Below are 57,671 nucleotides of genomic sequence, written 5' to 3'. Positions count from 1 at the left end.
ATATTCAATCATTGGAAGTTGGATTATTGGACAAGAATCTTGCGGTATTACATTCCGCGAAAGCGACCAATTTATTACAACTGACAAAAGTAGATTTGTTCCACATATTATAGAATAATAAAACAATTATATGGGTTTTTTAGACAATTTATTTGATTCATCTGCTGCTCTACCAACCGAGAAAATATCTCAGATGTTAGATATAGATTTATATTGGCAAATCATAGAAAACTCATTGGCTACGGCAGATACTTTAGAACAACAAGAAGAGTTTTTAATTGAAGAATTAAAACAATTAACTGCCGAAGACATTATCGGATTTCGATTACGTACAGAATTCTTTATGTTTCAATCCTATTCTAGCGAATTATGGTGTGCTGCTGCCATCATGAACGAGGAATGTGATGACGATGGATTTCAGAATTTTAGATTATGGTTAATTTCTCAAGGGAAACAAATTTTTACGGATGCCATGATGGATCCTGATAATCTTGCAAATTACTTTGAAGATGGCTTTAACGAAGATGATTTCTACGAATTTGAAATTTTTGGAACAATCGCAAACGAAACATTTTTACAAGTTTTTGATAGAGATATTCATGATTATATTGATTATGATAAATTTGAATATTTCGAAGAAAATTATCCTGAAATCGAATTTAATTGGGAAGAAGATAACATTACAACATATCAAGCGATTTGCCCAAGATTATACACGATTTTCATCGAAAATTTGACGCATTATGAAGATGATGACGACGATGATGAAGAAGATCGTAGCGACGAATTTGATATTGAATAAAATTTAAAACGGGCTTTATGCCCGTTTTTATTTTCTTATAGATTTGAAGACGAAAACTCATATGTTTAAAAAGTCTCTAAAAAAAAATCTTTCTAGATTTACAAACCACTACACATTTATCTAAAATTATTGTTTACAACAATAGAAAAATAAAGGAAAAAGTTTTAAAAAAACGGAATATTTATAGGTTTCTCATTTTTTTAAAAAAAAAACATAAATATCTGTTTTACAATGTTTTGTAAAATAATTATGTAAAGATATATACATTGTTATCAATTTAGTTTTTATTAAAACAACAAATTATTTATTTTTAAACAGTTAACACAAATAAAATTAACACATTATGAAAAACAAATTATTAGTAATGCTTGGAATGTCTCTAGCATTATTTTCTTGTGCAGAGGATGATGCACAAAAGATTGAAAGTGCTCCAAAAACAAAATTAAGTCAGAAGGCGACGAATCAAGATCCTTATGCACTTGGATTTAAAAAAGCGATTAAAGAGATGAGCCAATTGAGATATTTACCGACTAAAGAATACACAGAAAAATACGGTAACGAGTTATCTCCTGAACGTAAACAAATTCTTTATCCTGCTGCTTTAGAGTTAATTTACTCAACTGGTATTACAGAAGAAGAATTAAAAGCAGAAACAAACGGTGACTTGAACCAAATTTTAAACAAAGCATTTTCTATCTACACAAACAAATAATAATTATGAAAAAGATATTACTATTATCAGCTGTATGTACTTTAACTACTGTGAATGCGGCAAGACCATTTACTATTCTAAATGATACAGAAAATTATTTAATTTATGGGCATCTTACTGCTAAAAACACATTGAATTGTAATGATTATCTTGTAATTTATGATTTAGAAATGTATCCAGGTGATTGGACTACTGCAGATAACAATAATTTAATGTTAACTAACGCTACAAACTTGTCTCTTTCTAGACAAGTTTATCATAATTCAACATTAGTAATTCCTTCAAATTTCAGAAATAAATCGACAGAATTATTTGTTAATGGAACATTTGAATGGTCTAATTTTAATTTTAAAACCATGCATCAATCTAATCCAATGCTACAAGATGGTACTGTTTTAAGTTTTATAACTGGGCAGGCCTGTGATAACAGTTTACCTCACCAATGGACAGGTGGAAATGGAACATCAATAGCAAGAGGAGGGGCTTTTAGTATAGGAGAACATATGTATATAACTTTTTCTGAACAATAATCCTTCTACAACCTAGCTAATATAGTTAGGTTGCTTTTTATTAATTAGATATATTCGCTTACAGAAATTAACACAACACACTCATATGAAACACAAACTTTTACTCTTATTTACATTTATCACCACCTTTCTACAAGCCCAAGGGTTTAATGAATATGATCGCCTTTGGAGTACTTATGTAGGTGGGAATGGATTAAATTTTCCTAAAATTGTTAAAGATAATAATGGGAATATCATTGTTGCTGGATCTCATTTTAATCCAAATATTAGTATTAATCACCCTGTGATTCGCGAATACTTTCAAAATTTTATCCATCCTACTAATAATCCTATGATGTATCAAACCGATGATTATCGCGTTTCGTATATCGCTAAATTCAACACTGATGGTGAAATTATTAATTCAGGTTATTTACCTTACGAAATTGAAGATATTCAGTTAGATGATAATAACGAGATCATTATTTATGGAAGGACATTACGTAGAGATTTAGGTTCAGTTAATGTTTGGTTTTCTGAACCACAAGAGGATTGGAATAGGTTAATATTATTAATATCAAAATTAGATACTGATTTTAATTCCATCTGGACGACATATTTACCGATTACGGTGAATTGGTATAACAATATTACGATTGATGAATTAGGAAATATATATGGGGCAGGTACTACAACGGTTAGAAACGGAATAACGACTGAAGGTACATTCTATCCAGAATTTACAGCTCATTTAAATGGGAATTCGGAAGGAAATGGTTTGATATTTAAATTAAATTCCAATGGGCAATTGGTTTGGAGTACATATTATGGTGATGGTAGAATTATTGATTTAGCTTACGCTAATGATAAATTATATATGATTTTACAAATATATTCTACCCTTAATTTTCCTTGGATTACGGATAATGCTTATCAAACAACACCTTCTATTTTAAGTTTAGCTCGTTTTAATCCTTCAAATGGTCAAAGAGAATTAGCTACTTATTATGGAGAATCTGATATACTTACTTTAGCAGATATTGAAGTAACTAATGATGCGATATACATTTCCGGGGATACATCCATTTTTTCTGACAATACACCATTCATTACATCCAACAGTTATCAACCAACTTTTGGAGGTGGATATACAGATTATTATTTAGCAAAATTAGATTTTAATTTTAATCCAATTTGGGGTACTTATATCGGTGGAAGTGAAACTGAAATGTTTTCTTTAAGTCAAAAGAATCTATTTTTTAATCATAATTATCTTTATTTCACAGCCTCTACTGGAAGTACAGAGATTTCATTTGATGAGCATACATTTAGACCAACAAATGCCGGTAATTCTGATCTTTTAATGATGAAATTTAACCCCAATGGACAATTAGTTTGGGGGAGTTTTTATGGAAGTAATGGAAATGAATTTTTACCTAGTTTATTACCGATTAATGACGAAACCTTTTATTTAGCAGGACACACGGATAGCCCAAAAGATATAACTACACCTAATACGTATCAACAATACTATAGCTATTTACCTGACAATAGAGACTATGGTCAATTATTCTTAGCGAAATTCGGTTTTAATCCTGATTTAAACACTTCGGATATCTCAACTTCTACGCTAAAAATCTATCCAAATCCTGCGAAAGATAAAGTTTTTATCAATGGATTTATTTATCAAGATTCGTTGATAGAAGTTTACAATTTAGTCGGACAAAAAGTAATCACTCAAAAAGCGAAGAGTGGATTAATTCAAGAAATTGAGGTGCAGTTTTTACCAAAAGGCACTTACATCATCAAAGCAATCGACATCACCGGAAAAGCTTTTCAAGAGAAGATTGTAATACAATAATACTAAAATTTTCTATTATCATCTCTATAAGATTTATTCATAATATTTTCATAAGTAAACTTTTTGATAATGATAAAGTTATTTAATTAGACTACTTTTGCACGCCGATAAGAAGGAATTTTTAGAATATGAAAAGAGTTATTGAATACAGAAGATTGTTAGGAGTTGATAAAGATGTTACTTTAAAACAATTAAAAACAATTTACAGAAACGCGATGAAAGATTCGCATCCAGATAAATTTGTTGATGATGAAGCTGGAAAATTAGAAGCTGAAGAAAGAAGTAAAGTTGTAATTGAAGCCTACCACTTTTTAGTAAGTATCAATAACGAAACACACGAAAAATTACAAGCAGAATACAACGAAACGTTTGATAATTTTATTATTCAAGATTTCTATTTAGAAAAACAAGTTTTAACTGTTATTCACTTAGACGGAACAACTTTCGAATACTTAGGAGTTCCTAAAAATGTATTTGGTAAAATGTGTAATGCAGATTCTGCAAGCCGTTTTGCAAAAAGACATATCTACGGGAAATTCTTATTCCGTAAAGCTGGAAAAGCAATGGAAGCATAATCCTAAATAAGATAAAAAAAGGCGAACCAAATGGTTCGCCTTTTCTATATAAACTAAATCTTGTATTTATTATCCTAATACTTTTGCTACTGTAGCTCCGATATCAGCTGGAGAAGCAACAACGTGAATACCACACTCAGACATAATTTTCATTTTAGCCTCAGCAGTATCATCAGCACCACCAACGATAGCACCTGCGTGCCCCATTGTACGTCCTTTAGGAGCAGTTTGTCCTGCAATGAAACCTACAACTGGTTTAGTACCGTTATCTTTAATCCAACGAGCAGCTTCAGCTTCTAATTGTCCACCAATTTCACCAATCATAACGATTAATTCAGTTTCTGGATCGTTCATGAATAATTCAACAGCTTCTTTAGTTGTAGTTCCAATAATTGGATCACCACCAATACCGATAGCTGTAGAAATTCCGTATCCAGCTTTTACTACTTGGTCAGCAGCTTCATAAGTTAAAGTTCCTGATTTAGATACAATACCTACTTTACCTTTTTTAAAGATAAATCCTGGCATAATACCAACTTTAGCTTCTTCAGATGTAATAACTCCAGGACAGTTTGGTCCAATTAACGTAACATCTCTTTGATCTACGTATGCTTGAACTTTTACCATATCTTCAACTGGAATACCTTCTGTAATACAAATGATAACTTTAATACCAGCTTCTGCAGCTTCCATTACAGCGTCTCCTGCGAATGCTGGTGGAACGAAGATAATAGATACGTCAGCACCTGCTTCAACAACTGCATCTTTTACAGTATTGAAAATTGGTAATCCTAAGTGAGTTTGACCTCCTTTACCTGGTGTTACACCTCCTACTACGTTTGTTCCGTACTCAATCATTTGTTCAGCGTGGTAAGTTCCTTCTTTTCCAGTGAATCCTTGTACGATTATTCTCGAATCTTTGTTTACTAATACAGACATTGTGATTTTTAATTTAGACAAATATAGATGTTTGAATTAATTTAAAAAACAATTCAATGTAAAAAATACACTATGTTTTATTGAAAAATCACTAAAACCAGTAAGATTTTTGTCATAAAAAAACCGACAACAATGTCGGTTTTAAATAAATATATTATTTTCTTTTAAAATCTCTAACCATTAACTCGGTCATTGCCTTCTTTTTATATAAACCTCTTGCTTCTTCTGCGGGAGTTCCAAAATAAGATTTTCCACCCTCTAAAGATTTGCTTACACCTGCTTGCGCAAGTATTACCGCTTTTGATCCAATGGTTACACCACTAGTAATACCAACTTGTCCCCAAATAGAAACTTCATCTTCTACAATAACACATCCAGCAATTCCTGCTTGCGATGCAATTAAACATCTTTTACCTATTATTGTATCATGTCCAATCTGAATTAAATTATCCATTATCGTTCCTTCCCCAATAATTGTTGATGCAGTAACACCACGATCTATCGTACAATTTGCTCCAATTTCTACGTTATCTTCTATGATAACATTTCCTACAGATTTCATGCGATCAAATCCTGTTTCTCTCTTTTTGTAATAGAATGCATCAGCACCTAAAACAGTTCCTGAACGAATTATTGCATTATCACCGATGATAGAATAGTCGTTGATAGAAACATTAGAATGGATTACACAATTTTTACCAATTTTAACGTGGTTTCCGATGAAAGCTCCCGGTTGAATAATTGTTCCTTCACCAATTTCTGCAGTTTCACTAATATTTTTAGTAGCTTCTAAGAAAGGTAAAAAATGCTGACCAATTTTTACAAAATCACGAAATGGATCATCAGATATTAACAAAGCTTTCCCTTCAGGACACTCGACTTCTTTATTAATTAAAACGATAGTCGCAGCAGATTCTAACGCTTTATCATAATATTTTGGATGATCTACGAAAACAATATCACCAGCTTCTACTCGATGAATTTCATTAATTCCATGAACCGGAAAATTAGCATCACCTATATATTTTGCATCAATAATAGACGCTACTTCATCTAATTGATATATTCTTGGAAATTTCATTTAATTTTTGAATTTGAAGTACAAATATAACAATAAAAAAAGCTGCTCTTAACGAACAGCTTTCATATTATATTTACTTATTATAAATTATCTTGGTTGTTTTAAGTTACCAAAAACCATAGTTTTTACACCATCTGCATACAAAATTAATTTACCATTAGAAATTTCGTAAGAGTTAGTGGCATTAAAACGTTCATTAAAACTTGCTTCATCTACCCCATCACATGCCATTCTGGTTGTAGCGATATTTCCCATTTTAATAGTTTTACCAACTGCTAAGTAACCACCTGTTAAATTATTACATCCATTAGTTCCAGAAATTTGGTTATTTTGGAAAGTAACCGTTGGTTTTTTATTAGGAAAACGTTGATCTAAAGTTTTAGCAGAACGATCTTTTCCAATAAATTCTTCTAAAACCCAAGTTCCTTGTAAAGCTGTTGGTCTTTTAAATCTCATAACTGCAATATCCCCTTGGATTAAAGTTAACGTATCATCACTTATCGAATATTTTAAATTTCCTTTTAATTTAGAATTGAATGCATAGTCATTTACACCTTGACAAGCCTTCATTGTTGATGCTAAATTTCCAAAAGTTATTTCATTTCCTTTTACATCTACAGTTCCATTTAATGTATTACAACCATCAGAACCATTTAATAAAGTATTTGAAACAAAATTTAAATAAGGTGCTCCATTAGGAAAACTATCTACTAAAGATTTACCATCATTTGTAGCAAGGTAATCTAACTCCCATTTTCCTAAGATTGAATTATTATCAGTAGGTTTTGTAATTCCAGGTAGTGTAGTTGAGCAAGATGTAGTGAATGCAGTTGCTAAAATTCCAACAAACATCATTTTTAGGATAGTTTTTTTCATTTTCTATTTCAGTTTATGCTTATAAATTTACACCAATATCATACCAATAATAAAGTTGATATAAATAAAAGTTTTAACAAACTGGAGTAGAGTTAAATAAAAATATAAAATCTTATTTTTAATTCTATCTAATTTAATCATATCCTTTCACATTTAAAACTAAATCTTCAATTATTTATAGAAAATAGAAAATTAAAAAACTCATTTTTATCTATCTTATTTTAATATTATCTAATTTTGAAGAATTATTAAATTGAAAAAATATCTAAAGTTGAAGGATATTAAAGTTGAAAAATATTTTAGTATTACTTAATCCACTTATTTAAAAAATAAAAAATTGATTTCTAAAAATTCCATTGATACCATTTTTAACACTGCCAGAGTTGAGGAAGTAATTGGTGATTTTGTACAGTTAAAACGTGCAGGAAGTAGTTTGAAAGGACTTTCTCCTTTTACTGACGAAAAAACACCATCTTTTGTAGTCTCTCCGGCGAAGCAAATTTGGAAAGATTTTTCAACCGGAAAAGGTGGAAATGTCGTATCATTTCTGATGGAATTGGAACAATTTAGCTATCCCGAAGCACTTCGTTGGTTAGCTAAACGATACAACATAGAAATTGAAGAGGATACTAATTTTTCGCCAGAGCAAAAAGAAGCTCAAAAAACGAAAGAAAGTCTATATATCTTAACAGAAGTTGCTAAAAACTTTTTTGTTAATCAACTTCATGAATCTGAAGAAGGAAATATGATTGGTTTATCATATTTCAAAGAACGTGGATTTTCAAATGAAATTATTAAACGATTTGAGTTAGGATATTCTCCAAATAAATGGGATGCTTTCGCTGAATATGCTGAAAAAAAAGGGTATTCTAAAGAAATTATTGAAGCTTCTGGTTTAGTTAGTTATAAAGAAGATGGAAAACGTTTTGATAAATTTAGAGAACGTGTTATTTTTCCTATTTATAGTTATTCTGGACGACCAATTGGTTTCGGAGGTCGAATATTGCGTAACGATGTAAAAGCTGCCAAATATTTAAATTCACCTGAAAACGAAATTTACTTTAAGAGTAAAACTTTATATGGACTTTTTCAAGCTAAACAGGCGATCTTAAAACAAGACGAATGTTTATTAGTTGAAGGTTACACTGATGTTCTTTCTATGCATCAGGCCGGTATAGAAAATGTTGTGGCAAGTTCTGGAACAGCATTAACGAAGGAGCAAATTGTAATGATTAAACGTCTTACCTCTCATGTAACAGTGATGTACGACGGTGATGCTGCTGGTATTAGAGCTTCTTTTCGTGGTATTGATATGATTTTAGCTCAAGAATTGAACGTTAAAATTTTGCCTTTACCAGATGGCGAAGATCCAGATTCTTTTGCAAGAAAACATTCATCATCCGAGCTTTCGACGTATATAAAAGAAAATTCTACCGATTTCATCAAATTCAAAGCAAATCTTCTTTTAGAGGAAGCTAAACAAGATCCTGTTAAAAAATCAGAATTAATCAGGGAAATTATCAAATCCATTGCTTTAATTCCTAACATGATTCAGCGAGAATTATATGTTATGGAAACTGCTAAAATTATGGAAATACGTGAAGATGTACTTTTCAAAACTTTAGCGCAAATCAATAATAGAGAAGAACCTATTTCACCTATTGTTGATAAAAAAAGTGATTTAACAATAATTCCTACCAACGACAAAAAAATTGTTGTTAATAATTTAACTGTTATTGAAGATGAAATCATTAAACTTATAATGCAATTTGGTGATTTGGAAGTTGAATTAAAAAATGATCAGAACGAAATATATGTTACCACAGTGATTGAAGAAATTATCAATCAATTTAATCATAACGATCTTAAATTATCTAATCCGCTTTACCAAAATATTATAAATGAGGTTGAAATTGGTTTAGAAAACAATGAATTAAGAAGTGGAAATTATTTTTCTAGATCTACCGATCAAAATGTAACTCAATTAGCTACCCAAATGATGATTGATTCTCATTCAATCAGTGAAAATTGGAAATTAAAACAAGGAATTACTACCAAATCTATCGAAGATTCTATTGCAAAAGATTTATTTGATGTATTACTAAGGTTTAAAGCTTTATATATAGAGAAAGAAATAAAACTGTTAATGGATTCAACGAAAAATCCTGAGATGAGTGATAATGATCGTGCTGAAATTATTAAAAAAGTGATGGAATTAACGAAAATTAAAATGTTCTTTAATTCTCATTTAGATAGAATAATTTAACTAATACATTGATTTTAAATTATTTAAATCTAAAAGTTACCTTTTTCTTAAAAATTTTAATATTTACACTTTTTTTTAACTATAATTTAACATATTCTTGAATCGTAGATTATAAGCGAGTTATAGATTGATTAAAATTGAATAACTATACAGATCTTCGGCACCATGCTTTTTCTATCACTTCGTTCCCTATCTTAGATATATAATCAGAAAATCTAACGGATGAGAAGAAGCATTTTCGCAATATTAACGATCATTATGATCGCTCCAATAGCAAAAGCTGAGAGTAATTTAACTACAGATTTATTTACAGTTGAAAACTCTAACCCTATCAAAGAAAAAGAGTTAAAAAACACAACTTCAAAGGAAGAAAAATCTACTACAAACGAAGTTTCCGAAGCTGTAGAAGAAGCTAAAGAAAAATTAACTGGTATTGTTTCTTGGTACGCAGATAAATTTCACGGAAGTAAAACATCAAGCGGCGAATTATACAACAAAAACGAGTACACAGCTGCACACAAAACTTTACCATTTGGTACAAAAGTAAAAGTAACAAATGTTAGAAATGGAAAATCTGTTATTGTTAAAATTAATGATAGAGGACCACATTCAAAATCAAGAGTTTTAGACTTAAGTAGAGCAGCATTTACTGAAATAGGATCTATTAACGCTGGAATTTTAAACATAGAAATGGAAGTCGTAGACTAATACGGTTTTAGATATTAAATCAAAAAGGCTGAAAACTTAAGTTTTCAGCCTTTTTGATTTTAGTGATGTTTTTTTCCATGGCTTTTTCCTTTGCCACCTTTAAAACTTCCTTTTCCTTTTTTAATAGAATTTTTGTGAATTTTATGTTTATTATGTCCAGGTGCGTGCTTTTTTGCTGATTGATCACCATAAACTTTTTTCTTATGACCAGGAGGTAAATTTCTCTTATGGCTTTCATATTTAACATCGTAACGTGGATATTTTTTTCCATGTTTTTTATGTTTAGATTTATTTTCTATTCCATGAATACTAGTTGTACCATTGCAAGAATAGATGAACAAACCTATAAAACCAAAAGTTAGAATAAGACTTAATTTCTTTAAGATTTTCATTTTTAAATAATTTTCAACCAAGAATATTTAAACAATTATCTTACCAAAAATTTAATAACTCTACTTTAATTTTTAAGAATCACTTAATTGCTTAATACCTAGCTTAAATCCAATAATATGTTTTCCATCTTCAGTAAATTCAAAACTTCCCTTTTCAGTAAAATGAGGATTAGATAATGTTTCTTCAAACTCTAAAACAGGCGAAAAACAAACTTCTGTATCTTGGAAAAATTCAACCCATTCATCTCTAGTTTTAGTTAAAAATAAATCGATTAATTCTTGACGAATATCTTGACGATGAATCAAAGTCATTAAGTTTTCGGATTTCCACTCTTCACGTCCTAATTTCGTGCATAAATTTTGCCAAAATTTATCTTCCAAACCAGCCAAAACAACAAACTTATCATCTTTACATTTGTAGTAGGTATAATGCGGTAATTTACCACTTAAAACATCAAACGCTTGAGCCTTCTCATTGTACCAAACAGGCGGCGCCAATAACGCATTCATCGGTAATGCTGCTTCGGTAATCGAAACATCAAACCAATCGCCTTTTTCTGTATTTGAACGCTGAATAATTCCTAATAAAACCGAATTGATAATTTGCTCCGTTCCTCCATATAAATCTACTACTTGATAAGAAGGCATCGTAATATTTCCATCAATATTTTTATTATTTGCTAATAAACCAGAATAAGCCATAAAATTAAGATCATGTCCAGCCAAATGTGCATAAGGTCCAGATTGACCATAAGAAGTACACGAAACATAAATTAATTTAGGATTAATGGTTTTTAACGTTTGATAATCAAAACCTAATTTCTGCATCGTTCCAGGACGAAACGTTTCGATTAATACATCCACTTCTTTTACCAATTCATAAATTTCATTTCTACCTTCTTCTGTTTCGTATTGAATTTGACGAACTTCTTTACCTTTATTCACCATCAAATAAGAAACTGATATTCCATCCTCAAAAGGTGGAATTAATCGCGTTAGTTCAGGTTTTTTCGGATGTTCTATTTTTATTACTTCCGCGCCCATTTGCATCAATTGCTTAGTTGCCATTGGACCTGGAAGTAACCTTGAAAAATCAAGAATTTTTATTCCGTTTAATATGTTCATCATTTACCGTTTTAATTTTATAAAAAAAGTAGCATTCAAGGACTGCAATCCTTGTTTGCTACTTTAACATTTTCTGATTTCACCATAAAAATCAAGAAATATCTATATTAAAAACACATTAATAGACTTTACCAAATTGTACGTCGTCCACGACCACCTTAGCGATAATCTCACGCATAATCTCGGAAGAACCACCATAGATTGTTCCGACACGCGCATCACGGAAATAACGCGCAATTGGATAATCTTCCATATATCCTGCTCCACCGTGCATTTGTAAACATCCAGCAACTACTTCATTCTGTAACTCTGTTGCTTTTAATTTACACATTGAAGCTTGTTTAATCGCATATTCTCCATTCATAAAACGCCAACACGTTTCATACGTTAACGAGCGAATACACTCTAAATCTGTACAATAATCCGCTAAACGGTGACGTAATACTTGGAAGTAAGCAATTGGACGACCAAACGCTTTACGATTCTTCATAAACTCTAACGTTTCAGCAATAATTGTATCCATTGCTCCAATCGCCATAATTGCACAACATAAACGCTCTAATTGGAAAGACTCCATGACATAATAGAATCCCATTCCTTCATTTCCAACTAAATTAGAGGTTGGAATTTTCACATCTTGGAAGAAAATTTCTGCCGTATCCGAAGAGTGTAATCCGATTTTATTTAATTTATTACGTGTAATTCCAGGTGCATCCCCATCGATAACGATAATATCAAAACCAGCTTCTGTCTTACATAATGTTAAGAAATAATCCGCTGAACATCCACTTGTAATGTAGGTTTTAGAACCATTAATGATGTAATGATCCCCTTCTTTCTTTGCAAAAGTTGTAATTCCTTGTACATCTGAACCTGCATTTGGCTCTGTAAAAGCAATGGCTCCTAAAATATCACCTGAAATAGAGGGTACTAAATATTTTTGTTTTAATTCTTCTGATCCAATGTTATTGATATGGTTTGTTGCCATATACGAGTGAACAGAGAAACCTCCTAATAAACCAGCATTTCCGGCTTTTGCCATTTCCTCCATTAAGATAACAGAATAGAAGAAATCTACATTCGATCCGCCGTACTTTTCATCGTACATTAAACCTAAAAATCCCATCTCTCCCATCTCTTTCCAAACCGATTTTGGAACTTGACGATCTTCTTCCCATTGGTCGAAGAATGGTTTCTTTTTATTAATATATTCAATTACCGATTGACGAAATAATTCGTGGTCTTCATTAAAATAAAGTGATTTCATTTTTTTGTGATTTTGTGTGTTTTTATAAACTTATTTTTTTGTCCAATTTTGAGTATTTCCTGTATAGAATTTGAAATTCTGAGCGGCTAAATCGCGTAATGATTGTGGCACTTCCCATTGATTTCCGTTAGGTAAGAAACGATCACAATCTGCTACGAATTGTTGGATTCCTACCATATCAATGTAAGAGAAAACTCCTCCAGTATGTGGTGCGAAACCTAATCCTAACATCGATCCGATATCTCCATCTAAAGTCGTATTTAAAACGCCTTCTTCTAAACAACGGTAGCTATCTAAAGCCATCGCGTGCATTAAACGCTTCGCAATATCCTCGTTCGATACTGTTTGTTCTGCTTTGACTTCAACGAATTCGTTTTTCCAAAGTGTTTTCTTTCCTCCTTCTGGGTAATCGTAGAAACCTTTTCCTACTTTTTTCCCTAAACGACCTGCATCAGCCATTTTTTGGAAGAAATCTTTTAGTTGTTTTTCGTTTTCGTTTAATGATTCTTTTTGTGCGATAACGCGTAAAATTAATTCAATCGAAACCTCATCCATCACCGCTAAAGGTCCAATTGCCATTCCGGCTTGTTTTGCTACATTTTCGATCGTTTGTGGATTAATTCCTTCTAACACCATTGCCGCTGCTTCGAAATTGTAGAAACCAAATACACGTGAAGTAAAGAATCCGTGCGAATCATTTACGACAATCGGAACTTTACCAATTTGCGTCACATAATCAATCGCGTGTGCTAATGTTTCGTCAGACGTTTGTTTCCCAACAATGATTTCTACCAATGGCATTTTATCAACCGGCGAAAAGAAGTGAATACCAATGAATTTCTCTGGATTGACAGAAGCTTCTGCTAAACGAGAAATTGGCAATGTTGATGTATTAGATGCGAAGAAACCGTCAGATTTAATCATTGGTTCACTTTCTTTTGTTACAATAGCTTTTAATTGAGGGTCTTCAAATACAGCCTCGATGATTAAATCACAATCTTTTAAATCATCTACCGTAGCTGTAGGTAATATCTTGTTTAAAAGTGCATCTGCTTTTTCTTGCGTCGAACGACCTTTTGCAATTGCTCCTTTCAATAAATTTTCTGAGTATGCTTTACCTTTTTCAGCATTTTCAACCGAAACATCTTTTAAAACCACATCCATTCCCGCTTTTGCCGATACATAAGCAATTCCGGCACCCATCATTCCAGCACCTAAAATCCCTAATTTTTGAACGTTTTTCTTTTCGAATCCTTTCGGTTTAGATTTTCCTTTTTTCGCATCGTTAATCCCGAAGAATCCTGTACGAATAATGTTTGTCGTTACATCCGAATACAACGCTTTTGTAAAATAACGCGCTTCGATTTCTAACGCACGATTCATCGGTAAATCGATACTATCGTGTAAGGCTTGTAAAGCGTAGTTTAATCCTGGGTAATTTCCGTAAGAGTTTTTACGTAAGTTTCCGATTGATCCGACCATTGTCATATAACCTGATGGTGTTTTTAAACCTCCACCTGGAATTTTATGTTTTGGATTCGACCAAGGTTGTTCCACTTGTGGATTCGCCAAAATAAACGCTTTTCCTTTCGCTAATAATTCTTCTGGTGTTTCAACCATTTCGTCGATTAAACCTTCTTTCAAAGCATCAGCTGGACGGAACGTTTGTCCTTGTAAAACAATTTTAGCTGTTTTCTCTAATCCGAATAAACGAGATAACTTAATGGTACCTCCACCACCTGGGAATAGTCCTAATTTGGCTTCTGGTAATCCGATTTGGTACGAACCTGCTAATGCGATACGGCGATTATTCATTAACGATAATTCGTATCCACCACCTAAACAGTTTCCGTTAATTAAAACGACCATCGGTTTTTTGAATTCTTCTAATTTTAGCGATTGCTCGTGGAAACTTAATAAATCTTTTAAGAACGCTTCGGCATCTCCAGGTTTGTTCAATAATAAATTGATGTCTGCTCCTGCCATAAATTCTGGACGAGCCGAACGTAAAATTGAACCTTTCACTTCTGGTTTGGCTAACTCAACTTGTAAAGTTTCGAAGTATAATTTTAAGAAATCGCTCACAAACATATTAAAAGGATAATCCTTCATATCCATTGTGATGATTACGATTCCATTTTCATCTGTTTCTAATGTAAAAAATTGATTAGTTGTCATTTCAGTTTCATTTAAAGTTAAACACGTTCGATAATCGTTGCGATACCCATTCCACCACCTATACAAAGTGTCACAAGACCTGTTTGTAAATCGCGGCGTTCTAACTCATCGATTAATGTTCCCATCAACATACAACCTGTTGCACCAAGTGGATGCCCCATGGCGATGGCTCCACCATTGACATTGACTTTGTCGTGGTGTACATTTAACTTATCCATTAAATACATTGGAATCGCAGCGAAAGCTTCGTTCACTTCAAATAAATCAATATCATTAATGTTCATTCCTGCATTTTTCAGCGCTAATTCAGTTGCTGGAACCGGACCTGTTAACATAATCGTTGGATCAGTCCCTACCATTGCCATCGAAACAATTTTTGCTCTTGGCGTTAAACCTGCTGCTTTTCCTCCTTCTTCGTTTCCGATGATTGCCACTGCAGCACCGTCGACAATAGCCGAAGAATTTCCTGGATGATGAACGTGATTAATTTCTGAAACTTCTGGGTAACGATTGATAGCTACTGCATCAAATCCGCCCATTTTCCCCATCATTTCGAACGATGGATTTAATTTAGCCAATGACTCTAACGATGATTCACGTACATTTTCATCGTACGTTAAAATATCAAACCCATTAATATCTTTTACGGGGATTCTCGATTTGAAATAACCGTTCTTCTCTGCATTCAACGCTCTTCTTTGCGACTCTACAGCAAAAGCATCTAAATCTTGACGTGAATACCCTTCTCTTGTTGCAATCAAATCGGCTGATACCCCTTGTGGAATAAACATACCATATAAAGCTGCTGCAGGATCTACTGCCATTGCTCCACCATCAGCACCCATGGCCACACGCGACATACTTTCTACTCCACCTGCTAATACTAAATTTTTGTACCCCGATTTTGTATAAGCCGCTGCTTGATTGATCGCCTCTAATCCCGATCCACAAAAACGGTTTAATGTATAACCGCATAAATGATCGCCGTAATTCGAAACTTGAGCAATTGTTTTGGCAATATTTGCACCTTGATCCATTACCTGAGAAACACAACCTAACATTAGGTCTTCTACTAGTTTTGGATCTAAATCTTTATGGTCTTTTAGATGCATCAACAACTGCGCTCCTAATTGTGTCGGAGTAATTGAAAGTAAGGCTCCATTTTTGTTTCCTTTACCTCTCACAGTTCGTACTGCATCGTAGATATAAGCATTCATACTTTATTTATTTTTTTGTGGTTTTGTGTTTTGATTTTAAAGTGATTCAAGATCTTGAACCAATACTTTTCGAAGGGTTTTAAATCCTTTTTCGGTTAGCAAAGGATAAATCACATTCCATAACATCAATCGTAATTCCTTTGCATTGACATGATTGGATTCTTCTAAAATTCGAGTGCGTTCAATCGAAAAATTAAACAATGTCCAACAGATTTCAGCAACCTTTATATAATGTCCTTTGATTTTTTCAGGTTTCATATTTTCCGTAGCCACGGTATATTCCATTGCCGAATGCACATAATTGATTAAGAATTTGGCGTAACGACCTTGTAAACGACCAATCGTTGGATGATTACGCTCGATGTTCGTTGAATCCAAATAGAAAAATCGGTATTTGTAATTCAAATCAATTAATGGCTCTAATTGATCATTCAGTGTTTGAAAACGTGGTAATTCTTTTACTTTACGTAAAATTTGCTTACGTTCTTCCAACATATTTCTGAACAATGCTGAAATAATGTATGACTTATTCTTATAGTGATAAGCCAAATTTCCTAAACTCATTTCACAAGCTGAAGCAATATCTCTTAATGTTACTTCGCTCTCTCCTCTCGTATTAAACAACTCTAATGCGTTGTATAAAATATTATCCTTCGTATTCCTTGACATCTTTATTCTTTCAAGCACAACAATATTAGTAATTCTGTTCTAATTTAAAAAGAATTATTTCAATTTTTTGAAACTTTGTCCTAATTCGATAACAAAAGATTTAGTTTATTTATTCTTTGTATATCAATATTTTACATAAAATATTTTTAAAATTTTATTTGTAAATGAAAAATATTTTTTAGTATGTTTGTTCTAACTTAGTACAAGATTACTAAAATTAAAATTTAAACAAAACCACAAAAAATATGATCTTTCAAACTAAAATCAATACGAAAGCTGAACAATACCTAAAGAACAAAGAGGGTATGCTTGAGCTTTTGAAAAAACTTGATCTTCATCTGGAAGAAAGCCGTTTTCAAGGTGCTGAAAAGCACATTCAACGCGCCAAAGACAAAGGAAAATTATTAGCCAGAGAACGTGTCGAATTATTATTAGACCAAGACAGTTTCTTTTTAGAATTATTACCATTGGTAGGGTTAGAAGGAAAAGGATTCGGACCTGGAGGAACTTCAGTTGCCGGAATTGGTTTAGTCTCTGGAAGATTATGTATGATTACTTCTAACGTAGCGACAAACAAAGGTGGAGCTATTGATTATGCGACCCTACGAAAGTCGATTCGTATTGGAGAAATCGCAATGGAAAATGGATTACCAACCATCAATTTAGTTGAAAGTGCTGGAGCCAATTTACCAGAACAAGAAAAAATCTTCAACTTCGGTGGAACTACATTTCGTGATATTACAAGACGTTCTAAAGCAGGTTTCCCAACCATTTCAGTTGTTTTCGGAAATGCAACTGCTGGTGGAGCTTATGTTCCTGGAATGTCTGATTATGCGATTTTTGTGAAAGACCAAGCCAAAGTATTTTTAGCTGGTCCACCATTAGTAAAAATGGCGACGAAAGAAGTCGTAGATGATGAAAGTTTAGGTGGTGCTGCGATGCATTCTAAAATTTCTGGTGTTTCTGATTATTTAGCAGAAGACGAAGTAGATGGAATCCGTATTGCACGTGAAATCGTTCAATTTATTCGTCCAGCGGATGAAATGCAACCGGACAAATGTGCCATAGTTGAACCTTTATACGATCCAAATGAGATTTTAGGAATTATCAGTCCAGATATTAAAGTACCTTACGATTGTCGTGAATTAATTGCGCGTATCGTTGATGGTTCAGAGTTCTCTGAATTTAAGCCTGAATACGGAAATACTTTAGTAACAGGTTGGGCGCACATCAACGGGTATAAAATCGGAATCATCGGAAATAACGGAGTTTTATTTTCAGAATCTGCGAACAAAGGTGCGCAATTTATTCAGTTATGTAACCAATCCAATGTTCCTTTGTTGTTCTTACAGAATATTACCGGATTTATGGTGGGTCGTAAATACGAAGAAGAAGGAATAATTAAAAACGGTGCGAAATTAATCAATGCGGTATCCAACTGCGAAACACCCACAATTACGATTATGGTTGGATCTTCTTATGGCGCAGGAAACTATGCGATGAATGGTCAATCGTACCAACCTCGTTTCTTATTTACGTATCCAAATTCGAAAATTGCCGTAATGGGACCTGAACAATTAGCTGGTGTGATGGATATTATCCAACGTGAAGCGGCAGATAAAACAGGAAATCCATACGACGAAGAGCAAGCGAAAATGATGCAACAGTTTATGATTATGGAAGCGGAGAAAAAATCAAATGCTTGGTTTGCGACAAGCGAACAATTTGATGATGGAATCATTAATCCTGTGGAAACACGCAACTACTTAAAAATTTGTATGAAAGTTATCCACAACAAAGCATTTAATGCTTCAGGTAAATTTGGAATCTTCCGTATGTAATTTAAAACTCAAAATGCACAACAAAATGAAATCGATTAAATCCATTATAATTATCAACCGAGGAGAAATTGCTTGCCGTATTATTCGTACGTGTAAACAATTGGGGATAAAATCTATCGCTGTTTTCTCGGATGCTGATCAAGATGCTTTATTTGTGAAACAAGCAGATGAAGCATATCACTTACCAGGAAATCAACCGGCTGACACCTATATCAATGTCGAAAAAATAGTTGAAATTATTAAAAAATCTGGAGCTGATGCCATTCATCCAGGTTATGGTTTCTTATCAGAAAATGCCGATTTCGCAGAACGTTGCGAAGCTGAAGGTGTAACTTTTATTGGTCCTAACGGAAATGCAATTCGCCAAATGGGTTCTAAATCCATTGCGAAAAAAATTATGGAGGAACATCAAATTCCTACTATTCCTGGATACAATAAAGACGATCAAAGCATCGAAACCTTAACACAAGAAGCCTTAAAAGTTGGATTTCCATTATTATTAAAAGCATCTGCTGGTGGAGGTGGAAAAGGAATGCGTATCGTCAACAACGAAAGCGAAATTGAAAACGCGATCGAAGCAGCGAAACGCGAATCTAAATCTGCTTTTGGGGACGATCATTTAATCATCGAAAAATACATCGAAAATGCACGCCATATCGAGTTCCAAATTTTTGGTGATAAACACGGGAATGTGATTCATTTATTAGAAAGAGAATGTTCAATCCAACGACGTTACCAGAAAGTATTGGAAGAATCTCCATCGCCAGTTTTATCACAAGCGAAAAGAGAAGAAATGGGAGAAATTACTTGTCGTGTGGCAAAAGCCTTAAATTATGACAATGCAGGAACGGTTGAGTTTGTATATTCAGACAAAGACGAATCGTTCTATTTCTTAGAAGTGAATACTCGTTTACAAGTTGAGCATCCCGTAACGGAAGAAATTACAGGATTAGACTTAGTCAAAATGCAAATTGATTCGGCAGAAGGAAAAGCTTTAGCCATCAAACAAGAGGATGTAAAATCTTCTGGTTATGCAATGGAATTACGCTTGTATGCGGAAGATGCTTCGAACAATTATATACCAGCAACTGGTAAAATCGAATTATTTGAACTACCAAAAGTTGACGGATTACGAATTGAATCTGGAATTGAATCTGGATCAGAAATTTCTTTATTTTACGATCCAATGATTGCGAAAATCATCGTGCACGGTAATACTCGTGATGAAGCGTTTCGTAAAATGCAGTATACATTAGAACACACAAAATGTTTAGGTGTAACGACGAATCAAGATTTCTTATTGGATTTAATCAAAAATGATCACGTACAATCAGGAGATTATCATACTAAATTCTTAGAGACATCATATTCATTTGAAAAAGCTTCAACTGATCAATACATCAATGAAGCGTTAATTGCAGTTTCAGCTGCTCGTTATGCTGAAAGAAATAAGCATAATCATTCATTAATTGGTTGGAGAAACAGCTTCTCTCAAGGACAATGGGATACGTTTGAAATCAATGAAAATCAAACGAAAGTAAACTATCGTACCGTTGGAAAATCTTTAACATATTCAATTGGAGAATCAACATATGAAGTGACGGTTATTGGTTTCGAAAACGCTCAAATCCATTTGATCATTAACAGTAAAAAAGAAACGTACACGGTATTACACAAAGATCAAACGTATTTTATTCAACATCCGAATTTTGGAAGTTTAGATGTAAAATATGTGGATCGTTTCCCTCCAAAAAAACAAGAAAAGGTAGAAGGTGGTTATACGTCGCCAATGCCAGCTGAAATTATCGACATTCGAGTGAATGTAGGTGACGAAGTGAAAGAAGGTCAAATACTAATTATTTTATCCTCAATGAAAATGGAAATTCCAGTTGTTGCCGATAAAGATGGTGTGGTAGAAGAAATATTTGTGGAAAAAGCACAAAGTATCGAAGCGGATTATTTACTCTTAAAAATTGCATAAAATGGGATACTTCGAAACAGAATTAGTTGCAAAATTACACGAGCAAACGTTTCAATTTTTAATCGTTGAAGAAGCAAATCACACTTTATCGGTTACGTTAAATCGTCCAGAAAAAAAGAACGCTTTGCATCCACATATGGTCAATGAATTAGCTTTTGCTTTAGAATATGCAAATCAAGCGAAAGACGTTTGGGCAGTCGTTTTAAAAGCAAACGGAGATATTTTTTGTGCCGGAGCCGATTTAAAGGCATTTCAAGGTGGTGCGGAAGAAATTGTTTCAACAATTCCTTTCCCAAATGATAAAGTCTTAATCAATGAAATCTTTAACAATCTAACAAAACCTTGTATCGCTCAAGTCGATAAAAATGTATTAGCGGGTGGAATGTTAATGATGACAGGTTGTAACTACGTCATTGCAAAACCATCGGTAGAATTTGGATTACCAGAAGTGAAGCGTGGCTTATATCCTTTCCAAGTGATGAGTAGTTTATTAGAAGTTATGCCTGCTCGTAAAGTCATTGATTGGTGTATTACAGGAAAAAGTATTTCAGCCGAAGAAGCGTTAACGAATGGATTAATTACCCACGTGACGGAAAATACCGATGAAAAGGTGAACGAAATTTTATCGACTTTATTCGAAAACTCACCGAACGCCATTCGACTTGGATTAACAGCTTACAAAAAATTAAAAGAAAAAGACGTAAAAGCAGAAAACGAATATTTATTCGGAATGCTAATGCAAGCCATCGGTTCGAAAGATGCACAAGAAGGAATTGCAGCCTTTAGGGAAAAGCGTCAACCCGAATGGAAAGGAGAATAAACTAAAACAAAATATCAAAACACAAAACCACAATAAATGAAAAATAAAGTAGTCATCACAGCGGCATTAACTGGAGCTTTAGCAAACAGAAATCAATGTCCTTATATTCCATATACGCCAGAAGAAATTGGATTAGAAGCAAAATTAGCTGTAGAAGCTGGAGCTTCAATCGTTCACATTCACGCGCGTCAAGACAATGGATTACCAGCGTATGATGTAGAAACGTATACAAGAATTCACGAAGAAGTGCGTAAGCATTGTCCAGATGTTATCATCAACTATTCTACTGGAGCTATCGGGATTCCAAATGAAGAGCGTATTCACCAAATTGATGCTTTAAAACCAGAAACGGCAGCATTAAATATGGGTTCAATGAACTACGCGATCTACTCAAAAGAGAAAAAACAATTTTACCACGATTTTGTTTTCGCAAATCCATTCAAAGACATTCAATTCTTTATGGAAAGAATGAAAGCGGCTGGAACTCGTCCAGAAATGGAATGTTTTGATAACGGTCATATCAATAACTCTTTACCAATTATCGATATGGGAATGATGGAAAAACCATATATCTATTCCTTAGTAATGGGTGTTTTAGGAGGAATTGCGCCTACGACACAAAACTTAGTGCATCAAGTGAATACTTTACCACCAGATTCAGTTTGGCAGGTCATCGGAATTGGACGTAAGCAATGGGCATTAGCTGCAGCTGCTTTAACATTAGGAGGAAACTTCCGTGTTGGTTTAGAGGATAACTTCTACTTACCTGAAGGAGAAATGGCAAAATCAAACGGAGAATTGGTAGATGCTGCTGTTCGTTTAGCTCGTATGGTAGGTAAAGAACCTGCTTCTATGGCAGAAACTCGTCAAATTTTAAACATTCCTAGAATCTCATAAGTATGATTTTACAGGATTCATTTCAAGACCAAATTGTATTAGTTACTGGTGGCGGAAGTGGAATTGGTTTCAGCATTGCGAAACAATTTTTAACGAACGGAGCCAAAGTAGTAATTACAGGTCGTAACGGAGAAAAACTGCAAAAAGCAATTGAGAAATTGCGAGATGCAGGAGAAGTGACGTACCAAATCTGTGATATTCGCGAACAAGAGCAAATTCAACAATTAGCAGATTACATCAAAGAAAAATATGGACGTTTAGATATTTTAGTGAATAATGCTGGAGGTCAGTTTCCTTCATTAGCCAAAGATTTATCTTTCAACGGATGGACTTCGGTGATTAATAACAACCTAAACGGAACATTTTATATGACGCAAACAATGGCCAATACTTTCTTCTTGGAACAAAAGAAAGGAAATATTGTCAACATTATTGCAAATATATATAAAGGTTTTCCGGGAATGTCGCACACGGGTGCAGCGCGCGCAGGTGTAGACAATTTAACGAAATCTTTAGCAATTGAATGGGCACGACAAGGCATTAAAATTAATGCGGTTGCACCAGGAATTATACAATCAACAGGATTAGAACGATATCCAAAAGAATTGGTTGAAGGAATTGCCAAAACAGTTCCTGTAAACGAGTTAGGATCGACAGATGATGTAGCTCACGCTGTATTATTTTTAGCGAGTCCTTATGCAAAATTTATTACTGGAGAAACATTGTATGTTGACGGAGGTCAAAGACTTTGGGGAGATGTTTTTACATTATAATATTGAATCACAAAAAAAACACAAACTACAAAATCTTCTATTATTATGTCTTTACCAAAATTTGAAAATGCAGATTTTATGGACTTCTTTTTCTATTGGGAAAAAGAAAAGCCTGATGCAATTTTCCTTCGCCAACCTAAAGGAAATCAATGGATAACTTATACCTATAGTGAAGTTGGACAACAAGCACGCAAATTAGCAACTTACCTTGAAAGCAAAGGCGTTACAAAAAATACTCACGTTGGTATTGTTTCTAAAAATTGTGCTGAATGGATTATTACAGATATAGCTTTACTTTTATTAGAAGCTATTTCTACACCCTTCTATCCCAATCTTAATGCTGCGGAATTTGAAGTTGTTTTGAAAGAAAGCGATTCCAAATTCTTGTTTGCTGGAAAATTAGAAACCTGGGATCAGATTAAAACTGTAATTCCAAATGATGTTGAAATTATCACTTTCAGAGAACATCCAGATCATGTAAAAATTGATCGTGGAACACGTTGGGAAGAAATTCAGAATTTAACAGAAGTAAAAGATTTTACACCAAAATATGCAGACGATGATATTTGGACTATTTTATTTACTTCCGGAACTACTGGAACACCTAAAGGAGTAATGCTAACGTATGGCAATATGCGTCATGTTATCAAAGTTGAAACCACAAATCATGAAATAGGTTTAACTGAAATTGTAGGAAATGCACATTTTATTTCTGTACTTCCTCTAAATCATATTGGAGAGCGTATGGCAGTCGAAATGGCTGCATTTATCACAGGCGGAACTATTTCTTTTGTAGAGAATATTAACACCTTTGTGAAAAATATTCAAGATACTCAACCAACTTTAATGTTTACTGTACCGCATTTATGGTCTAAATTTCAATTAGGAGTTTTAGAAAAAATGCCTCAGAAACGTTTAGATCTATTATTTAAAATTCCAATCATAAATAATATCGTCAAGAAAAAAATTAAACAAAAATTAGGCTTATCTCGAATGATACATCCTATTACTGCTGCAGCTCCAATCCCACCTGAATTAAAAAAATGGTATGCTGATTTAGGTTTACATCTACGCGAAGTTTATGGAATGACCGAAACAACTGGCTTAACATTAATCACTCCAAAAGGAAATAAAAAAATTGGAACAGTTGGAAAGCCTATTAGTGGTATTGAGGCAAAAATTAACGAGGAAACTCAAGAAATTTTATTAAAAGGACCTTCTATTTTAACTGGTTATTATAAACAACCTGAGAAAAGCTCTGAAGTAATTCAGGATGGTTGGTTACATACAGGTGATCGAGGGCGAATTGACGAAGACGGATTCATTTATATTGAAGGAAGAATCCAAGATGCTTTCAAAACATCAAAGGGTAAATATGTTGTTCCTTCTCCTATCGAATGGAAATTTGGAACAAATGAGAATATCGAACAAATTGTAGTTGTTGGAATTGGAATAGCTCAACCGTTAGGATTAATTAAGTTATCTGAAATTGGTAAAGCAAAATCGAAACAAGAAATTGAAGATAATTTATTACCTGAACTTAAACGTGTAAATGACGAATTAATCAATTTTCAGAAGTTATCTCATCTTGTAATTTTAGATGATGAATGGTCAATTGAAAATAAAATTTTGACACCAACTCTTAAGGTTAAACGAAATTTAGTCCACGAACGATACAAAGATCAATATTCAAAATGGATTACAAATTCATCTAAAATTGTTTGGCCTTAAAAAAATCACAAAAAAATGAAAAACATACAATTTACAGACGAACATAAAGCGTTTAGAGATTCGTTAAAACAATTTTTAAATAAAGAAGTAACTCCATATATCGATCAGTGGGAAAAGGATAACAAAATCCCACGAGAAGTGATCAAGAAAATGGGTGACATGGGCTATTTAGGTTTAAATATGCCAGAACAATACGGTGGAATGGATTTAGATTTCTACTACTCTGTTATTTTCTTAGAAGAAATTTCTTCTGTTTTCTCAGGTGGTTTCGCAATTACATTTGCTGTTATCCAATACATGTCTTCTCCCTATTTAATGAAACATGGTTCGGATTACATTAAAGAAAATTACTTAATGCCAACAATCGCTGGCGATAAAGTTTCTGCCATTGCAATTACAGAACCTGGTGCAGGCTCAGATGCTGCAAATATTCGCACAACAGCAAAATTAGATGGAGATTATTATGTTGTTAATGGATCGAAAACATTCATCACAAACGGAATCTACGGAGATTATTACGTAACTGTTGTGAAAACAGATCCAGAAGCTGGTGTAAAAGGAGTTTCATTACTATTGATTGATCGTGAATCAGCTGGTGTTACAACAACTAAAATTGAAAAATTAGGTTGGCATTCTTCTGATACAGCTGAAATAAGTTTTGATAACGTAAAAGTTCCAAAAGAAAACTTATTGGGTGAAGAAGGTTTAGGATTTATTTACTTGATGGGTGGATTACAGTTAGAGCGTTTAGCTGGCGCTATTATGGGAACTGCAGCATCTGAATGTGCTTTAAATTATGCTTTAGAATATATGAACCAACGTGAAGCATTTGGTCGAAAAATTAATCGTTTTCAAGTTTTACGTCATCGTGTTGCACAAATGACAGCAGATATCGAAGTCACTAAAAACTATGTGTATTACTGTGCTCAATTACAAAATGATGGAGAATATGCGGTAAAAGAATGTTCTATTGCAAAATTACAATCAACTGAATTATCAAGTAGAGTAATTAACGAATCATTACAATTTTTCGGTGGTTACGGATTTACAGAAGAATTCAAGATTGCTCGTATGTACCGCGACACTCGTGTAGGAACTATCGGTGGAGGAACATCAGAGATTATGCGCGAAATTATTGCAAAAATGGTGATTGATGATGTATCTTACGATACAGCAAACAACTCAAAACCAGCAGGAAATTCTGAACCAAAAACAAACGGACAAGCAACTATAAATACTAATCAAGAAAAAAACACAACTATGTCAGATTTAAATTTATTAGACGTTATCAAAACTAACGCAGAAAAAGTATCAGCAATCGGAAATTCTTTAAAATTCGATTTAGGAGGAGAAGTTATCGTTATTGATGGTAAAGGTGATACTAATGTAGTTTCTCAAGACGATCAAGATGCAGATTGTACTTTAAAAGTTTCTAAAGAAGATTTAGCTGATTTATTATCAGGAAAATTAAATCCGATGAACGCCGTAATGGGTGGTAAAGTTCAGATCAAAGGTGATATGAGCGTTGCAATGAAGTTACAGTCTTTGTTAGGATAAAAACGTAATAAAAGGCTGATATATTCAGCCTTTTATTTTTTAAATTGATTAGTTATGAGTAGATATTATACAGCTGAACACGAAAAAAAAAGAAAAGAAATAAAAGCATTCTTTGATCAAGAAGTTAAACCCAATATCGATCAATGGGAAAAGGAACAACATATTCCAAAATCGATTTGGAAAAAAATGGGCGAAAAAGGCTACTTAGGTTTTGGTTTTCCTAAGGAATATGGTGGTACAAACCGTGATTTCTGGTACAATGTTCTTTTGGTTGAAGAAGTTTCTAAAATCCGAAGTGGTGGTTTTAATGCTGCTTTTGGGATTACACAAATGGCACTTCCATATATTTACAAATATGGGTCTGATTTTTTAAAAGAAAAATATTTAAAACCTGTTGTTTTAGGCGATATGAATTGCTGTATGGCGATTACTGAACCTGGAGGAGGTTCGGATGTTGCCAATGCAAAAACTGTTGCTGTTAAAGAAGGTGACTTTTACATCGTAAACGGTTCCAAAACATTTATTACAAATGGAATTTTGGGTGATTTTTTTGTAACAGTTGTTAAAACAGATCCAAATGCTGGATTCGCAGGTTTTTCTTTATTAATTATTGATGCTAATGCAGAAGGTGTAATTAGAAATCCAATTCACAAAATGGGATGGCACGCTTCTGATACTGCTGAGATTGGATTTAATAATGTGAAAGTTCCTGTTGAAAATTTAATCGGAACGGAAGGAAGCGGATTCTTCTATTTAATGGGAGGTTTACAATACGAAAGGCTTTCGATGGCTTTAGGATCAATTAACGATGCTGTAAATGCCTTAAATTATACGATACAGCAAAAAGCTAAATTATTAAAAGGCGCAGATAATCAACAAAAGCGTCACGATTTAGCGCAAATGGTGGCTGATGTAGAATTATCAAAACAATTTGTTTATCAGTGTTGTAAAAATCACGAAGAAGGCGAATATATGGTTTTAGAATGTTCTATTGCAAAAGTAAATGCGACAGCGTTGGCCGACAAAATAATCATCAAATGTATCGAGATTATGGAGGATTTAGGTGTAAGAGAAGATCACTTCTTGGCGCGTATGTATCGCGATTCTAGGATTGGTACAATTGGTGGAGGATCGCAAGAAATTATGTTTGAAATTATTTCAAAAATGGTAATTGACGATAAAAAGTACGACGCTGCTTAATTACATATTTTTATGATTTTTCAAGTACAACTCAAAACGTTGTACTTTTTTATTGATGAATATTTTTGAAATTCTGTCTTAGTTCTCGATGTAAAATTGCGTTAGGGATTGTAGTGGAAATCCTTTGCGAAGTGATAACGTGCAAAGATTGGAACGAAAAGCCCGACCGAAGGGAACGCCCAAAATAAAATAAACTCCCACAAAAGGAAGTTTATATTTTAAAAAGTAAAACGTGTTGTTAGCATAATTTGTGTTGGTCTTAGCTTGTATTGATAGCGCATTTCGTAATACGAACTTAAGCTGTTTTGAGAAAAATACTTTTCGTTAAAAAGATTGAAAGCCGTTAATTCAAAATCAATTTTATTTTTCTGTAACGTGTAGCGATACATTAAATCGCCGAAAACTGAATTTGGATTAAGACGAGCTTCTTGGTTAATGTACGCATCCACATTTAATTTGATATAATGACGATTCGCAGGAAAAAGATGTAAACCGAATTGATGTTCTTGATTCACAACTTTTCGTGAAGGTTGATGATCAATTTTACTCTGATAATTCAGCCACGAATATTTATATTCAAAAGTTAACCAACTTAATTTTCTGTATTTAATACTACTAATTATACTTGTCATTTGATTATCAACTTCTAAAAAATCATTATTTAATAATTCATCATTTTTAGACCATTGTTGAGCAATTTCGACTTCAAAATTTGATTTTATTTTTGAAAAATATTGACTAATTTTTCCATTTAATTGATGAGATACTGAATTATTTTTTCGTTCAATAACTTGTAAAATTGTGCTTGCATCTGGATTATACATGTAATTATTCAGCAAAGAATTTTCAGTCCACGAATAATTATATCCAAAGTTGATAAACCTAGCTTTGATCGGATTTTTATATTCTGCACGAAGCGAAGAATTCCAAGAATCTCTTTCATTTAATTTACCATCGCGTTTATGTATCGAATTATAATTATACAACATGTAATTATCATGAATTGCCGACAAACTACCGAAACTTTGTTTGAATGAATGTGACGAACGTAATTCCCAATAATTAGATAATTTATAAGCTAAAAACAAATTAGGATTTACAAACAAACGGTTCATTTCATCTTTCTTTATAAAACTTTTCATCTGCAAATGATTCATTTCTATTGGTAAAGAAAGCGTTGTTCTAAATTTTTCTTTTTTATATTCGAATCGATTATCCCAAAAATAATTGAATTTTGACCACGTCATATCATTAATAAAATTACTGCCTGCAGAAGAATTATCAGCAAATAAATTACTTTCCATTTCTTGATTTAAATATCCAAATCCTAATTTTGAATGAACTGAATTTGATTTAATTCCTTTCGAAAATTCAATAAAATTATTAGTTGAAAATTTAGAAAAATCTACACGTTGAAAAGCATTTTGATAGTTTTGATTTTGATTAATCATCTCGTTAAAAACTCCAGGCGAAACAGATAATTCTTCTTGATAATTCTTATAAGAAACAACCGAACGAAATGTTACCAATTGCTTCCCTATTTTTTTGATTATTTTGAATTGATTGGCAAATTCTTGATTCGGCTTTTGTAAAATTTGATCGACCAATTCATCATCTAGTTTTAAATAGCCATGCGAACGATTCCATGCACCTTTAAATTCGATTTCGTTTTGCAAATAATTATCCGAGCTGTTGCGTAATAAAGTAGCTTTCGTTGAGAATTCTTCGTTTTGTATATGATTACGCTTCTGTTCATTTAACAATAAATTTCCCGATTGTAAAAAATACTGCGTTGTACTTTGCCCTATTCGCTTTTGATAATCGTTGGTATACGACAAATTAAATCGTAAATCCAACTCTTTATTCAACTTAAAAAGATGATTCCAAGTTCCTAATTGAACGAAATTATTCAACCATCTTTTTTCATTAAAATTGGGAGTTTGTACAGAAGAAATTCCCAACCAACCTTCGTTAGAAAAACTTTCGGTATTATTCATTAAATCTTCGAAAGATAAAATTTGTAATTGTTTGGTTACATCTTCTCCTCTATTATTGACTTGGTAAGAACCTATCATTTGTTGTTTCTTTTTAAACAACATTGGTGTGATATTGGCTTGATATAGTAAAGGCGAAACGCCTAAGCCGATTTCTGCTTTACCAGAATAGGTGATTTTATTTTTTAGTTTGATATTTAATGCAGCTTTAGAACTTACCACTAAACTATCTAACATTTTGATGGGTTGATGATTTTCTAAAATCTGAACTTTATCTACTGCATCTGCAGACAAATTTTCGTTGGCCAAAGCATATTTACCACCTAAAAGATCCATACCTTCAATATAATATTTATTAATAGGTTCGCCTTGGTACAAAATACGTCCAGAATTTTCAATTTCTATTCCTGGCATTTTTTTGATGACATCGGCTATGGTACGATCTTGTATATCTTTAAAGTTCGTCACATCGTAAGCAATAGTATCTCCTTTTTTACGAATTGCAGTTTTTTTTAATTGCACTTCTTTAAGCTCAATTGCTTTTTCTTGTAATGTAAAATCAAAATCTGAAGTAGTTTCGTTGACCAAATCAGAAGCAAAGGCATAATTCATGGCACGCACTTTTACCTCGTACATTTCGTATATTGATTCCTTTAACGTAAGTGTAAATTTCCCATCGGCTTTGGTAATAAAATAAGTTAATGTTTTATCCTCATCGCTTGGTGATAAGATAACATTTGCACCAGCAATAGGTTGACCATTTTCGTTTTTTACTGTACCTGAAATGGTAATCTGAGCGAAAAGAATATTGGCAAGAAGTAATAATAGTATGGAAAGTTGTGGTTTCAAAAAGTATTTATTCTAATTCTAAGAAATTATTATTTTTATTAACATTGAGAATAATTCTATCCATTATTTCAGATGAAAAATTAGTTTTTACATCGCCTTTGTTTATAAAATATATAGGGTCATCTAAAAAATCTCTTCTCAATTTCTTAAAATCATCTTTTGTTATTTTTATAAAATTATTTTCTAAAATATTCATGCTTTTCAATTCATTTTTTAATGATATTAATTCAAAATTAAAATTGTTATTCTCATCTCGAATTTTAATAATCAATCCGGGTAAACCATAAAATTTATACGGCCCATCTGAAACTGGAATTTCTTCCGTATACCATGCTATCCATTTTCTTCCACCAAAATTTGTTATAGCCTTTTTAGCTAAATAGCCGTTTAGATTTAATGTTTCATCCGTAATTTCCCAATCAAAATTTATACGTTGCTCATAATAAATATTAGTTGTATATATTCTATCAAAATAGGTTATTCTATTTTCATCTTTTTTAATATGAAATTTATAATTTGACTTTGGTAAACTAGAAATCATACTGAAATTAGCAGTACCTAAATTCATTATAGAATCAACTTTATATAAATTTTCTGGTATAAAAATAGATTTATCATGACTGTATAAAAGTAACATGACATCATTATCATAATGATAGCTCATACTATCTTTCTTATACTCTAAATTATATTTAATTATAAAATTATTTTGTTGACCAAAAACCGAGTTAGATACATAAAATATTAAAAGAACTATTAAATTTTTCATTTATGCATTTTTATAATTAGGATAATTCTATTTTCAAGAATTATCCTAATTTTATTAAAATTTTATGGACAAATTAAACCATCTTGAGCCCATACCATATTAACTAATTGTTGTGTTGTACCATTGAAATTACAAATATCAGCACTAACTCCACATGAATAATTAACTTTTATACAATTTTCTTCTGTTTGAGCTTTTGAAGCTTCTTCTTTAATCTCTTTAGTTTCATTCGCCATTGCGAATGTTCCGAAAAGTGCAAAAGCACTTGCAAATAAGATTTTTTTCATTTTTAAAGTAATTTAGTTTTTAATTCTTCTGTTGTAGTTTGCAACCTATAACATACTCCTTAACGTTAATTACTTCAATAATAATAATAATAATAATATGCAAATCAATAGAACAATTGTTGTCAAAATTTATATAAATCATCAATTTCATAAATATAGAACACTATAACATTGAATATTAACATCTTGTAAATATTACCTTTATAAATAAAAATGAATTTTTATACATTTTATTACAGTTGAAAGATTTTAAAGTATCTAATTATAAAATAAGATCTATATACAGTAATACTTAACAATGGAATATGTTTTGTTATAAATAAAAGAAACTAAATCAACAACTATGAAAGAAAAATTACAATACCGATACAAATCTGTAAGTATAGCATTAGAAGAACTTAAAAATGAAGGATATACTATTGACTTTAATTTTGAAAAAGATAGAATACGAGTGAATCCAGATGTTTTTGATATCACGTATATCTACCGATACGAAGGAGCTTCAAATCCAGATGACGAATCATCCGTATATGGAATCGTAAACAATGAAACTGGTGAAAAAGGTGTATACGTTTTAGGATCTCTTGGTACAGATGATGAGATTGATCAATTTATTATTAAATTAGAAATTAAAAGAAGAACTATTTAATATAAAAACATAAAAAAAGCTCGATGCAAATGCATCGAGCTTTTTAGTTTTATGATTAACCAAACGATTAGAATGGGTATTCGTAAATTTTTGATTCGTGGAAGTAAGGGTGTCCTTTAGCTTCTAAGTTTAATTTAGAAATAGCATTCATTACTACGAAAGTAAATAAACCTGCTATTGCAACTAAAGATCCAATCTCCATAAATCCGAAGTTGTGGAACGGTCCAACAGCCGCTGGCATAATTTGGTTGTAGAAATCCCAGTAGTGACCTAAGATAATTACAAATCCCATTGCGAAAACGATGTTGAAACGACGCTTCATAGAAGAAGAAATTAAGATTAAGAATGGTGCAAATAAGTTTACAACTAACATGTAGTAGTAGTAAGGGTATTGCGCCATACGTTGCTCGAAATATTGTACTTCTTCAGGAATATTCGCGTACCATTGTAACATGAACTGACAGAACCATAAGTATGACCATAATAATGAGAAACCGAACATGTATTTAGTTAAATCATGTAAGTGGTTGTCATTAAATAATGGTAAAGATCCTTTTCTCTTTAAGTAGATTGAGATGATTGCCATAATAGAAACCGCAGAAACTAAGTATGAAACCATTCCGTACCACATAAATAATGATGAGAACCAGTGTGGATCTAATGACATTACGAAATCCCATGCAAATGCTGCCGAGAAAATTGCGAAAATTACGATATAAATTACCGATTTTGTATATAAAGAAGAGAATAAACCTCTATCTCCAGGAGTTTCGTCTAATTTACGAGTAGCATTTTTGATTACAGGAACCATTAATGATAATACCACTAAATAGATAACACAACGGATAACCCAATATGGTGTAGATAACCAGATCTGAGCTTTGTTCGCCATGAAAATATCATATTTAGGGCTTTCAGGATCTAATAATTCAGGAACCATCCAGTGAAATAAGTGATTCCAGTGCATTGCAGAACCTACAACAATAATCATTAATAAAACAGATGCCACTGGTAAGAAAGATGCAATACCTTCCATTACACGTGTTACAACCATTGACCAACCTGCGTTAGCAACAAATTGAATACATAAGTAGAATAATGCAGATGCTGCAATTCCAAATGCGAAATAAGCTGGAACATAAAAAGCAGCCCAAGGTCTGTTTTTTAATAAATTCTCTAAATGTGCCATGTGTGCATCATGATCCGTATTAAAAGAAATAAACGCATCAGAAACATAGTCACCATAGAATTGTGTTGGATCTGCTTGAATTAATCCATTAATATAGTCATGAGAATTTGCTACATCAGATTGATGTAAGAAAAATCCAATCCCGTAAAGTACAACCCCTACCACAATCATGATAAGAGATGTCATTTTTAATTTTGGGGAAAATGTATATTGCATGATAAATTAACTTATTTGATTATTTTTCGTTAGTTGTTTGTTCAGTTGTTGTTTCTGCCTCAACTGCAGGAGTTTCTGCAGCTGGTGCAGTTTCTGCCCCACCATTTTTCAAACTCATAACGTATTCAGCAACTCTCCAACGATCAGCAGGCGTTAATTGAGAGGCATAAGAACCCATCGCATTTTTACCATACATGATTACGTGGTATACAGAACCTACAGTTAATTCACGTTCACCGTAAGTTGGTACTCCAGAATAAGCTCCAGATTTAACAATAGAACCTTGTCCATCTCCAGCGTCTCCGTGACAAACTGCACAGTTTTGTGCATATAACTTTTTACCCTTTTCTAAATCTTTTACTTTATCTCCTTGTAAAGGTGATGTAGTTACAGTTTTAGATTGAGCGTAACCTGCGTTATTGTTTTTATAAGGCCAAGGAAGAATGTCACCCTCAGTTCTAGCAACAGAACCTTCAACAGATTCTAAAGCAGACATATTGTAGTGTGCATTGAAAACTGGCACATCTGATGCAGTTTCTCTCTCTGGATATTCTGCATTTGCTTTTTGATAAGGATCATACGCAGTTGCATAGTACATGTCTGGCATGTAAACGATACTTGGCGTACGTTGTTTATCCGAACAAGAAGTTACCAAAACTCCTGCTAATCCTAAAAATAGTGCAATCTTTTTCATTATGCTTCTTCTTGAACTAAATTATTAACTTGACCATAGTCACCTTTTACAGTAACTTCCTCTGCTCCTGTTTCGATGAAAACATTTTTGATTTTCTCTACATCAGTAGTATGAATTTCAATCATAAATTTATCATCTGTTGTACGAGGATCTGGATTTTGTGGCGCAGCTCCTGGGTATAATTTATTACGGAATAAATAAGTCCAAGACATAAAGTGCGCTGCACAGAATACCGTTAATTCGAACATAATTGGCACAAACGCTGGCATATTTTGACCCCAAGAGAAAGCTGGTTTCCCTCCGATGTCTTGCGCCCAGTCATGGTTCATAATAAACCAAGTCATCGTCGCTGCTAATGTTGTTCCAAATAAACCATAGAAAAATCCAATATCAGAAATACGAGTTTTCTTTAATCCTAACGCTTTATCTAAATGGTGAACAGGAAATGGTGTATACACTTCATCAATTGTAATACCTTGCTTACGAATTGATTTTACTGCTTTCATTAAATCATCGTCGTCTCCGTAAAGACCATATACGATTTTAGTGTTCGTGATGCTCATCTTCAGTATGATGTTTTTTGTAGCTTTCGCCAGATGATTTCAAAATTGTTTTTAATTCTGCTTGTGGTAATACTGGGAATGTACGAGCGTACAATAAGTATAATACAAAGAAGAATCCGTTAGTTCCTACGAAGATACCTACGTCAACGAACGTTGGCATAAACATAGTCCAGCTTGAAGGTAAGTAGTCACGAGATAAGTTGATAACGATAATGTCGAAACGCTCGAACCACATACCAACGTTAACTACAATTGAAATGATGAAAGTCCAGAAGAAAGATCTTCTAATAGGACGGAACCATAATAATCCTGGGATTAAAACGTTACATAAAATTAACGCCCAGAAAGCCCACCAATAAGGTCCTGTTGCAGCACCTGGAGAGAAGTATGTAAAATCTTCATAACGAGAACCAGAGTACCATGCAATCCATAACTCAGTTAAGTAAGCTACTGCTACCATACCTCCAGTTACAACGATTACGATATTCATGTACTCGATGTGTTTACGAGTAATATATGCTTCGTAGTGGAATACTTTACGTAAAACTCCTAATAATGTTTGTACCATCGCGAATCCAGAGAAGATCGCACCTGCTACGAAGTAAGGAGGATATACAGTCGAGTGCCATCCTTTAATTACTGACGTTGCAAAGTCAAATGATACAATAGTGTGTACAGAGAATACTAACGGTGTACATAAACCAGCTAATACTAATGAGATTTCCTCAAAACGTTGCCAGTGTTTCGCTTTACCTCCCCATCCAAATGATAAGATTCCGTAGATTTTCTTAGCAAATGGTTTAGTTGCACGGTCACGAATTAATGCGAAGTCAGGAATTAATCCAATGAACCAGAAAACTACTGATACAGAGAAATAAGTCGAGATCGCGAAAACGTCCCATAATAATGGCGAGTTAAAGTTTGGCCATAATGAACCGAATTGGTTAGGAATTGGGAAAACCCAGTACATTAACCATGGACGACCCATGTGGATTACAGGGAATAACGCTGCCTGTACAACGGCGAAGATAGTCATGGCTTCCGCAGAACGGTTTACTGACATTCTCCATTTTTGACGGAATAATAATAAAACGGCTGAGATTAACGTACCTGCGTGTCCGATACCTACCCACCATACGAAGTTAGTGATATCCCATGCCCAGTTAATCGTTCTATTTAATCCCCATACACCGATACCTGTTCCTACTGTATATGCAATACATCCAATACCTAATAAGAAAGCTACGAATGCAATCCCGAAAGCAGTCCACCAAAGTTTACCTGCTTTACTCTCAATCGGGCGTGCGATGTCATTAGAAATATCGTGGTAGGTTTTATGTCCTGTAATAAGGGGTTCTCTTACCTGTGATTCGTAATGTGACATATTTGTTTACCTTATGATTCTTTAATAAATTAATTATGCGTTCTCTTTTCTGTTTCTAACTTTAACTTGATAGATAACATTTGGTTTAGTTCCAATCTCTTCTAATAAAACATAAGAACGTTTATCTTTAGATAATTTTCTTACATCTGATTTATCATCATTGATATCACCAAACTTCATTGCTCCTGAACCACAAGCTGCCGCACAAGCTGCTGCATCTTTAAATTCATCATCAGAAACACGACGACCTTCTTTCTTAGCTTTTAAGATAGTAGCCTGAGTTTGTTGAATACAGAAAGAACATTTTTCCATAACCCCTCTTGTACGTACTACAACATCTGGATTTAATACCATACGTCCTAAGTCATTGTTCATGTGGAAGTCAAACTTATCGTTTAAGTTGTAGTTAAACCAGTTGAAACGACGAACTTTGTAAGGACAGTTATTAGCACAGTAACGAGTACCAACACAACGGTTGTAAGCCATCATATTTTGACCTTGACGACCGTGAGAAGTAGCAGCAACTGGACACACAGTCTCACAAGGAGCGTGGTTACAGTGTTGACACATCATTGGTTGGAAGATCACGTCTGGATTCTCAGCTTCTGGCTTAATTAAACGTTCGTATTGTTGTGGCTCATTGTCTGGATCTAATTCTAACGCAACTTTCTGAGTTAATTTTCCGTTCGGATCATTATAAGTAACATCAGAGTAGTAACGGTCGATTCTTAGCCAGTACATATCACGAGAACGACGCATTTCATCTTTACCTACTACTGGAACATTGTTTTCCGCTTGACAAGCGATAACACAAGCACCACAACCTGTACATGCATTCATGTCGATTGATAAGTTGAAGTGTGGTCCTGTAGAACGATCAAATGATGCCCAAATATCAACTTCACCTGTTGGAGTTGTTCCTCTCCAAGTTGGCATTACGTGAACTGGATTCCATTCTTGACGATCTGTGTTGATGAAATCATTTAAAGAAACTTCACGAGCAATCTCGTAACGTCCCATTAAAGTTGGTTGTTGTTGCATGTTAGCAAATGGGTGTTTGTCTGTACGAGCAGATTTCTCTATCGTAACATTTGAAGCACCTACATTACCAGCATAAATTTCGTAAGCATTAACACCTACTCCGTTTGCAACTTTACCAGCTTTAGTACGTCCGTAACCGAAAGCTAAACCTACAGTTCCTAACGCTTGACCTGGTTGGATGAATACAGGAACTTCGATCGTTTGTCCATTAACTGTTACGTTAACAAACTCTCCGTCGAATTGCATTCTTCCGTTAGTCACGTTGTAGTTATCTTGAATTTTGATTCCTAACTTCTCAGCATCCATTGGATTTACTGTTAAGTAGTTATCCCAAGAGTTTCTTGTGATTGGATCTGGTAACTCTTGTAACCAAGGGTTATTAGCTTGTGTACCATCTCCTAAACCAGCTTTAGCATAAAATTGAATTTCCCAAGTAGACGGCTTAGCAGCAACTAATTTAGCAGCAGCTCCAGCAGCAGCACCTGCATTTCCTGCAAATGAAGTTACTTCTTGAGATTCGTTGTAACCATTATATAAAGCTTTGTTAAAATCTACACCTAATTGAGGTAAGATAGAAGCCTCCCAGTTATTCTTAACGTATAAGAAGAATGGAGAAACTTTTTGTCTTGTAGCAGAAACTGCCATTTGCTGAATTGGATCATTCGCATCAACAACTTCTGTAACTTCAGTTTGACCTGTCATCCATGCGATTAATGAATCTTGGAATTGACGAGAATCAAATACACGACGAATAGTAGGTTGTTGTAATGAATAAACACCTGTTAATGGGTTAAAATCATTCCAAGACTCTAATGCGTGTGTAACTGGAGCAACTACATCAGCTAACGAAGCAGTTTCATCTAATTTTTCAGCCATTGCAACTTTTAAAGCGATTGCTTTAAATGCAGCTTCAACATCTTTAGATTTGTTGCTTGTATAAACTGGATTTACTTGGTATGTAAATAAAACACCAACTTGCCCAGCTTTAGCTTCATTGATAAATTGATTAAAAGCAGCATCATTAGATTCTTTTAATTTAACAGCTTTTGTAGAAACTGCTGAAGAAGCTAATAATTGGTTGATTGCGAAAGCTAATGTATAAGCTTCTTTAGAACCATCAGCCATTACTACGGCTTTAGAACCTTTTGCTTTTAATTCTGCAACAATTGATTGAGCTTCTTTAGAAACAGATCCACCTTGTAATCCGTTGTAAACTTCAGCTAATAATTTTTCAGTTGCAGTTGGTTGTAATGGAATACGAGTATCCGCATTAGCACCAGTTAAAGATAAAACAGATTCAACTTGGATGTGACGTAACATTGTAGCTCCTGGTTTACGAGCTTCAGCGTACGAACCTTCCATACCACCACCATTGTAATCAGCTAAGAAATCAGCGTTGAAAGCAACAACTAATTCAGAAGTTGATAAATCGTAGAATGGTAATTCTCTTTTTCCGTAGAATTCTTGTGCTGCATCTAATCCGTTAGAATAAGAAACTGCATCGTAAACTACGTGTTGAACTGTTGGGTATTTAGCAGCAAATTCAGCAATTAATTTCTTAGTTGAAGGTGAAGGGATAGAAGAAGTTAAAATAACTGCTTTTTTTCCTCCTAATGATGCTAACGCTTTAGTTACTTTAGCATCAACCTCTTTCCAAGAAGTTTGTTTGAATTTATCACCACTATTTAATAAAGGTGTTTTGATTTTATCTGAATCATATAATGATAATACAGATGCTTGAACACGTGCATTTGTAGAACCAAAATATTTTGCTCCTTTATTTGCATCAATACGGATTGGACGACCTTCTCTTGTACGTACTAAAACGTTAGCATAATCGTATCCATCAAAAATTGATGATGCATAATATGTAGGTACACCTGGATTAATATCCTCTGGTTTCACTACGTAAGGAACAGATTTTACGATTGGAGCTTCACAGGCTGCTAATGTAACAGCAGCTGTACTGAACCCTAAAATCTTCAAAAAGTCACGACGTGAAGTTTGGTTATTCTCCATGGCGTTATCATTCCCTAAGAAATTATCTACAGGAATCTCTTCTGCAAATTCGTTGGTAGTTAACTTTTCATTTAAAGTATTGTCAGTTAACTCCTCAAAACTTCTCCAGTAATTTTTCTTCGAAGCCATTTATACTCCTCTCTTTTTTATATTAATAATGACATTTACCACACTCTAAACCTCCGATTGCATCTACTGTAACTTTAGTAGCATCACCGTATTGTTTTTTCAATTTTTCGTGTAGTTCTGCGTAATATTCTTTGTTATAACCGTTGTCCATGTCAACTTCTGTAGTTCTGTGACATTCAACACACCATCCCATTGTGAAATCGTTAGCCATTTTCACCTCGTCCATTTGATCAACTTGACCGTGACAAGCGAAACATACTTGATCTGCACCTCCAACATTTAATTCTGCTGCATTAGGAATTGTACCTTCTTTAATAGCTTTTAAGATAGCTTGTTCACCTGCAACAACGTGTTGTGCGTGACTGAAGTATACGAAGTCTGGCATATTGTGGATACGAATCCATTCAATTGGTTTCTGAGTTCCTTCGTATTTATTTGTTTCAGGATTCCATCCGATAGCTTTATACATTTTTTGGATTTCTCCTGTATAGAACTTCTTCACTTCGTTTCCGTCAGCAAATTTACCAGAAGCTACTAATTCTTCTTCGAAGTATTCTCCTTTGTATTCTTTGATTGTTTTGTGACAGTTCATACATACATTAGTAGAAGGAATACCTGATACTTTACCGTATTTAGCTGAACTGTGGCAGTATTGACAATCGATACCTTGGATACCAGCGTGAACTTTGTGAGAGAAGTAGATTGGTTGTTCTGGTTCGTAACCTTTATCTACACCTACACCCATCATTCCCCAGTAAATATTGAACAATCCTAAGAATGCTAATACACCTACAGCTAATCCTGCAACTTTCTTGTATTTCTCGAAAGTTTCAGAGAAAGATTGTGCTGTTTTTGCTACAGTTGGATCTAATTCGTTTGCAGCTGTAGCGTTTACTAAAGCATTAACACGTACTAAAATCCATAATAATAAAGCAGCTAATACAACGAAACCAACAGCAACGATACCTGTAGAAGCACCACCACCTTGTTTTGCAGCATCTTTTGCAGCTTTTTCTGCAGCTTCTTTCTCAGCCTTTGCAGCTTCAAAAGCAGCTTTACCTCCATCTGGGTCAGCAGTATACGCTAAGATGTTATCAATATCACCGTCAGAAAGCCCCGGGAAAGCTAACATTTCTGTGTTATTGTACTCAGCATAAATCTTGTTTGCATACGCATCTCCTGATTCACGTAATGCTTTGTTGTCTTTAATCCAAGCATACAACCATTCCTTACCTAAGCCTTGTTCGTCACTAAGACGCTTTTCGACATTACGTAATTCTGGTCCAATCATTTTGCCATCAATTTGGTGACAAGCTGTACAGTTTTTATCGAATAACTCGTAACCTTTTCCAGCATCTTGGGCTTGAGTAAGGGAGAACGTGGCCATAAGAACCGCGGCACTCCATAAACGTATTCTCGTTAGAAATCTTGCCTTCATTTACTTAATTTCTCAATTCGTTGTTTACTTTTAATTAGTTTTTATTTGAACACTTAACTAAAAGCAAAAATACTTTCAATACTTAATAAAATCATAAAGAAACCATACTGAACTTTATCATTGAGCTTAATTTAAAAACGTTCTAAATTAATTGCAATAAATTATCAAGTGATAGCTTCCATTTATTATGTGATCAATTTTGGTTTAATCCAAAAATTAATATGAATTCATTTATTAATGGATATTTCCATTTAACATAATTACAATTCATTGTTTTTAAAATAATATTTTACAATTTTAAATTACACTATTAATTTTGGAATGATATTCGCTCATTTAAGTTTTATTGTTATTATTTATTTTTTAAGTAATAAAGTTCAAAGTATATTTGCTCAAATTAATTCATTCATGAAAAATTTTATAACATTATTTGTAATGTTGTTTTCAACAATTCTTTTTGCTCAAGAAAAAATTGATACTGTTATCATTAATAATAACGGAACGTTAAAGATAGAATTAGATCAAAGAATTAATCAAGTAATTACTGCTAAGGAAGATGCATCGTGTCCTGTAGCTGTAAAAAAAGTTGTAGAGAAGAAAGAAGGTCCAAAAGCTACTGCTGCAGACCCTTGTGCTACACAAACACAGATTAATGGATTCAAGATTCAGATTTATTATTCTAAAAACAGAGCTGACGCACAAAAAGTAAAAAACGAATTTGATAATGCTAATCCACATCTAAGTTCGCAAGTTGCTTATTTCGCACCTGATTATAGAGTTTTAGTTGGTGATTATTTTACTAAAAATTCTGCAAGTTCTGACATCAGAAAGTTAAAATCAAAATACAATAGTTCGTTTGCTATTCCTTACAAAGTTCTATGTCGTAGAGCTAAATAGCACTGAATTTATATCATAAATAAAAGAGGAATTGTTATATAATAATTCCTCTTTTATTATTTTTACGTCCTTCAATCTCTAAAAGATATAGCAAGTTTGAAGCATTTGAAACATCGTAAGCAGGATTTCCCATTACAAAAACACCTCTTTCTTCACTTGACAAACATTCAATTCCATAGACAGTAGAAGAATCTTCAGGATTTGATTCACCTTCGTAACGAAAAATATAAATAATCTTAAAATCTTGTGGATTATCTAAAATCCTATTCTGTAAAAGATTAAAATCTAATTCGTATCCTTTCTTTTTTAATTGATTTAATGCTTCGCTAGATGAAGCGTATAAAAATTGCTTACTCTCAAACATACTATTCTAATTTTGATTAATACTACCTAAGATAATTAAAACTAAAATCATAAAGTATTAAAAATCAATTATTAACAAAATTTTACAACTGATTACTTAAAACGACACAATTTGTCCGAAGCCAAAAATACTTTTGGCAAACCATGTATGCTTTAATTGATTGTAATAATTTTTATGTGAGTTGTGAAAGAATTTTTAATCCCAATCTTTCCAACCGACCTGTTGTTGTACTATCCAACAATGATGGATGTGTAATTTCTCGCTCTGAAGAAGCTAAGAAACTTGGCGTTCCTATGGGTGCGCCATTTTATCAATACAAAAATCTTTTTCATAAAAATCATGTTAAAATACACTCTAGTAATTATGCATTATATGCGGATATGAGCGAAAGAGTTATGAATATTCTGTATAAATATACACCCGATATCGAAGTCTATTCTATTGATGAATCTTTTTTGAAATTTAACGGATATGATAGTTTTTTTAATATCGAATTAATTGCTCATCAAATTAAACAAGAAATCTTAAAAGGTGTTGGTATTCCTACTTGTGTAGGTTTTGCACCCACTAAAGCTTTAGCCAAGGTTGCCAATAGAATTGCTAAAAAATTCCCAAAAGAATTGAACGGAATTTACATTATTGATTCTGAAAAAAAACGAATCAAAGCATTAAAATGGTTAGCGATTGAAGATGTTTGGGGAATTGGAAAACAATTAGCTGCAAGATTACGATTTATGAACATTAATAACGCTTATGATTTTACCCAATTATCAGATCAATATATTAGAAAAGAATTTTCTGTGGTTGAACTTCGATTAAAAAAAGAGTTACTTGGCGAATCTGTTCTGAAATTAGAAGATATTAAAAACAAAAAAAATATAGCGACTACAAGATCATTTGAACACGATGAAAAAGATTTTGAATTTGTAAAAGAACGCATTATTACTTTTGCATCTGTTTGCGGTGAAAAATTACGCAAGCAAAATTCGAACGCTAATTTAATTTCGATTTTTATACAAACCAATCCGCAGAAAGAAACTTTGCAATACAGACGAACGGTTGTTTTGAAATTACCATTTGCAACGAATTCCTCAATCACATTAGCGAAATATGCGATTAAAGGATTAGAACAAATTTATAAAGAAGGTTTTGCCTACAAACGAGCCGGAGTTGTAGTATCTGGTATAACAGATGCAAATCATAAACAATTAAATTTGTTTAATGACGAAAATTCAAGACACTCACAATTAATGAAAACGATTGATGGGTTGAATCGTAAAATAGGACAACATAAAATAAAATTGGCCGCACAAGATTTGGAACGAACGTGGAAAATGCGACAAGAACATTTATCAAAAAATTACACGACAGATATTAATCAAATTATTGAAATAGATTTAAACTTAGCATAATGAAATTAACAGTTGTACAACCAGAATTTATAACCGGAAAGGAAGTTACCTTAATGGGTAATACCATTCAAGCTGGATTTCCATCACCAGCTGAAGATTTTAAAACAGATAAAATAAGTTTAGATGTTGCTTTGGTCAAAAATAAAGAAACTACTTTTTATGCCAGAGTAAAAGGCGATTCGATGATTGATGCTGATATGGACGAAGGCGACATTTTAGTTATTGATAAAAGCCTAGAACCTACCGACGGAAAAATTGCAGTTTGTATGGTTGATGGTGAATTTACTGTTAAAAAAATTAAAGTAGACAAAGATTGTCTTTGGCTTGTACCGTACAATAAAAGATTCAGACCAATTCGTATTACAGAAGATAATGATTTTTTGGTTTGGGGAATTGTTACTTATATTATTAAGCAAGTATAAAAAAAGGAAGTTTTTAACTTCCTTTTTTTATTGTAACCTAAATGGCATTGAAAACTTAACATCTACCGGAACGCCATTTTTAATTGCCGGTTGATAAATAATATCTTTATTGATTTCATTAAAAACTTCCAAAGCATAAGGTATCAACTCTTCCACTCCTTGTCCTTTAATATCTTTCAATTTACCTTCCTTACCAATTACGTAAGTAATTTTAACTACACCTTTTGGCAACTTTGTATGATCGAATTTTGAATTAAAAAGCTGAATAAATTTCTGATTCATCTTACTCGAAAAATACGTTACATTTTCCTGAGCTGTTGGATAAACTTCACAACCTTCATAAACAGCCATTCGGTCAACTTCCCTAGACGTATAACTTGTAGATTCTTCTTTTAAATCATATGTTTTCGTTTCTTGCGCACAAGCATAAAAAGAAAATAAAATAAATAGTAGTGTTAAGTTTTTCATCATATTTTATTTCGCTGTTAAAGCTTCTCCTTCAAATACAACACCATCCCAACCATTCGCCATAAACTGACGGATATTTTGATGATCTGTACCTTCAGGCGTATCTAAAACTGATTGATAATGTTCTGCAAATAATTTTAAAGTATCTTCTACTGATAAATTTTCTAATTTACCGAAAGCTAAAACTTTTGCACTTCCTTGATTTTGATCTGCTGCATTTTCTTGCACTCCATTTTTAAAAGCTGTTGGTGTGTGCGTATATTTTGATTCAATAAACGCTATTACATCATTAAAAACTGCTGAACCTTCAGCTAATTGCTTTAAAATTTCTTGAGCCATTGTATTTTTTCTTTAAAACAAAAGTAACGAAAAAGAAGAAATACATTAAAAAAAACATACATTTTACTCTAACAAACAATCAAATCAAAGAATGTAATTTTCTGCACAATAAACATTTAACAAATATTTTAACATTTTTAAATTCATATATATTTATATTTAAATAACTTAAAAACACAACATATGAAAATACTAACATTTACTTTAGGTTTGTTTATGACACAATTCGCATTTGGACAACAAATCTATACAGCAGATCAAGTAGATCAACACGCGGTTTATCCTAAGGATTGCGACAAAACTAAATCTACAAAAGACTGTTTTACGATATCACTTTCTACAGATTTAGCTAATGAATTTGATGATTTAGTAGAAAAATTTTCAAGTGGAAATCATGTAACAAAAATTAGCTTCGTTATCAACGAAGATGGAAGTATTACTGATGTTACACCAATAACGAAAGATGAATTTGGAGAGAAAACAGCTAAATTATTACAAGTTCTTTTTGCTAAAAATGAAATTTATAACAAGAAAATTCAGCCTGCGAAATTAAATGGTAAAAATGTAAAAATGAGCTATTCTTTACCTGTTAGATTACAATATATGTAAAATATAAAAGCATAAAAAAGACCATTTCTGAATATTAAAAATGGTCTTTTTCTTTATCATTAATCAATAATTTTATATTGTTTTAAGAGATAAATCGCGTTCATCATTTGCGTTGTTCCTTTTCTCAATTTGTAATCTGAAAAGTAATTTTCGTCTACATTTTTCAGTTCAAAACAATAATTGATAATATGATCCGGAAAATCGGATTCCATCTTCGTCAATTCTAAATCATGTGTTGCGATAAAACAAGTTAAATTCGTTTTAGATTTCATTAATTTTTCCAAGAATTTCTGCGAACCAATTAATTTATCCTGAGAATTTGTTCCTTTCAAAATTTCATCTAAAATTATGTATTGTGGCTTACCTTCTTCTAAACGATCAATTAGAATTTTCAATTTATTAATTTCGTTTTTAAAATAAGAATCTCCAGACGAAAGGTTATCAACTGTACGAATACTTGTAAAAATATCCATCGGATAAAAAACCATTTCTGCCGCACTTACATTCGCACCATTCATTGCTAAAACAAGATTTGTTCCGACTGTACGCAAAAACGTACTTTTACCAGCCATGTTTGCACCAGTTATAATTGCAATATTATTTCGTCGATTAGATTGAAACTCGTTTTTAACAGCAATATCTTCACTCAATAAAGGATGAAATGCATTTTTTAAACTCAATTCAAATGGTTGATCCGAAATAATTGGCGTGGAAAAAGTATTGAATTTATCATTAAAAATTGCAAAAGAAATATACGCTTCAATCGCTGATAATTTCACAATCCAATCTTGATTATTTTTGATAGCGGATCCTACTCTACCTTCTAACTGAATGGTGTGGTACAATTTCCAAAGTGTAAAACAATTTAACAGAAAACCAGCAATTGGAATTCCTAAAGCGGAAAAACCATCCATGGAAGATTTAATCCCCTTTAATTGATCAGAAGCTTTTACACCATCATTAAAAAGTCCGTTTTTATTGTTTAAATTAATTTCTTCTTTAAAGTCTTCATTTTCTGTATGAATTAAAAGTTCAATTAAATGATCTAATTGTTCAGGGCTAATAAAGGCGAAAGAAAGTGACTTATTGATTCGATTTTTAAATAAAAAATTGATGATAAATCCTACAGGAATAGCTATCACAATCCAAAAGAAAACTGCTTTTTTAGGAAAACCTAAAACGGCTAAATAAATAAAAATCGCAAGATTGATAACTCCTAAAACAATAGGTAAAAATCTTAAATTTTGATTTTCAAATTGACGATTTAAAGTTCCGAAAATCTCGAAAGATTTTAAATTAGCTTTGCTAGAAAATGTTAAGAATTTTACAATCCAATCGGGTTTATTTTTTAATTCTTCTAAAGCTTTCTGCCGATTTAAAATTTCTTCTTTTTCAAAAATTAAGTTCGATAAAAAATATTTCAATTGTACATTTCCAATATAAGATTGTGTTTTATTTAAACGATTAAACAAAGACTGGCCTTCTAAAATATCCAAATCTTTGTTATAAACATTAGCAAAATGTTCATCGTTTATAGCTACGTATTCATCAACTCTATCGTTAGTTTTAATATCTTCAATAATTAACAAAGACTGAGAAATGTGTGCGATTTTGTTCGAAACATTTGTGGATTTCACCACAAAAATCATAAAGATTATAAATAGAATTCCGGTTGCTAAAAGCAATAAAATATTGTCATGAGAAACGTAAAAATAAAATAATACACAAGTCATAACAAATGCCGCTAAACGGATATTACTTAATAAATTTTTACGCGATTTTAATTCTGAAAATTGTTCTTTAAGTTGATTTTCTATCTGAATATAATTATTCATTTCATTCGTTTTAGTTCAGTAAAAGTAAGCATTCTAACATAAAAATTATTCTTTTACACATCTACATCAAAATCAGCATTTTGAAAATTAGAATATAAATTATACTTTTACCACGTATTTCGAATCACAGCATTGTGATACCAACCGAGAGTAGTCTCCACGGTGGTCAAATAATACGGGATTACTTTCCAAAAATAACGTAAAACATCCTCTATTAATCGAAATACAATAAACATTAAAAATTTATTGTATGAATCACACAAACATTTCAAATTTAGTTTTCAACAAACTATCTAACGTTGAATTAATTGATTTTATTAATCAATTTACACCTATTAAAAACGAATCAACTTCAACACAAATTGAAGAAGAATTTAGACGAAGAGATTTTAATTATCAGCATCTAATTAACCATAAAAAAGAGTTACAACTTGTACAGCCTTTACGTTTAATTGATGGAAATTTATTTGAAGTTAATATTCCAAAACCGCCAATGGTTGGTAATTTTTATAGGAAAGTAAAAGAGTTGATTGATTTTTTGAAATTCAGCCCATTTTTAGAAGGTAAAAATCTAGTCACATTTGATTATATATTGGATCAATTTTACGCAACAAAAGATGACGTGAAAATAATTGAAGAAAATGAGTTAGAAAATCTTCCTTCAAACACTGTTTTTATAGGTTTCAAAAACACTTTTCAGACCTTCCAGAATGAGCAAATTCTAGATAAGATAAGTTATTTAGAAACCTTTGTAATAATTGATAAAGGCCCTTTTTATCGTGGATTGAAAGAAGTTGTTATTTATAAAAATAATCAAGTTGTTGATGTATGGAAACCTACAAATATTGATTCAGAATAATCGACATTTTTTCAGCACCATTTTCATTCAAATGATCTGCATTTTGAAAATCATCCAAGGTAAATAACTCGTTATTTTCAAGGAAATTTAGCCAAATTACATTTTGATATTTTTTTGAAATAGCATGAGTAGTCATTCGCCAATAATTGAATTGCTTTGCGTTCAATTTTTTGACATAAGCATCAGTTGTTGGCGATGAAACTAAAATAACTTTAATTTGATTTTCCTCGCACCAAGAAATTATATTTTCTAATGATTTCTGATTTTGATTCATTCGCAATTTGGTTAAATTATCATCCATGTTTTTGGAATGATTATTAACCGCATGAATCGCACTTTCTTGCCAATCTAAATTTGATTTTATATAGCGCTTGTTAATATAACCAGTAGAATCTATTGTGATTTTAAAATCAGGATTACTCTTAAACAATTCTAAATCAGCTAAATTTTTATCAAAACTTTGATGTGCAATTTCAAGTTGATTTTCAATTTTAAAAGTATGAGAATATAACTGGTAATAGATGTTATAATTTTTGATTTTATGAGCAGAAGTTCCATCTTCCAAAGCCAATACATAACTAAAATATGACACAGGAATTATTACTGTTTTCAGCTGTGTTAATTGATTTTTATAACGATTAAATAGCTTCTCATCCAAATCTAAAGTTTGAGATGAATAAGCCAAATTAAATGCTGGTTTTTCAAAATATTTAGGATCTACACCAACAAAAGTATGTGAACTTCCTAGAATTAAAACTTCAATATTTTCTTTATTTTTTCGAAGATGATACTGTTTCGTTTTGAAATCATTTGGAATTGCTCTCAAAAAATATTCAAAAGAAATTGTGACCAAAAAAAAACAGAATGAAATTCCTAAAACAAACAGTAATAATTTTTTCATTCTGCAAATTTATATGTAATAAAACAATGTTTTATTTGTTTCTGACATAAATATAGATGTCATTTTCTTTATTTAAATTTCTAAAATCTAGCATACTTTCGATACATTCTTTGGCTGAAGATAATTCCCCTTCCCCATTGTAATTGATATATTTTCCTTCTGCTAACGAAGAAACATTATTGTTCAAGATTTCATCAGTTAATATCTTTCTTTCGCCAATCAATGTGTAAACATACTCGTGACCTGTTTCGTCTGTAAAATTTCGCACTCGATAGATTTCCGAAGAGTCGTTTGGTTCAGAAATAATAAATAAAAAATCTTTTTTTGGATCTTTTTCAAAAAATACTCTTTTCATAATGGAAATTTTTAGCCTATTAAATTTAACTCATTCTTTGTTACAAATAAAATTTTTAGATAAATATTCTTTTAAAATTCATCAATTAATTTGCTGATTGTCTTTTATTAAACAAATACAACAAACCGATAATAATTATTAATCCAAAAACCACTATTGCTATATTTCTATATTTATGTGGATTAGAAATCTTAATTTCAGGACTGATATTTAATTTATTTTCATTAATCAAATTAAGAATATCTTGTTTAAGAATTTCCGCTTCTTTGATGCCTTTAATGCACAGTGGATAATATTTTTCAGTATTCGTTTTATCTAACAATAAATTATAGCTATCTGTGTAATTACAATACATTTTATCGAATAAATAAACCTTTTTATCAGCATTTTTAAGCAATTCATCCATTTGTTTTGTGTATATCAACGCTTGATTGTAATCGCCTTTTACGTTGTTTGCATAGGCTAAATTATTATACACTGTAAAACTAGAATACGCGCTTTTGGTTGCATTAAAACGCAAGGATTTCTTAAATAATGAAATTGCATGAACTAATTTATTTTCATCATCCTGATTGTTACTATTAGCTGCAAGATGATCCATATAAGTAATTCCTAAATAATTATATGCAATTGTTTTAGCGACTTTATAATCTTCTTTCGGTAAAACTGTACTTAATTCTTCTAAAATTGTTATCGATTCATTTAACAAATCACGACTAACAATGATGTTACTTTTATTGAATGACAAACTTTTTTTCAGCAAAAAAGTAGATTCAACATATAATTTTTCATCTCCTTTTAGTTCACTCCCAATAAACTTAATTCTTTTCAAAATCTGATCCGTATACTCCGTATATGAAACTTTGTTGAAGTAGTCGTAAAATTCGCTCAGTAGGAAAACATAAGAAATTTTACTTTCAATTTCAGTTCTCATTATTTCTTTTTCAAAAATTGCATAACACGCTCTTGTATCACCAATTAAAAAGTAATAATGAAATAATAAAGCATTAAACTTATTTGAATAATAATCATTATCAGAACTTTTGTTTAAGCCAATTTTAATTTTAGTTTCTAAATCTTTATTGATATATAAATCTCCCAATAAATCTGACGCCGCTCTAAATTCTTTATTTAGCGATTCATCATAAAATCTTTGTTCACTTTCGAATTTCGGAAAACTATATCCCTTAAAAGAAAACAATAAAAACATCACTAATATTACTAATCTCAAAGCTAAAAGAATTAATTTTTTATTAATATACAAAATATTAAAACACAATAGCATATAATGTTTTAAATAAAATAATTAATTCGAAGCATTTGCATATCACTCTTATAAATCTTCAATTTGCGAGATAAAATTCTAAATTATTTAAACATAATTTATTCTAAAACATTTGATGAATTAGCTGAAATAAACAAACTTTGTAAAAATTTATTACAATGGAAATGCAATCATTAAATGGAAAAACAGCTTTAATTACAGGAGCTGGAAAAGGTTTAGGAAAAGCAATGGCTTTAGCATTGGCTAAAGAAGGAGTTAATTTATTATTAGTTGGTAGAACATTATCAGATTTAGAAACAGTTGCTAGCGAAGCAAAAACTATAGATGATACAATTTCTGTTTCAATTTCAACTGCAGATATTAGTGAGTTACAAGAAGTGAAAAATTCTGTTAACGAATTAACTGAAAATGCAGCATCAATAGACATCTTAATTAACAATGCAGGTATTTTAAGAGTTGGTGGAATTTTAGATTTACCAATTGAAGATTTTGAAAATACTATTAAAACAAACGTTTTAGGGACATATTACGTAATGCATGAGGTTTTACCTTATTTAACGCAACAAACATCAAGTGACATCATTAATATTGCTTCTACAGCTGGATTAAAAGGAAACGCTAATTTGAGTGCTTATGGAGCTTCTAAAGCTGCTGTGATTAATATGACGGAGGCTGTGATGCAAGAATTTAGAAAAAAAGGTGTGCGTGTTACAACGATTAACCCAAGTACAATCGCTACTGAAATGACTTTAAATGCTAAGTTTACGGATGGAAACGAAGATCGTGTTTTACAGCCTGAGGATTTAGCTTACTTAATTGTGAGTCATTTAAAACTTCCGCAGCGTGCTTTTGTAAAAGATTTCGGATTATGGTCGACTAATCCATAAGAAACATAAAGAAAAAAGCCCGTTTAAAGGGCTTTTTTTATGCAAATAAAAAAACGTTTATCTTATCAATAAACGTTTCTTAAAAAAAATGCATAAAATATTAAACTAAAAGAAAATTTCTAAACTTATATATGGAATATTGTATTTAATTCCATATTCGGATTTTTAAAAGAAACATGGTAGTTCAACTAAAAAACTACCATGTTTACTAACCTAACTAACTTAAAACTATTCTTATTTCCTATCGAGACCAATGATAACATTTAACATTAGTAAATTAGCGCCTCGATATTACTCCAAGAATATGTCGTAATCCTTGAGGTAAAAGTAGATTAGTTTTTTACTTGATGCAAGTACTTGTAGTCAAGTATCGTCATAGCGTATTATTTTTGACGTAAAAGAATATATTTTTTCCTTTTTTAAAAAACTTAAATGATTGTTATTAAATTCATTATATAATTAATAAAAATTTAAATTTTTAGTCATATTTTTTGTTATGTAAATAAAAAAAGTACAGAAATAGACGTTTCTGTACTTTATATAAAAAATTTCAATTCGGAACTGATTTATTTATCTATTTTATCACTCAAATTTTTGATAAAATCTTTCGGTCTGATATTAGTTGTATCTAAAAATGCATCAGAAAATTTCTGTCTAGAATTAAAACCACACTCTTCTGCAAGCCCATCCATCGTAAGATTTAGGTATTTTTTATCACTCACTAACTTTTTGATGATATAGTTGATACGAAGATCATTTAAATATTTTCTAAAATTCTTATTCTTATATGTATTTACAAATTTAGATAAGGTAGAACGGTTTGTATTTAAACTCTTTGCTAAAGAATCTAATGAAACATCTGAATTAATAAACTCTAGATTTTCCTCGAAAACCCTGATTTTCTGCTCTAATTCTTGAAATAAAATTTTATCCGATTCTAAAATTGTTTCAACCTTAGCTACTACAACTTCTTCAGTACTATCCTGGCTTAACTTATCAAGATACTCTTCTACTTTTCTATTTAAAATTTCGTTCTTCTTCTTTAATTTATAATAAACTAAAAATGATGCAATTGCGATAATTACAATAAGAATTAGAAGAACTATACTTTGTGTATTAAGAAATTTAACTTCTTTCTCTAATTGATCTCTTTGTAATGTTAAATTGTTCTTTATATAGTCATTGAAATAATGTTGTGAAACTTCTTGATTTACGACATAATTTATGCTATCAAATTCTATTAAAGTATTAATTACTTCAACTTGCTTGCTCTTATCACCTTGTTCTTTATAATAACTATTTAATTTCAGGAAATTATCTCGCAAAGTAATATCTGTAATTCCTGTCTTTTCATATAGCGCTTTAACTTGTTCGTAGTAACTTATTGCTTTATTTTGCTCGCCTTTTTTCTGATAATTTTCACCTAAATAATAAAGGATATACATTTCCCAGTAAACATCTTTATTATTTACAATAGTAGTTAAAGACTTCTCTAATAACTTAATTGATTCATCGTAATTTCCTTTATAAAATTGTATTATACCTTTGTTTTTTAAAGCATAATCTGAATCAATTTTATCGTTTGAACCTTTTAGATGTTCTTCGTTATAAGTTTCGGCTTTCAATATATTGTTATTTAATATATTCAGAACCGTTAACCTTCCTAATACAGCGGCTAAAGCCTTTTTATTATCATCAATTTCTTGATTATTTTTAAAGTAGTTGTAACATTCTAATAGAATCGTATTTGCTTCTTCTAAATTTCCTATATGTTGATTTGATAATGCTAATCCGTATTGAATTGTATAATATTTAGAACTATTTTTCTTTGGATCTAAATATTGAGAAGCTTTTAAATAATTTTCTAATGAAGTTTTATATTTTTTTTGTCCATATAAGAATGTTGCTTTTTCTAAATAAGCAGTTGAAATTATTTCTTCATCGTTAGTAGAAATAGCAAGAGCTATAGCTTTATCTAATCTTTCGAAGATTGCTTCATTTGTTAGATCAGTTCTATTATTAAGTAACTCTTTTATGTTTTCGTTTTTAATATCTGTTTGTGAAAAGGAATTTATACAAACAAATAGAAAAAAAATTAAAGTATTTAACTTCATTTTTAATTATTTACAATCAATTATATACGTTTTCCGTCATTATATATAAAATATGACTATATTTATTTCCAAATATAACCTACAATATATAGTTTTGAAAAAAAAACATATGAATATTAAACGACTTTACTCTAAATTAATTGTATTAACTGCAATATCTTTATCACTTGTTTCATGTGCAAACGATGATGACAACTCTGAATACAACGCTACTTTCCCGAAAATTGAATCAAGAAACACAACTGATACAATTAATTCGAGCAACACAAATCCAGCTATAAATTTATTTGGAAAAGAAAAAGAAAAGGAAAGACCTCAAGCTTGTCAAGGTTGGAATTGTGTACAATTTGACTAATAAATTTTTATATAAATTTTAAAAAATCGGAAAATCTTAAGATTTTCCGATTTTTATTTTTAATCAAATTTGAATTGATTTTTTTCTATTAAATAATTAAAGTACTTAATTATTTTTTTATATCTAATTTTAAAATTTGATACTAAAAAAATTAAAAGTCATTTTATAAATTGAATCTAAATACTTCTATTTCACAAATTAGTTTATAAAAGATATATTATATTGGGTAAAATCTTTCAATACTTATTCTATCAAAAAATAATATATTCTACCCTTCTTCACTTAAATTAATCATATCTAAATATATTAACTAGGCCTTTATGCTTGTATTTAAAATTTCAAAACATTTTAAAGCCTATTATGCATATCTACCTTACGTTTTAGTATAAGAATTTTCAAATTGAACTTTAAAGATTAATTAATAACTAACATTTATTAACAACTATCAACTTACCTTAATATTAAGCTAAATCTCTATTTGTTTTTATACGATGTATCAAAAATATCTACATAGATCAATACCACTCCCTACGAAACCGTAATTAATAAATCTTTTATTAGTTATTAATTTTTACTTTTTCGGAAAAATTATATTTTAGAAAAAATTCATTTTTCATAAAGCTTAATTAACTTATATAAAATAATTTAACCAACAAAAAACTAATGTAAGAATTAATAAAACTTATACACTTGTAATATAAGTACAATCTATTGTTTTATAATTTTGCTCTATAATTAATCGAAATCCCATTATGAAAAAGAATTACATTTTAATCGCTATTGTATTTGGAGCAACCTCTTTGAATGCACAAGTTGGTATAAATACTGAATTACCAAAATCAACGTTGCATGTTAAAGAATCTGAAGAATTTAAATCTACATTACCTGAAGGTATAATTACACCACAATTTTCTGGAAACGATTTAAAAGCAAAAGATAATTTATATACTGAGTTACAAAAAGGAACTATAGTTTATATTACTGAAGGTTTAACAGAAGCTGCAAGTGATAAAACTATCAACATTAATAATCCAGGATATTACTTTTTTGACGGAGCTGTTTGGCAAAAAATGAATATTGAACCTTGGAGAATACAAAACACTAATAAACAAGCATCTAACAACTATGAAAACATTTACCAAGAAGGTAATGTAGCTATTGGTTTTAAAGAAAATGACCCAACTTCTAAATATAAATTAGATGTAAAGGGAGCAACAAAAACAGAAGTTAATAGTGAAAACGAGAATTATGTAAAAATTAATGGTGACAAAGGCCGTGTTCCTTATTTGGGAAATTTTAATTATAATTTCGAATCTTATTACAGTGGAGATATAATAGATTTCACAAACTCTGAGAATGTTTTTAATAACTCATTAATAAATGGTAGATTAAGTACAAGAAACACTCTTTATTACCCAACAAATAATAATTCTTTAAAATTAATAGGTCGAGAAGAGAGATATGATAACAAAACTAATTCAGATTTACACTCTAATGTACAGTCTATACATTTATTAAACGGTAATAGCGCATCATTTACAGTTTCAACTGATAGTGATAAATATTTGCATAACGGTATAGTGATGCAATCTAATCCTGATGCATCTAATTTAAAAAGTGTATTTACTTTAAATTCTAGACAAGACTTTGAAAATCAAAATACAATAAGTTTATCTGACCCTAAAGGAATAGTATTTCAATATTCTAAACCAGATGAAGTATCTGGAATCAGAACATCAGGTGCATATATATTCCCAAAATCTATAGGGTCTGAAAATCAGGTTTTAACTACTAAAGGATATGACAATTCAAATCCACCTAGAGATGCAGATGGAAACCCTCTAATACGTACAGAACTAGAATGGAAAAATATTTCTGATTTAACAAGTCCACAGCCTTGGAAAGTACAAGGAACTGAAACACAAGCATCAGACAACAACCAAAATATTTACCAAGAAGGTAAAGTTGCAATTGGATTTGATAAGGATGGACCTGTTTCAAATTATAACTTACACGTAAAAGGTACATCTAATGTTGTAAATAACACTAGTTCGTTAAATAGTTTTGATGTAAAAGGTTTAGCTGTAGATTACGGTTCTTCGAATGAAATTATTGTAGATGTAAAATCAATGTATTCTGGTGAAGCTATTGATATAACTAATCCAGAAAATATATTATCTATAGATTCTAAAACAAATAATAGAAAAGGATACTATGAAGTAATTGGGTCAGCAAATAGTACGGATACGAACCAAACATTAAAACAAGAAATTTTCTTCGATAAGTCAAATCCTGATTTAAAAATAAACGTAAATAAGTCAACTGGTTTTGTAGGTAAATCTGCAATTAATCAAATTTTTATTAATTCTGGTAACAATCACTCAAATTCTATTATTATGCAAAGTGATTCGGAAGATGTTGGGTTAAATGGCTTTGTTTTAGAATCAAAAGTTAATGGTAATGTAAATAAAATTTCATTAGAAAATTCTACAGGAATTAAATTTTCTTTTAGTGACAATAACGATACTGAAAATAAAAGTTCATACGTATTCCCAAGAAAAGCAGGTACTTTAAATCAAGTTTTAGTATCTAAAACCCAAGATGAAACAAATACAACACATTTAGAATGGAAAAATATTTCTGATTTAATTAGTCCACAAACAGAACCTTGGAAAATTCAGGGAACTGATACACAAGCGTCAGACAACAATCAAAATATTTACCAAGAAGGTAAAGTTGCAATTGGACATAAATTAACGGATAGAGTAGCAGATACTTCATTAGAAGTAAATGGGGCTATTTCTACTATCAAAACGACAAATATAAATAATCAAAAATTCACTAATTCAAAACTTATCAGTCAAGAGTTTAATAATGGCAATGAAAGTGTTTTTATTGATGGTAATTTTGGATATCTAGGCGAACCTTTTGATTTTACTTCTTCAGTATCTAATTTTAGAAATTCAGTAGAAGATATAATATTATCACCTAAAGGATTTATGGATTATAAAGTAACAGGATTAACAGATAACCGACTAGTAAGTTTAAATGAAGTCCGTATTTACGATAAGACTAACTCTAATCAAAAAATTATTTTTGAAAATGACTATGGTATTAATCTAAGTAATTCTAATTATCGTGTAGCAACTGGTGTAGGTGAATATTCGACGGGATTAAAAATGATAAGTGATGTTAATAATTCTGGAGAATTCTCAAATCAATTCATTTTAGGTTCATATAACATTAGTAATAAAAATGAAATTAAATTAGGTACTACAGAAGAAAATGTAACTTTTAAGTTCTCTAGAAAAATTTCTGATGATATGTACCGTGAGGAATCTTATGTTTTCCCATCTAATAATGGAGAAAAA

The 57,671-nt window shown here is 31.7% G+C and carries 51 protein-coding genes and 1 riboswitch (2 of these 52 only partly in view); of the genes, 25 read left to right on the top strand and 26 right to left on the bottom strand.

Going from position 1 to position 57,671, the window contains the following annotated elements; translation table 11 throughout:
• The 6 genes from J9309_RS08910 to J9309_RS08885 form a co-directional block, all read left to right on the top strand.
• Positions 1-118 carry the 3' portion of a glutathionylspermidine synthase family protein gene (locus J9309_RS08910; protein ID WP_230475538.1) on the top strand. 1,022 nt of this gene lie to the left of the window's left edge, so the window shows 118 of its 1,140 coding nt (coding positions 1,023-1,140); the start codon falls outside the window, past its left edge; the stop codon is at positions 116-118.
• Positions 119-130: 12 nt separating this feature from the next.
• Positions 131-802, top strand: a complete 672-nt coding sequence (locus J9309_RS08905) for a DUF4240 domain-containing protein (RefSeq protein ID WP_230475537.1) — start codon at positions 131-133, stop codon at positions 800-802.
• Positions 803-1,145: 343 nt separating this feature from the next.
• Complete coding sequence (locus J9309_RS08900; RefSeq protein ID WP_230475536.1) at positions 1,146-1,514, top strand: hypothetical protein; 369 nt, start codon at positions 1,146-1,148, stop codon at positions 1,512-1,514.
• Positions 1,515-1,519: 5 nt separating this feature from the next.
• The gene (locus J9309_RS08895) at positions 1,520-2,044 is read left to right on the top strand and encodes a hypothetical protein (RefSeq protein ID WP_230475535.1); all 525 of its coding nucleotides are present in this window, start codon (positions 1,520-1,522) and stop codon (positions 2,042-2,044) included.
• Between the two features lie 85 nt (positions 2,045-2,129).
• Positions 2,130-3,884, top strand: a complete 1,755-nt coding sequence (locus tag J9309_RS08890; protein WP_230475534.1) for a T9SS type A sorting domain-containing protein — start codon at positions 2,130-2,132, stop codon at positions 3,882-3,884.
• Between the two features lie 128 nt (positions 3,885-4,012).
• Positions 4,013-4,459 (top strand): KTSC domain-containing protein, encoded by a 447-nt coding sequence (locus J9309_RS08885; protein WP_230475533.1) that lies wholly within the window; start codon positions 4,013-4,015, stop codon positions 4,457-4,459.
• A 69-nt stretch (positions 4,460-4,528) separates the two neighbouring features.
• Here J9309_RS08885 and sucD read toward each other — a convergent pair whose 3' ends face one another.
• The 3 genes from sucD to J9309_RS08870 all read right to left on the bottom strand — a co-directional run bounded on the left by sucD (position 4,529) and on the right by J9309_RS08870 (position 7,355).
• The gene (gene sucD, locus J9309_RS08880; RefSeq protein WP_230475532.1) at positions 4,529-5,398 is read right to left on the bottom strand and encodes a succinate--CoA ligase subunit alpha; all 870 of its coding nucleotides are present in this window, start codon (positions 5,396-5,398) and stop codon (positions 4,529-4,531) included.
• Positions 5,399-5,552: 154 nt separating this feature from the next.
• Positions 5,553-6,479 carry a UDP-3-O-(3-hydroxymyristoyl)glucosamine N-acyltransferase gene (locus J9309_RS08875; protein WP_230475531.1) on the bottom strand — a complete coding sequence of 309 codons (927 nt, stop codon included), beginning with the start codon at positions 6,477-6,479 and terminating at the stop codon, positions 5,553-5,555.
• Between the two features lie 87 nt (positions 6,480-6,566).
• The gene (locus tag J9309_RS08870) at positions 6,567-7,355 is read right to left on the bottom strand and encodes an META domain-containing protein (protein WP_230475530.1); all 789 of its coding nucleotides are present in this window, start codon (positions 7,353-7,355) and stop codon (positions 6,567-6,569) included.
• Between the two features lie 337 nt (positions 7,356-7,692).
• On the opposite strand from J9309_RS08870, the gene dnaG reads away from it, so the two are divergent.
• The gene (gene dnaG / locus J9309_RS08865; protein ID WP_230475529.1) at positions 7,693-9,621 is read left to right on the top strand and encodes a DNA primase; all 1,929 of its coding nucleotides are present in this window, start codon (positions 7,693-7,695) and stop codon (positions 9,619-9,621) included.
• A 222-nt stretch (positions 9,622-9,843) separates the two neighbouring features.
• On the top strand, positions 9,844-10,329 hold the full coding sequence (locus J9309_RS08860) for a septal ring lytic transglycosylase RlpA family protein (protein WP_230475528.1): 486 nt from the start codon (positions 9,844-9,846) through the stop codon (positions 10,327-10,329).
• Between the two features lie 59 nt (positions 10,330-10,388).
• On the opposite strand, the gene J9309_RS08855 is transcribed toward J9309_RS08860, so the two are convergent.
• From J9309_RS08855 to J9309_RS08830, 6 genes are all read right to left on the bottom strand, one after another.
• Entirely contained in the window at positions 10,389-10,721 is a 333-nt protein-coding gene (locus J9309_RS08855) for a hypothetical protein (RefSeq protein WP_230475527.1), read from the bottom strand.
• 72 nt (positions 10,722-10,793) lie between these two features.
• Complete coding sequence (locus J9309_RS08850) at positions 10,794-11,849, bottom strand: CaiB/BaiF CoA transferase family protein (RefSeq protein WP_230475526.1); 1,056 nt, start codon at positions 11,847-11,849, stop codon at positions 10,794-10,796.
• A gap of 115 nt (positions 11,850-11,964) precedes the next feature.
• On the bottom strand, positions 11,965-13,113 hold the full coding sequence (locus J9309_RS08845; protein ID WP_230475525.1) for an acyl-CoA dehydrogenase family protein: 1,149 nt from the start codon (positions 13,111-13,113) through the stop codon (positions 11,965-11,967).
• A gap of 30 nt (positions 13,114-13,143) precedes the next feature.
• Complete coding sequence (locus J9309_RS08840; protein WP_230475524.1) at positions 13,144-15,291, bottom strand: 3-hydroxyacyl-CoA dehydrogenase NAD-binding domain-containing protein; 2,148 nt, start codon at positions 15,289-15,291, stop codon at positions 13,144-13,146.
• Between the two features lie 17 nt (positions 15,292-15,308).
• Positions 15,309-16,508, bottom strand: coding sequence for an acetyl-CoA C-acetyltransferase (locus J9309_RS08835; protein WP_230475523.1), 1,200 nt, complete (start codon positions 16,506-16,508; stop codon positions 15,309-15,311).
• Between the two features lie 36 nt (positions 16,509-16,544).
• Complete coding sequence (locus J9309_RS08830) at positions 16,545-17,177, bottom strand: TetR/AcrR family transcriptional regulator (RefSeq protein WP_230475522.1); 633 nt, start codon at positions 17,175-17,177, stop codon at positions 16,545-16,547.
• 245 nt (positions 17,178-17,422) lie between these two features.
• Between J9309_RS08830 and J9309_RS08825 the strand changes: the two genes are divergently transcribed.
• Genes J9309_RS08825 through J9309_RS08785 form a run of 8 tightly spaced genes read left to right on the top strand, consistent with a single transcriptional unit; the run spans position 17,423 to position 27,977 of the window.
• Positions 17,423-19,018 carry an acyl-CoA carboxylase subunit beta gene (locus J9309_RS08825; RefSeq protein WP_230475521.1) on the top strand — a complete coding sequence of 532 codons (1,596 nt, stop codon included), beginning with the start codon at positions 17,423-17,425 and terminating at the stop codon, positions 19,016-19,018.
• 25 nt (positions 19,019-19,043) lie between these two features.
• Positions 19,044-20,999: an acetyl/propionyl/methylcrotonyl-CoA carboxylase subunit alpha gene (locus J9309_RS08820; protein ID WP_230475520.1), complete on the top strand. Its 1,956-nt coding sequence runs from the start codon at positions 19,044-19,046 to the stop codon at positions 20,997-20,999.
• Position 21,000: 1 nt separating this feature from the next.
• On the top strand, positions 21,001-21,819 hold the full coding sequence (locus tag J9309_RS08815; RefSeq protein ID WP_230475519.1) for an enoyl-CoA hydratase-related protein: 819 nt from the start codon (positions 21,001-21,003) through the stop codon (positions 21,817-21,819).
• Between the two features lie 36 nt (positions 21,820-21,855).
• Positions 21,856-22,716: a BKACE family enzyme gene (locus J9309_RS08810; RefSeq protein WP_230475518.1), complete on the top strand. Its 861-nt coding sequence runs from the start codon at positions 21,856-21,858 to the stop codon at positions 22,714-22,716.
• Between the two features lie 2 nt (positions 22,717-22,718).
• Positions 22,719-23,489, top strand: a complete 771-nt coding sequence (locus J9309_RS08805; protein ID WP_230475517.1) for an SDR family oxidoreductase — start codon at positions 22,719-22,721, stop codon at positions 23,487-23,489.
• 45 nt (positions 23,490-23,534) lie between these two features.
• Positions 23,535-25,220: an AMP-binding protein gene (locus J9309_RS08800; RefSeq protein ID WP_230475516.1), complete on the top strand. Its 1,686-nt coding sequence runs from the start codon at positions 23,535-23,537 to the stop codon at positions 25,218-25,220.
• 15 nt (positions 25,221-25,235) lie between these two features.
• On the top strand, positions 25,236-26,777 hold the full coding sequence (locus tag J9309_RS08795; protein WP_317192132.1) for an acyl-CoA dehydrogenase family protein: 1,542 nt from the start codon (positions 25,236-25,238) through the stop codon (positions 26,775-26,777).
• A gap of 54 nt (positions 26,778-26,831) precedes the next feature.
• The gene (locus J9309_RS08785; RefSeq protein WP_230475515.1) at positions 26,832-27,977 is read left to right on the top strand and encodes an acyl-CoA dehydrogenase family protein; all 1,146 of its coding nucleotides are present in this window, start codon (positions 26,832-26,834) and stop codon (positions 27,975-27,977) included.
• Positions 27,978-28,195: 218 nt separating this feature from the next.
• On the opposite strand, the gene J9309_RS08780 is transcribed toward J9309_RS08785, so the two are convergent.
• The 3 genes from J9309_RS08780 to J9309_RS08770 all read right to left on the bottom strand — a co-directional run bounded on the left by J9309_RS08780 (position 28,196) and on the right by J9309_RS08770 (position 31,876).
• Entirely contained in the window at positions 28,196-30,820 is a 2,625-nt protein-coding gene (locus J9309_RS08780; protein ID WP_230475514.1) for a carboxypeptidase-like regulatory domain-containing protein, read from the bottom strand.
• Positions 30,821-30,827: 7 nt separating this feature from the next.
• Complete coding sequence (locus J9309_RS08775) at positions 30,828-31,589, bottom strand: GLPGLI family protein (protein ID WP_230475513.1); 762 nt, start codon at positions 31,587-31,589, stop codon at positions 30,828-30,830.
• Positions 31,590-31,651: 62 nt separating this feature from the next.
• Complete coding sequence (locus tag J9309_RS08770) at positions 31,652-31,876, bottom strand: hypothetical protein (RefSeq protein ID WP_230475512.1); 225 nt, start codon at positions 31,874-31,876, stop codon at positions 31,652-31,654.
• 343 nt (positions 31,877-32,219) lie between these two features.
• Between J9309_RS08770 and J9309_RS08765 the strand changes: the two genes are divergently transcribed.
• Positions 32,220-32,525 carry a hypothetical protein gene (locus tag J9309_RS08765; RefSeq protein ID WP_230475511.1) on the top strand — a complete coding sequence of 102 codons (306 nt, stop codon included), beginning with the start codon at positions 32,220-32,222 and terminating at the stop codon, positions 32,523-32,525.
• 67 nt (positions 32,526-32,592) lie between these two features.
• Here the strand turns inward: J9309_RS08765 and J9309_RS08760 are convergent, their stop codons facing one another.
• From J9309_RS08760 to J9309_RS08735, 6 genes are read right to left on the bottom strand one after another with little or no spacing between them, the layout of a single operon-like run.
• Positions 32,593-33,900: a hypothetical protein gene (locus tag J9309_RS08760; RefSeq protein WP_230475510.1), complete on the bottom strand. Its 1,308-nt coding sequence runs from the start codon at positions 33,898-33,900 to the stop codon at positions 32,593-32,595.
• Between the two features lie 49 nt (positions 33,901-33,949).
• Positions 33,950-34,624, bottom strand: a complete 675-nt coding sequence (locus tag J9309_RS08755) for a c-type cytochrome (RefSeq protein ID WP_230475509.1) — start codon at positions 34,622-34,624, stop codon at positions 33,950-33,952.
• Positions 34,624-35,187 (bottom strand): DUF3341 domain-containing protein, encoded by a 564-nt coding sequence (locus tag J9309_RS08750; protein WP_394369280.1) that lies wholly within the window; start codon positions 35,185-35,187, stop codon positions 34,624-34,626. Before J9309_RS08750 ends, J9309_RS08755 begins: the two co-directional genes overlap by 1 nt.
• A complete protein-coding gene (gene nrfD, locus J9309_RS08745) occupies positions 35,168-36,571 on the bottom strand; it encodes an NrfD/PsrC family molybdoenzyme membrane anchor subunit (RefSeq protein WP_230475508.1) in 1,404 nt (467 codons plus the stop codon). The genes J9309_RS08750 and nrfD overlap by 20 nt, the downstream gene beginning before the upstream one ends.
• Before the next feature lie 33 nt (positions 36,572-36,604).
• Positions 36,605-39,760, bottom strand: coding sequence for a TAT-variant-translocated molybdopterin oxidoreductase (locus J9309_RS08740; RefSeq protein WP_230475507.1), 3,156 nt, complete (start codon positions 39,758-39,760; stop codon positions 36,605-36,607).
• A gap of 22 nt (positions 39,761-39,782) precedes the next feature.
• Positions 39,783-41,198, bottom strand: coding sequence for a c-type cytochrome (locus tag J9309_RS08735; RefSeq protein ID WP_230475506.1), 1,416 nt, complete (start codon positions 41,196-41,198; stop codon positions 39,783-39,785).
• Positions 41,199-41,606: 408 nt separating this feature from the next.
• On the opposite strand from J9309_RS08735, the gene J9309_RS08730 reads away from it, so the two are divergent.
• On the top strand, positions 41,607-42,095 hold the full coding sequence (locus tag J9309_RS08730; protein WP_230475505.1) for an SPOR domain-containing protein: 489 nt from the start codon (positions 41,607-41,609) through the stop codon (positions 42,093-42,095).
• Positions 42,096-42,129: 34 nt separating this feature from the next.
• Here the strand turns inward: J9309_RS08730 and J9309_RS08725 are convergent, their stop codons facing one another.
• Positions 42,130-42,459 (bottom strand): hypothetical protein, encoded by a 330-nt coding sequence (locus J9309_RS08725; RefSeq protein ID WP_230475504.1) that lies wholly within the window; start codon positions 42,457-42,459, stop codon positions 42,130-42,132.
• A 143-nt stretch (positions 42,460-42,602) separates the two neighbouring features.
• On the opposite strand from J9309_RS08725, the gene J9309_RS08720 reads away from it, so the two are divergent.
• Together J9309_RS08720 and J9309_RS08715 are read left to right on the top strand one after the other, a co-directional pair.
• Positions 42,603-43,871 (top strand): Y-family DNA polymerase, encoded by a 1,269-nt coding sequence (locus J9309_RS08720; protein WP_230475503.1) that lies wholly within the window; start codon positions 42,603-42,605, stop codon positions 43,869-43,871.
• A complete protein-coding gene (locus J9309_RS08715) occupies positions 43,871-44,293 on the top strand; it encodes a LexA family protein (protein WP_230475502.1) in 423 nt (140 codons plus the stop codon). The genes J9309_RS08720 and J9309_RS08715 overlap by 1 nt, the downstream gene beginning before the upstream one ends.
• A gap of 27 nt (positions 44,294-44,320) precedes the next feature.
• Here the strand turns inward: J9309_RS08715 and J9309_RS08710 are convergent, their stop codons facing one another.
• Positions 44,321-44,764, bottom strand: a complete 444-nt coding sequence (locus tag J9309_RS08710; protein WP_230475501.1) for an energy transducer TonB — start codon at positions 44,762-44,764, stop codon at positions 44,321-44,323.
• A 3-nt stretch (positions 44,765-44,767) separates the two neighbouring features.
• Positions 44,768-45,100 carry a HopJ type III effector protein gene (locus tag J9309_RS08705; RefSeq protein WP_230475500.1) on the bottom strand — a complete coding sequence of 111 codons (333 nt, stop codon included), beginning with the start codon at positions 45,098-45,100 and terminating at the stop codon, positions 44,768-44,770.
• 183 nt (positions 45,101-45,283) lie between these two features.
• On the opposite strand from J9309_RS08705, the gene J9309_RS08700 reads away from it, so the two are divergent.
• Entirely contained in the window at positions 45,284-45,709 is a 426-nt protein-coding gene (locus J9309_RS08700; protein ID WP_230475499.1) for an energy transducer TonB, read from the top strand.
• 59 nt (positions 45,710-45,768) lie between these two features.
• Here the strand turns inward: J9309_RS08700 and J9309_RS08695 are convergent, their stop codons facing one another.
• Positions 45,769-47,544, bottom strand: a complete 1,776-nt coding sequence (locus J9309_RS08695; protein ID WP_230475498.1) for a MutS-related protein — start codon at positions 47,542-47,544, stop codon at positions 45,769-45,771.
• 109 nt (positions 47,545-47,653) lie between these two features.
• A riboswitch (SAM-I-IV-variant riboswitch) is annotated at positions 47,654-47,749 on the top strand.
• A gap of 45 nt (positions 47,750-47,794) precedes the next feature.
• On the opposite strand from J9309_RS08695, the gene J9309_RS08690 reads away from it, so the two are divergent.
• The gene (locus J9309_RS08690) at positions 47,795-48,403 is read left to right on the top strand and encodes a hypothetical protein (protein ID WP_230475497.1); all 609 of its coding nucleotides are present in this window, start codon (positions 47,795-47,797) and stop codon (positions 48,401-48,403) included.
• Here the strand turns inward: J9309_RS08690 and J9309_RS08685 are convergent.
• From J9309_RS08685 to J9309_RS08675, 3 genes are all read right to left on the bottom strand, one after another.
• Positions 48,381-49,304 carry a hypothetical protein gene (locus J9309_RS08685; RefSeq protein ID WP_230475496.1) on the bottom strand — a complete coding sequence of 308 codons (924 nt, stop codon included), beginning with the start codon at positions 49,302-49,304 and terminating at the stop codon, positions 48,381-48,383. The genes J9309_RS08690 and J9309_RS08685 overlap by 23 nt on opposite strands.
• 31 nt (positions 49,305-49,335) lie before the next feature.
• Positions 49,336-49,659, bottom strand: coding sequence for a hypothetical protein (locus J9309_RS08680; RefSeq protein ID WP_230475495.1), 324 nt, complete (start codon positions 49,657-49,659; stop codon positions 49,336-49,338).
• Positions 49,660-49,744: 85 nt separating this feature from the next.
• Positions 49,745-50,890: a hypothetical protein gene (locus tag J9309_RS08675; RefSeq protein WP_230475494.1), complete on the bottom strand. Its 1,146-nt coding sequence runs from the start codon at positions 50,888-50,890 to the stop codon at positions 49,745-49,747.
• A gap of 212 nt (positions 50,891-51,102) precedes the next feature.
• On the opposite strand from J9309_RS08675, the gene J9309_RS08670 reads away from it, so the two are divergent.
• The gene (locus tag J9309_RS08670) at positions 51,103-51,831 is read left to right on the top strand and encodes a 3-ketoacyl-ACP reductase (RefSeq protein ID WP_230475493.1); all 729 of its coding nucleotides are present in this window, start codon (positions 51,103-51,105) and stop codon (positions 51,829-51,831) included.
• Positions 51,832-52,397: 566 nt separating this feature from the next.
• Here the strand turns inward: J9309_RS08670 and J9309_RS08665 are convergent.
• Entirely contained in the window at positions 52,398-53,945 is a 1,548-nt protein-coding gene (locus tag J9309_RS08665) for a tetratricopeptide repeat protein (RefSeq protein ID WP_230475492.1), read from the bottom strand.
• Between the two features lie 109 nt (positions 53,946-54,054).
• Between J9309_RS08665 and J9309_RS08660 the strand changes: the two genes are divergently transcribed.
• Entirely contained in the window at positions 54,055-54,300 is a 246-nt protein-coding gene (locus tag J9309_RS08660) for a hypothetical protein (RefSeq protein WP_230475491.1), read from the top strand.
• A gap of 752 nt (positions 54,301-55,052) precedes the next feature.
• Positions 55,053-57,671, top strand: partial view of a hypothetical protein gene (locus J9309_RS08655; protein WP_230475490.1) — the 5' portion only. The gene runs 201 nt beyond the window's last position; only the first 2,619 of its 2,820 coding nucleotides appear in the window; its start codon is at positions 55,053-55,055; the stop codon falls past the right edge of the window.

Origin of the sequence: Faecalibacter bovis (assembly GCF_017948305.1) — a bacterium.
GTDB lineage: Bacteria > Bacteroidota > Bacteroidia > Flavobacteriales > Weeksellaceae > Empedobacter > Empedobacter bovis.
Note: the sequence above shows the minus strand (reverse complement) of the source record. Positions and strands in the feature narration are given on the sequence as shown.

What these genes read in the sequence shown, in the direction of transcription:
- J9309_RS08710 (WP_230475501.1), bottom strand. Translation starts at nt 44,764, where the DNA reads ATGATGAAAAACTTAACACTACTATTTATTTTATTTTCTTTTTATGCT.
- J9309_RS08735 (WP_230475506.1), bottom strand. Translation starts at nt 41,198, where the DNA reads ATGAAGGCAAGATTTCTAACGAGAATACGTTTATGGAGTGCCGCGGTT.
- J9309_RS08885 (WP_230475533.1), top strand. Translation starts at nt 4,013, where the DNA reads ATGAAAAGAGTTATTGAATACAGAAGATTGTTAGGAGTTGATAAAGAT.
- J9309_RS08800 (WP_230475516.1), top strand. Translation starts at nt 23,535, where the DNA reads ATGTCTTTACCAAAATTTGAAAATGCAGATTTTATGGACTTCTTTTTC.
- J9309_RS08820 (WP_230475520.1), top strand. Translation starts at nt 19,044, where the DNA reads ATGAAATCGATTAAATCCATTATAATTATCAACCGAGGAGAAATTGCT.
- J9309_RS08870 (WP_230475530.1), bottom strand. Translation starts at nt 7,355, where the DNA reads ATGAAAAAAACTATCCTAAAAATGATGTTTGTTGGAATTTTAGCAACT.
- J9309_RS08715 (WP_230475502.1), top strand. Translation starts at nt 43,871, where the DNA reads ATGAAATTAACAGTTGTACAACCAGAATTTATAACCGGAAAGGAAGTT.
- J9309_RS08890 (WP_230475534.1), top strand. Translation starts at nt 2,130, where the DNA reads ATGAAACACAAACTTTTACTCTTATTTACATTTATCACCACCTTTCTA.
- J9309_RS08765 (WP_230475511.1), top strand. Translation starts at nt 32,220, where the DNA reads ATGAAAGAAAAATTACAATACCGATACAAATCTGTAAGTATAGCATTA.
- J9309_RS08685 (WP_230475496.1), bottom strand. Translation starts at nt 49,304, where the DNA reads ATGAAAAAATTATTACTGTTTGTTTTAGGAATTTCATTCTGTTTTTTT.
- J9309_RS08805 (WP_230475517.1), top strand. Translation starts at nt 22,719, where the DNA reads ATGATTTTACAGGATTCATTTCAAGACCAAATTGTATTAGTTACTGGT.
- J9309_RS08665 (WP_230475492.1), bottom strand. Translation starts at nt 53,945, where the DNA reads ATGAAGTTAAATACTTTAATTTTTTTTCTATTTGTTTGTATAAATTCC.
- J9309_RS08815 (WP_230475519.1), top strand. Translation starts at nt 21,001, where the DNA reads ATGGGATACTTCGAAACAGAATTAGTTGCAAAATTACACGAGCAAACG.
- J9309_RS08720 (WP_230475503.1), top strand. Translation starts at nt 42,603, where the DNA reads ATGTATGCTTTAATTGATTGTAATAATTTTTATGTGAGTTGTGAAAGA.
- J9309_RS08900 (WP_230475536.1), top strand. Translation starts at nt 1,146, where the DNA reads ATGAAAAACAAATTATTAGTAATGCTTGGAATGTCTCTAGCATTATTT.
- J9309_RS08690 (WP_230475497.1), top strand. Translation starts at nt 47,795, where the DNA reads ATGAATCACACAAACATTTCAAATTTAGTTTTCAACAAACTATCTAAC.
- J9309_RS08770 (WP_230475512.1), bottom strand. Translation starts at nt 31,876, where the DNA reads ATGAAAAAAATCTTATTTGCAAGTGCTTTTGCACTTTTCGGAACATTC.
- J9309_RS08850 (WP_230475526.1), bottom strand. Translation starts at nt 11,849, where the DNA reads ATGATGAACATATTAAACGGAATAAAAATTCTTGATTTTTCAAGGTTA.
- J9309_RS08840 (WP_230475524.1), bottom strand. Translation starts at nt 15,291, where the DNA reads ATGACAACTAATCAATTTTTTACATTAGAAACAGATGAAAATGGAATC.
- nrfD (WP_230475508.1), bottom strand. Translation starts at nt 36,571, where the DNA reads ATGTCACATTACGAATCACAGGTAAGAGAACCCCTTATTACAGGACAT.
- J9309_RS08860 (WP_230475528.1), top strand. Translation starts at nt 9,844, where the DNA reads ATGAGAAGAAGCATTTTCGCAATATTAACGATCATTATGATCGCTCCA.
- J9309_RS08660 (WP_230475491.1), top strand. Translation starts at nt 54,055, where the DNA reads ATGAATATTAAACGACTTTACTCTAAATTAATTGTATTAACTGCAATA.
- J9309_RS08905 (WP_230475537.1), top strand. Translation starts at nt 131, where the DNA reads ATGGGTTTTTTAGACAATTTATTTGATTCATCTGCTGCTCTACCAACC.
- J9309_RS08695 (WP_230475498.1), bottom strand. Translation starts at nt 47,544, where the DNA reads ATGAATAATTATATTCAGATAGAAAATCAACTTAAAGAACAATTTTCA.
- J9309_RS08845 (WP_230475525.1), bottom strand. Translation starts at nt 13,113, where the DNA reads ATGAAATCACTTTATTTTAATGAAGACCACGAATTATTTCGTCAATCG.
- J9309_RS08760 (WP_230475510.1), bottom strand. Translation starts at nt 33,900, where the DNA reads ATGACATCTCTTATCATGATTGTGGTAGGGGTTGTACTTTACGGGATT.
- J9309_RS08705 (WP_230475500.1), bottom strand. Translation starts at nt 45,100, where the DNA reads ATGGCTCAAGAAATTTTAAAGCAATTAGCTGAAGGTTCAGCAGTTTTT.
- J9309_RS08795 (WP_317192132.1), top strand. Translation starts at nt 25,236, where the DNA reads ATGAAAAACATACAATTTACAGACGAACATAAAGCGTTTAGAGATTCG.
- J9309_RS08730 (WP_230475505.1), top strand. Translation starts at nt 41,607, where the DNA reads ATGAAAAATTTTATAACATTATTTGTAATGTTGTTTTCAACAATTCTT.
- J9309_RS08700 (WP_230475499.1), top strand. Translation starts at nt 45,284, where the DNA reads ATGAAAATACTAACATTTACTTTAGGTTTGTTTATGACACAATTCGCA.
- J9309_RS08680 (WP_230475495.1), bottom strand. Translation starts at nt 49,659, where the DNA reads ATGAAAAGAGTATTTTTTGAAAAAGATCCAAAAAAAGATTTTTTATTT.
- J9309_RS08785 (WP_230475515.1), top strand. Translation starts at nt 26,832, where the DNA reads ATGAGTAGATATTATACAGCTGAACACGAAAAAAAAAGAAAAGAAATA.
- J9309_RS08810 (WP_230475518.1), top strand. Translation starts at nt 21,856, where the DNA reads ATGAAAAATAAAGTAGTCATCACAGCGGCATTAACTGGAGCTTTAGCA.
- J9309_RS08830 (WP_230475522.1), bottom strand. Translation starts at nt 17,177, where the DNA reads ATGTCAAGGAATACGAAGGATAATATTTTATACAACGCATTAGAGTTG.
- J9309_RS08670 (WP_230475493.1), top strand. Translation starts at nt 51,103, where the DNA reads ATGGAAATGCAATCATTAAATGGAAAAACAGCTTTAATTACAGGAGCT.
- J9309_RS08740 (WP_230475507.1), bottom strand. Translation starts at nt 39,760, where the DNA reads ATGGCTTCGAAGAAAAATTACTGGAGAAGTTTTGAGGAGTTAACTGAC.
- J9309_RS08895 (WP_230475535.1), top strand. Translation starts at nt 1,520, where the DNA reads ATGAAAAAGATATTACTATTATCAGCTGTATGTACTTTAACTACTGTG.
- sucD (WP_230475532.1), bottom strand. Translation starts at nt 5,398, where the DNA reads ATGTCTGTATTAGTAAACAAAGATTCGAGAATAATCGTACAAGGATTC.
- J9309_RS08875 (WP_230475531.1), bottom strand. Translation starts at nt 6,479, where the DNA reads ATGAAATTTCCAAGAATATATCAATTAGATGAAGTAGCGTCTATTATT.
- J9309_RS08750 (WP_394369280.1), bottom strand. Translation starts at nt 35,187, where the DNA reads ATGAGCATCACGAACACTAAAATCGTATATGGTCTTTACGGAGACGAC.
- J9309_RS08835 (WP_230475523.1), bottom strand. Translation starts at nt 16,508, where the DNA reads ATGAATGCTTATATCTACGATGCAGTACGAACTGTGAGAGGTAAAGGA.
- J9309_RS08775 (WP_230475513.1), bottom strand. Translation starts at nt 31,589, where the DNA reads ATGAAAAATTTAATAGTTCTTTTAATATTTTATGTATCTAACTCGGTT.
- J9309_RS08825 (WP_230475521.1), top strand. Translation starts at nt 17,423, where the DNA reads ATGATCTTTCAAACTAAAATCAATACGAAAGCTGAACAATACCTAAAG.
- J9309_RS08725 (WP_230475504.1), bottom strand. Translation starts at nt 42,459, where the DNA reads ATGTTTGAGAGTAAGCAATTTTTATACGCTTCATCTAGCGAAGCATTA.
- J9309_RS08755 (WP_230475509.1), bottom strand. Translation starts at nt 34,624, where the DNA reads ATGAAAAAGATTGCACTATTTTTAGGATTAGCAGGAGTTTTGGTAACT.
- J9309_RS08855 (WP_230475527.1), bottom strand. Translation starts at nt 10,721, where the DNA reads ATGAAAATCTTAAAGAAATTAAGTCTTATTCTAACTTTTGGTTTTATA.